This window comes from Pseudomonas sp. PB105 (assembly GCF_009764655.1).
GTDB lineage: Bacteria > Pseudomonadota > Gammaproteobacteria > Pseudomonadales > Pseudomonadaceae > Aquipseudomonas > Aquipseudomonas cyclaminis.
The window spans coordinates 54,941-111,092 of sequence record NZ_RWIO01000066.1; the positions used below are offsets into that span (position 1 = coordinate 54,941).

Below are 56,152 nucleotides of genomic sequence, written 5' to 3' on the forward strand. Positions count from 1 at the left end.
GCCGGGCACACCTGGGTTACCAGTGAATCCGCAGCCAGCTGACCCCCGCACAGTTCGGCTTGATGGCCGTAAACCGGATTCGTTGCAAGTCATGCCGGCAACGCCAAAACCAGAGGTTTCCGTCACCAACGATGCCAAGGCTAACGTGCAGGTAAACGTTAGTCTCAGTCATTGTCATTGCCCTGATACGAAAGGGCGGCACACAGTTGACGTATTTCCCAGGCCTGACGCAATCCCCACGCCCAAGGCACAAGTGCTACCAACTTTGAAATCTGAGGTTACGCCACAGCCGACCCCGTCTGTTACTCCGGATATCAAGCCCACACCGCGACCGGCTACACCTGTCCCGGATTTAACCAGCCCGGGTCCTGCTGATAATCGATTTGATCCAAGAGACTGGCGATTCAGTCCCCGACCCAAGCTTAAGTCCTGACGTTAATTTCCCTGGTTAAACTTTTTGGCTGAGGCATGTACTTCTTCGGAATGCAAGGTCTGGAGAAGTGCGTGCTCTAGGAGAACAAAAATGTCCTTTTGCTCAATTATAAATGTTGCGTACGTCGTTGATGTAAGACAGTTCGGTCCCGTTGACGACTTGGGTGTCAGTAATGATAAAAGTTATCAGCCGGAGCCTCTTGAGGGTATTGCAAGTCCAAGTTCTCATGCCGCACCTGCCACACACAAGAGCGATGCAGGTGTAGGTGACCCTTCAGAAGTCTTGGCCACACTGACTGCTCTTTTTAGCTCTTTTTTCACGCAATTAATCAACTTGATTTCAGGTAATAAGGTCAAAACAGTTCCTGATACACCTACTCCGGCCCCACTGCCACGCCCGCAAGTCGCCCCAAGGGTAGTCCCCGAACCCGTGGCGCCAAGGCCCGCTGAGAATATTCCTGGCCTGTCAAACAAACGAAACGGCGCCAAGCCGGACAATATCTGGAGCGGGTTTCGCCAGGGGCCCGATGGCAACTGTGTGACGGTATCGGCCATCAAGGCCGCCATGTATCGGTTTGGGCAAAGTCCCACGGATATTTTCAGGCAGGTAGCCAAGGTCACTGACGGTTATCGAGTTGTCATGCGTGATGGCTTTCAACTCACCCTGACAGACCGCGAACTGATCGAAGGTGCACGCGGTTCGCGCTTTGTCGGAGGCGATCAAGGGATGCTCAAGGATGCGCAGTTCCTTTTTGCCGTGAGTGCCAAGCGCGCACAAATGGAGAATAACGATCGCACGGCGGGCAGGAGTTATCAGGCGGCGGTGCGTAGCTTGAATGACGGTGAGGATGAGTCCGGACCCGGTGAGGGGTTCCTGCGACTGGGGCTGAGGCAGCACATGAAGAGGGTGTCTGTACGCGAACTTGCTGCTGGGCAATTGGGCATGTGTAACCGCACCGGGCATTCGGTGGCAGTTATCAATGGTCGCGAAGAACTATGGGGACGACAAGGGAGGGCGCCCACCCAGGGGCACGCTGTTGCCCTGGTTTGATCTTGAGTGCGTCGATGTGGTCAGGGCCTCAGGCGTCGGTTCAGCCTAGGCTGCTCCGTGTAGCCCTGGCCGCATGAGCGACAGACAATTCTTTGAGTGTCAGGAATCCCGAAAATGAATATTTCAATGGCTGATCAGCCGGTTTTTCCGGTTGATATGGGGCATGAGGCGTTTGCACCTGTTGCTGCGGCGCGCAGCGAGGGACCGCCTGCGGATATTGCCCCGGCGTTCAACGCGACTGAGCGACGGTTTGGCGAGAACTTTGATAGCAGCACGCATGCCGCAGTCATCAAATTGATGATGATGACGTTCGGTCGCCACCCTGCTGCCATGTTCAGTGAGTTGATTCGCGCCGGTGACGGCTATCACGTCACCATGAAGGATGAATTCAAGGTTCACCTGTCTGCCAGCGAGTTGGCGCAGGCGTCGAAGGCTTCGCGATTTCAGGGGGCGGATTCCGGCGCCGTAAAGGACGCCAACTTTGTGTTTGCGGCCTTTGTGAAACGCAAGCAACTGGAAGGGGGTTACTCGACGTTCGAGGTCGCTCTGGCAAAGACACTCGAAGGGGAGACGACCCAGCGGTGCCTGCAGGGCATGGGGGTTTTCGGGCTTTCTCAGTTTGTGTCGTCGGCTGACATGGCGGCCAAGGGCGTGATCGGAGTCATGGGGACCCATAACCACGGCTCCGCCTTGGTCGTGGAGGGGGTCAAACATAATTACGGTGAACGGCAGTCGGTCGATGGGGGGTATGGCTACGTGTTGTTCAACGATAAATCTGCGCCCCGCAGCGACGCCAGGACGGTGTCTCATGTGGCCACCGACGCGGCGCCTGAGCAAATCTGGAGTGGCTTTTATCAAGGCGCGCAAGGCAATTGCGTCACCGTGTCGGCGATCAAGGCAGCCATTATCCGGTTCGCGCAGGACCCCGTGGGGATCTATAAGCACATCCAGGTCACGCCGGACGGCTTTGAGGTGACGATGCGGGATTCTTTCCCGCTTAAGTTGACCCATGCTGAGCTGCGCCAGGCCACGGCGGCCTCGAACTTCTATGGCAGTGATCCCCAGTTGCTCAGTTACGCCAACTTTCTCTACGCGGTCAGTGCCAAGCGCGCGCAGATAGAGAACAACGACTTTCGGGCTCGCGAGAGTTATGAGGTGGCGCTGCAGACCCTCAATGACGGCGAATACCCCGGCGAGGCACTTCGCCGGCTGGGTCTGTTTGGTTACATCCGTGAAAGCACGGTAAAAGAGCTGGCTGACGGCGCGATCGGCACCCTGGCGGACAGTGCCCATTCGGTTGCAGTGATCAATGGCGCGCTTGATGACTATGGGCGAAAACTGGCCCTGGCTTCCTCTCGCTGGATGTCTGCGGGGATGCGGGCATTGAAGCTGGCCTGAGGGTTACTCCAGCAGCCGTCTGAACCCCTCGATCGGCAACGGACGGCTGTGCAAATACCCCTGGAACAAATGGCAGCCCAGTTTTTGCAGGAACGCCAGTTGCTCCGGGGTTTCCACACCCTCGGCAATCACCTCCAGATTCAAACTGCGAGCCATCGCCACGATGGCGCGAATGATTTCGGCATCGTTGGGGTCGTGGGTTGCGTCGCGCACGAACGATTGATCGATTTTCAGCGCATCCACTGGCAAGCGCTTAAGGTAGGTCAGAGATGAGTAGCCGGTACCAAAGTCATCCATCGCAAAGCTCACGCCGAGCTTTTTCAGGCGGCGCATCTTGTTCACGGTGTCGTCCAGGTTCTGGATCACGATGCCTTCGGTGATTTCCAGTTTCAGCAGGCTATAGGGCAACGAGTGCTGCTTGAGGCTGTGCTCTACCCGCTCCACGAAGTCGTTCTGACGAAACTGCCGAGGGCTGATGTTTACGCACAGGCTGAAGTTCAGCGGGTCGACCTTGCCGTCTTTGATCAATTGTTCGAAAGCGGCACAGGCTTCATCGAGGATCCAGGTGCCCACTTCAAGGATCAGGCCGCTGTCTTCTAGCACCTTGATAAATTCCGACGGTGACTGCGCGCCCAATTGTGGGTGCTGCCAGCGCACCAGTGCCTCTGCGCCAACGATTTTGTTGCCGCGCGCATCCACCTGGGGTTGGTAATGCACACTGAACTCGCCACGCGCCAGGGCCAGGCGCAGGTCGGTTTCCATGCGCAGGCGTTCGCTGGCGGTTTTTTGCATGCTGTTGTGGAACATCTGCGTGGTATTGCGCCCTGAATCCTTGGCGCGGTACAGGGCAATGTCGGCGCGCTTGAGCAGATCCGCCGGGGTGGTGCCGTGATCGGGAATCAACGCCACACCAATGCTCGGCGTGACCTGCAGGCGGTGCCCGTCCAGGAACATCGGCTCCGAAAGCAACTCGCGCAGGGTGTCGGCCAACGCCTGCACCTGTTTGCTGACCTCCATGCGCGAGCCATTCAGGCCGCTGAGCAGTACCACGAATTCATCACCACCCAGGCGTGCCACGGTGTCCTCCATGCGCACGCTGGCTTCCAGGCGCGCGGTGACGATTTTCAGCACGGTATCGCCCACCGGGTGACCAAGGGAGTCGTTGATGTGCTTGAAGTGGTCAAGGTCCAGGAACAGCAGCGCGCCGCGTAAATTATGGCGCTTGAGCAGGGCGATCTGCTGGCTCAGGCGATCCATCAGCAGCGCCCGGTTGGGCAGGTTGGTCAGCGGGTCGTGGTAGGCCAGGTGGCGGATCTGCGCCTGTGCGTTTTTCAGCAGGCTCACATCCCGCGCGGTCAGCAGCAGGCACGGAGTCTCGTTCAGGGTGATGGGCTCAACGGAGACTTCCACTGCCAGCACGTCGCCGCGTTTGTTGTGCCAGAGCATTTCCAGGTGGGTGATACGGCCCTTGATCTGCAACTCGGCCAATAGCGCCGAGCGTTGGTTTTCGTCGGCCCAGATGCCGATCTGATACAACGTCAGGCCGATGGCGTCTTCAGCGCGGTAGCCGGTGAGGCGGCAGAAGCCGTCGTTGACCTCCACATAGCGGCCGGTGTCGCGCTCGGTGATGGAAATTGCGTCAGGACTGGAATGGAAGGCCTTGGCGAATTTTTCCTCGCTGGCCTTCAGCGCGGCTTCAGAGCGTTGTTGCTGGGTGATATCGCGCAAGGTGGTGACAATGCACGGTTGATCGCCGACCTTGATCAAGCGGCTGGAAATCATACAGGTCAGGCTCTGGCCATTCTTGTGATGCACCACCACGGCCACGTTGCTCAACGCCTGCTCGCGAATCACCCGTTCGATACGCTCCAGACGCTGGCTGGGATCGTCCCACAGGCCGATCTGGTCGGCGCTCTTGTCGATGACCTCGGCGGCGGTCCAGCCAAAGGTCTGGGTAAAGGCCGGGTTGATCTCGATAAACGCGCCGCTGTCCATGCCGGTGACGCAAATCGGGTCGGGGCTGGCCTGGAACAGGCTGGCGAATTTCTCTTCGGAGGCGCTCAGGCGTTGCTCGCGCTCGACCTGGTCGGTGATGTCGAGCAACGTCCCGGCCATGCGCAGCGGCGCGCCTTGCTCGTTGCGGTACAGGCGCGCACGGCTTTCCAGGTAGCGTGAGCTGCCGTCTTCCATGGGCACTCGATAGGTCAATTGGTAGTTGCCGGCCGGCCCTTCTCGCAGGGTGCGGTAGGCGCTGCGCATATTGTCCCGTTCCTCATCGGGCATGCCTTCGAAAAAAGCATCGAAGGATTCGTGGAACGGTTCGAACGGCAGGCCGTGCAGTTGGGCGGCGCGTGCCGAGCCGTAGAGCATGCCGCTGGGAATGTGCCAGTCCCAAGTGCCCAGTTGCGCCGAGTCCAGCGCCAGGTCGAGGCGTTCCTGGCTGTCCTTGAGTGCCTGTTCGGCATTCTTGCGTTCGGTGGTGTCGAGGAAAGTGCTGATCAGGTACGCCTCACCCTCCAACTCGATTTTTTGCGCGCTGAGGGTGCCATCGTGGACCTGGCCGTTGCTGGCGCAAAACTGCACCTCCATGCTGATGGGCTCGCCCTTGCGCTGGGTCGCCTTGATCAGTTCAGCGCGCTGCTCCGGATCGCACCACAGGCCCAGGTCCAGGGTGGTGCGGCCGATGGCGTCGCCCAGAGGCCAGCCGAAGAGCATCTCGAAATACTGGTTGGCTTCGCTGATCAGGCCGTCGGCCTGACGGGTCAGCAGCACCATGTTCGGGCACAGGTGGAACAGCGTGGCGAAGCGTTTTTCGGAGTGGCCCAGGGCGTTCTCACGTTCGCGCTGGTGGGTGATCTCGCGGATCACCCCGATCATGCGGCGTCGACCGGCTTTGTCCGGCTGCAGGCTGCCGTTGATTTCCAGCCAGTGAAAGCTACCGTCGGGCCATTGGATGCGGTGATGCATGGCCTGCTCGAACGGCTCGCCGGCCAATACGGCGTGAAAAGCCCGTACCACGCGGGCGCGATCCGATTGGGCGAGCAGGTCGAGGTAATCCAGATCCTTGGGCAACGGTTGGCGCGGGTCAAACCCAAACAGCGCCTGGGTGCCGCGTGACCAACTGATTCGTCCGGTGTCGATTTCCCAGCACCATGCGCCCAGGCGGGCCGCATTGAGGGCGGCCAGCAGTTGTGGGGCGCTGTCCCAACTCTCTTCCGCCGCCTGGGGATCGAGGGCGTAAATGCGGGGCAGGGGTGGCACGGAATCGACGGGGTTGCGCATTATCATCGGGCCTTGATTCGATGGGCAAACAGCACGGTTTTAATCAGAACCCAGGCCGCACGGCGTCATGCCGGCATTCCTGGCAGATCCACCTGTGCATCCAATAGGCTCATGAAAGCCCGCGCAGCGTTCGACAGCGTCCTTTCGGTGTGCACGATATAGCCTAGCTGGCGACTGAGTTGTATGCCCGGCAAAGCGATACTTGCCACCTGATCATCGAGCATGGTGCGCGGCAACACGCTCCAGGCCAGGCCGATGGAAACCATCATCTTGATGGTTTCCAGGTAGTTAGTGCTCATCGCGATGTTTGGCGTCAGGCCCTGGGCCTCGAACAGCCGGCTGACAATATGGTGGGTAAAGGTGTTGCCGCCAGGGAAAACCGCCGGATGGCCGGCAATATCCGCCAGGCTGATAGAGCCATTACTGATCAGGCTATGTTCGGGCGCCACCACAAAATCCAGCGGGTCGTCCCACACTGGCGTTGCGCGTACCAGGTTGTGAGGGTCCGGTGCGAGGGTGATCACCGCCACTTCGGCGCGCCCGTGGAGGATTTCTTCGTAGGCCACTTCCGAATCGAGAAACTGAATATCCAGCGCCACGTTCGGGTATTCGCGGGTGAACGTGCGCAGGATCGGCGGCAAGCGGTGCAGGCCGATATGGTGGCTGGTGGCCAATGTGAGCCGCCCGCTGACTTCGCCGGTGAGGTTGGTGAGGGCACGGCGGGTGTCGTCGAGCACGTTGAGAATCTGGTAAGCGCGGGGCAGCAGGGCGCGCCCGGCCTCGGTCAGGCCGACTTCGCGGCCCAGGCGATCAAACAAGCGCACCTTCAATTGCTGCTCCAGGCCGGCGATGCGTTTGCTGATGGCTGGTTGGGTCAGGTGCAGGCGTTCACCGGCGCCGGAAAAGCTACCGATCTCGGCGATGGCGATAAAGGCATTAAGATTGGCCAAGTCCATGGTGGTATTCCAGTTGGTAATCCAAAGCATAAAAAATATGAATTTGAGTTATTTAATGTAGCGCCATACCATCAGCCTCACAAGCCAAAGGGTTATTGAAAAGCCCGGCGCATGAAATACCGCTGATGAGGACCGACTGATGGCCGGCAAAACGCTTTACGACAAGCTTTGGGATTCCCATGAAGTGAAACGGCGCGATGATGGGTCGTCGCTGATCTATATCGACCGTCACATCATCCATGAAGTGACCTCGCCCCAAGCGTTCGAAGGCCTGCGACTGGCGGGGCGCAAGCCTTGGCGCGTCGACTCGATCATTGCCACCCCGGACCACAACGTGCCGACCACCCCTGAGCGCAAGGGCGGTATCGACGCCATCGTCGACACCGTGTCGCGCTTGCAGGTACAGACCCTCGACGACTATTGCGACGAATATGGCATCACCGAATTCAAGATGAATGACGTGCGTCAAGGCATCGTCCACGTGATCGGCCCGGAGCAGGGTGCCACCTTGCCGGGAATGACCGTGGTCTGCGGCGACTCCCACACATCCACCCACGGTGCCTTCGGCGCTTTGGCCCACGGCATCGGCACCTCGGAGGTCGAACACGTGTTCGCCACCCAGTGCCTGGTCGCCAAGAAAATGAAGAACATGCTGGTCTCGGTCGAAGGCACCTTGCCGTTTGGCGTGACCGCCAAGGACATCGTGCTCGCCGTGATCGGCAAGATCGGCACCGCCGGCGGTAACGGCCATGCCATCGAATTCGCCGGCAGTGCGATTCGCGACCTGTCCATCGAAGGCCGCATGACCATCTGCAACATGTCCATCGAAGCCGGTGCCCGTGTGGGCATGGTGGCGGCGGACGAAAAGACCGTCGAATACGTCAAGGGTCGTCCTTTCGCCCCGGCCGGCGCTGATTGGGATGCCGCCGTTGAGGCCTGGAAGGACCTGGTCTCCGACGCCGATGCGGTGTTCGATACCGTGGTCGAGCTCGACGCAGCCCAGATCAAGCCGCAAGTCAGCTGGGGCACTTCCCCGGAAATGGTCTTGGCCGTCGACCAGAACGTGCCGGACCCGGCCCAAGAGGCCGATTTGGTCAAGCGCGGCTCCATCGAGCGCGCCTTGAAGTACATGGGGTTGAAAGCCAACCAGGCAATCACCGACATCCAGTTGGATCGTGTGTTCATCGGTTCCTGCACCAACTCGCGGATCGAAGACCTGCGCGCCGCCGCGGTGATCGCCAAGGGCCGCAAGGTAGCCTCGACCATCAAGCAAGCCATCGTGGTGCCGGGTTCTGGCTTGGTCAAAGCGCAAGCCGAAGCCGAAGGCCTGGACAAAATTTTCCTCGAAGCCGGTTTTGAATGGCGTGAGCCGGGCTGTTCGATGTGCCTGGCGATGAACCCGGACCGCCTGGAGTCGGGCGAGCATTGCGCGTCGACCTCCAACCGTAACTTCGAAGGGCGTCAGGGCGCTGGTGGGCGTACCCACCTGGTCAGCCCGGCCATGGCCGCTGCGGCTGCCGTCAACGGTCGTTTCATCGACGTTCGCGAATTGATCTGAGGAATACCCGATGAGAGCTTTTACCCAACACACAGGTCTTGTCGCGCCGTTGGACCGTGCCAACGTGGACACCGACCAGATCATCCCCAAGCAGTTCTTGAAGTCGATCAAGCGCACCGGTTTTGGCCCCAACCTGTTCGACGAGTGGCGCTACCTGGACGTGGGCTATGCCTACCAGGACAACTCCAAGCGCCCGCTGAACAAGGACTTCGTGCTCAACGCCGAACGTTACCAGGGTGCCAGCGTCCTGCTGGCCCGGGAAAACTTCGGTTGCGGCTCCAGCCGTGAGCACGCGCCGTGGGCTCTGGAAGAATATGGCTTTCGCAGCATCATCGCGCCGAGCTACGCCGATATCTTCTTCAACAACAGCTTCAAGAACGGCCTGTTGCCGATCATCTTGACCGACGAAGAAGTCGACGAGCTGTTCAAGCAAGTCGAAGCCGACGTGGGCTACCAGCTGACTGTCGACCTAGCCGCGCAAACCGTGACCCGTCCGGATGGCAAGGTGTATCACTTTGAAGTGGACGCCTTCCGTAAGCACTGCCTGATCAACGGCCTGGATGATATCGGCCTGACCTTGCAGGACGGCGATGCGATTGCAGCGTTTGAGGCCAAGCACCGGGCTAGCCAGCCTTGGTTGTTTCGCGATGCCTGATTTGCGGTAACCGTGCGGGCCCCATCGCGGGCAAGCCCGCTTCCACAGTTGACCGAGTTGTTCAGGAGAACACCGATCGATGTGGGAGCTGGCTTGCCTGCGATAGCGCCCGTACAGCCACCCCAAAACCCAAGGAAAACCACCATGACCAGCACCGCCCACACCCAAGTCGTGCAAAAACAATTCGGCGAACAGGCCTCTGCCTACCTCAGCAGTGCCGTGCACGCCCAAGGCAGCGAATTTGCGCTGCTCCAGGCCGAACTGGCCGGGCAGGGCGGTGCACGCCTGCTGGACCTGGGCTGCGGCGCCGGTCATGTCAGCTTTCATGTGGCACCGCTGGTTAAAGAAGTGGTGGCCTACGACCTGTCCCAGCAGATGCTCGACGTGGTGGCCGCCGCTGCGCAAGATCGCGGCTTCACCAATATCAGCACTGTCAACGGCGCCGCAGAACGCCTGCCGTTTGCCGACGGCGAGTTCGACTTTGTGTTCAGCCGCTACTCGGCCCACCACTGGAGCGACCTCGGCCTGGCCCTGCGTGAAGTGCGTCGCGTGCTCAAGCCGGGCGGCGTGGCGGCCTTCGTTGATGTGTTGTCACCGGGCAGCCCGCTGTTGGACACTTACCTGCAAACCGTCGAAGTGCTGAGGGACACCAGCCACGTGCGCGATTACTCTGCTGCCGAGTGGATGCGTCAGCTCAGCGAAGCCGGTCTGCATGTGCGCAACAGCAGTCGCCAGCGCCTGCGCCTGGAATACACCTCGTGGGTCGAGCGTATGCGCACGCCGCAAGTCTTGCGCGCCGCGATCCTGGAGCTGCAACAGGCGATGGGCCAGGAAGTGCGTGACTATTACGAGATTCAAGCCGACGGCACCTTCAGCACCGACGTGCTGGTGGTCTGGGCCGAGCGCTAGTTATTTTTCCCGACCTGCCCACGGGCGGGTCGCTTGATGAAATGAGGAACCCATGAGCAAGCAGATTCTGATTCTCCCTGGCGACGGTATTGGTCCGGAAATCATGGCCGAAGCGGTCAAGGTCCTGGAACTTACCAACAGCAAGTACAGCCTGGGCTTCGAGCTGAGCCACGACGTGATCGGCGGCGCCGCCATCGACAAGCACGGCGTGCCCCTGGCCGACGAAACCCTGGACCGCGCCCGTGCCGCCGACGCCGTGCTGCTCGGCGCCGTGGGTGGTCCGAAGTGGGACAAGATCGAACGTGACATCCGCCCTGAGCGCGGCCTGCTGAAAATCCGCGCGCAACTGGGCCTGTTCGGCAACCTGCGCCCGGCGATCCTTTACCCGCAACTGGCTGATGCGTCGAGCCTCAAGCCCGAAGTGGTCGCGGGCCTGGATATCCTGATCGTGCGGGAGCTGACCGGCGGTATCTATTTCGGCTCGCCACGCGGTGTGCGTGAGTTGGAGAATGGCGAGCGTCAGGCCTACGACACCCTGCCATACAGCGAGAGCGAAATCCGTCGTATCGCCCGTGTCGGTTTCGACATGGCCCGCGTGCGTGGCAAAAAGGTCTGCTCGGTGGATAAAGCCAACGTACTGGCGTCCAGCCAACTGTGGCGCGAAATCGTCGAAGAAGTGGCCAAGGACTACCCGGACGTCGAACTGAGCCACATGTACGTCGACAACGCCGCGATGCAACTGGTGCGTGCGCCGAAGCAGTTCGACGTGATCGTGACCGACAACCTGTTCGGCGACATCCTGTCCGACCAGGCGTCGATGCTCACTGGCTCCATCGGCATGCTGCCGTCGGCGTCCCTGGACACTAACAACAAGGGCATGTACGAGCCTTGCCACGGTTCGGCGCCGGACATCGCGGGCCAGGGCATTGCCAACCCGCTGGCGACCATCTTGTCGGTCTCGATGATGCTGCGCTACAGCTTCAACCTGAGCGATGCGGCGGACGCGATCGAGAAGGCCGTGAGCCTGGTGCTGGACCAGGGTTTGCGCACTGGCGACATCTGGTCGCAGGGTTGCACCAAAGTCGGTACGCAAGAAATGGGCGACGCAGTAGTCGCCGCGCTGCGGAATCTGTAATCTCTCGGGCCCGCTTGCAGTTGTTGCTGCAACGCGGCCCACTTTTTAACAAGGTGTAGTTGCGATGAAACGTGTAGGTCTGATCGGTTGGCGCGGTATGGTCGGTTCCGTGCTCATGCAGCGGATGCTGGAAGAGCAGGATTTCGATCTTATTGAGCCGGTGTTTTTCACCACGTCGAACGTGGGTGGCCAAGGGCCGTCCGTGGGCAAGGATATTGCCCCGCTCAAGGATGCCTACAGCATTGACGAGTTGAAGACACTCGACGTGATCGTGACCTGCCAGGGTGGCGACTACACCAGCGAAGTCTTCCCGAAACTGCGCGAAGCCGGCTGGCAGGGTTACTGGATCGACGCCGCGTCGAGCCTGCGTATGCAGGACGATGCGGTGATCATCCTCGACCCGGTGAACCGCAAGGTCATCGACCAGCAGCTGGATGCGGGCACCAAGAACTACGTCGGCGGCAACTGCACCGTCAGCCTGATGCTGATGGGCCTCGGTGGCCTGTTCGAAGCGGGTCTGGTCGAGTGGATGAGCGCCATGACCTATCAGGCGGCCTCCGGTGCCGGCGCGCAGAACATGCGTGAGCTGATCAAGCAGATGGGCGCGACCCACGCTGCAGTCGCCGATCAACTGGCCGACCCGGCCAGCGCGATCCTCGACATCGACCGCCGTGTGGCCGAAGCCATGCGCAGCGACGCCTACCCGACCGAGAACTTCGGTGTGCCATTGGCTGGCAGCCTGATTCCGTGGATCGACAAGGAACTGCCGAACGGTCAGAGCCGCGAAGAGTGGAAGGCCCAGGCCGAAACCAACAAGATCCTCGGTCGTTTCAAGAGCCCGATCCCGGTCGACGGCATCTGCGTGCGCATCGGCGCGATGCGCTGCCACAGCCAGGCGCTGACCATCAAGCTGAACAAAGACGTGCCGATCGCTGATATCGAAGGGCTGATCAGCCAGCACAACCCGTGGGTCAAGCTGGTGCCGAACAACCGCGATATCAGCATGCAGGAGCTGAGCCCGACCAAGGTCACCGGCACCCTGAATGTACCGGTTGGCCGTCTGCGCAAGCTGAACATGGGCAGTCAGTTCCTCGGCGCCTTTACGGTTGGCGACCAGTTGCTGTGGGGCGCGGCTGAGCCGTTGCGTCGCATGCTGCGGATTTTGCTGGAGCGTTGATCGCTTGAGGCAGTAAGAGAAACCCGCGCTCTGGTGACAGGCGCGGGTTTTTTGTTGTTCTTTCGGCTCTATCGGGGGCATCAGCCACACCATAAAACCCAGGTTAATTGCCTCACCCCCGGCCACCCGGTAAAGTGCCGCTCCCCCCGCAATGCCCGAGGCAGCCCCCATGACCCAGACCTTTGAAATCGCCGTGATCGGCGCCACCGGTACTGTTGGCGAAACCCTGGTGCAGATTCTCGAAGAACTGGCATTCCCGGTGGGCACCCTGTACCTGCTGGCCGGCAATAATTCCGCCGGTGCCTCGGTGCCCTTTCGCGGCAAGAATGTGCGGGTCAAGGAGGTTGATGAGTTCGATTTCAGCAAGGTGCAACTGGCGTTCTTCGCCGCCGGCCCCGCCGTCACCCTGAGTTTCGCACCACGTGCAACGGCAGCCGGCTGTTCGGTGATCGATCTGTCCGGTGCCTTGCCCGCCGAGCAGGCGCCACAGGTGGTGCCGGAAGCCAATGCCCATGTCCTGAAGGGATTGAAAAAACCGTTCCAACTCGGCAGCCCAAGCCCGTCCGCGACTAACCTTGCGGTGGTGCTGGCGCCGCTGCGTGGCTTGCTGGATATCCAGCGTGTCAGCGTCACGGCCAACCTGGCGGTGTCTGCTCAAGGGCGTGAAGCCGTGAGCGAACTGGCCCGTCAGACCGCCGAGTTGTTGAACGTACGCCCGCTGGAGCCGAAGTTCTTCGACCGGCAAATGGCCTTCAACCTGTTGGCACAAGTCGGCACGCCAGATGCGCAAGGTCATACAGCCTTGGAGAAGCGTCTCGTACACGAACTGCGCACAGTGCTTGAATTACCGTCGCTGAAGATTTCAGCAACCTGCGTTCAAGCTCCGGTGTTTTTTGGCGATAGCCTGACGGTGTCGTTGCAATTGGCCGCACCGGTCGACCTGGCTGCGGTCAACCTGGCCCTTGATGCCGCTGCGGGTGTAGAGCTGGTGGAGGAGGGCGATTACCCGACAGCCGTGGGCGATGCGGTCGGCCAGGATGTGGTCTATGTCGGCCGGGTTCGTGCTGGCGTGGACGACCCGGCGGAACTAAATCTGTGGCTGACGTCAGATAACGTACGCAAAGGTGCCGCACTTAACGCGGTGCAGCTGGCGCAGTTGTTGATAAAAGGCCTTGCGTAAAAGATACTTGGCGTCAATTTGTAGATTGATTCTAGCCAGGCGCTATGCTTGGTCCGAAGTGCAACAGAAGCGTGTCGGTAACCTATCGGCTCGCCATGCCTTATGGCAAGCGGTTACCAACCTTCTCGCAGGCCGGGGAGTGTTCAGACAAAGGATGAGGCTATGGTTCAAGTTCGCAAACTGGTGTTAGCAATAGCGGCCGCCTCGGCGCTGTCCTCCGGTATGGCGCAGGCGCTGCAGCTGGGGGAAATGACCCTCAAGTCGAAGTTGAACCAGCCCTTGTCGGTGGAAATCGAATTGCTCGATGTCGGCGGCCTCACAGCGTCCGAGATCACGCCTAGCCTGGCGTCCTCCCAGGCGTTTGTGGATGCTGGCGTCGATCGCCAGGCATTCCTCAATGACCTGACATTTACCCCGGTGATCAACGCCAATGGTCGCAGCGTGGTGCGTGTCACCTCCAGCAAGCCGCTGCCTGATTCCTATGTGCGTTTCCTGCTGCAGGTGCAATGGCCAAACGGTCGATTGATGCGCGACTACAGTGTGCTGCTCGATCCGGCCAAATTTGACCAGTCTGCCCCGGCCCCGGTCGCAGCGGCGCCAGCCCCACGCTTGGGCGCACCTGCCAGCGCCGCGCCTGTTGCGAGCAAGCCGGCCCAGCACACCACGACCTCCCGCGACACCCTTTGGGAAATCGCCGAGAAGCACCGCAATGGCGGTTCGGTACAGCAGACCATGCTGGCTATCCAGGCGCTGAACCCCGGCGCCTTCATCGACGGCAATATCAACCGCTTGAAAACCGGCCAGGTGCTACGCCTGCCGGACACCGTACAAAGCACCGCACTGCCGCAACCCCAGGCGATTGCCGAAGTCCGGGCGCAGAATGATGCCTGGCGCCAGGGGCGTCGCACGGCCTCCAATCAGGCCGCAGGCAAGCAACAACTGGACGCCACCAAGCGTACCCAGGCCGGTAATGCGCCCTCGACCACCAATGCCCAGGACAAGCTGAGCCTGGTCTCGGCAGAAGCCGCCAAGAAGGGCGGCAAGAGCAAGGCCGGCGACAGCCAGGGCCTGAGCGACAAGCTGGCGATGACCCAGGAGCAGTTGGATACCACTCGCCGTGATAACGAGGAACTCAAGAGTCGTGCGGCGGACCTGCAAAGCCAGCTGGATAAACTGCAAAAGCTGATTCAACTGAAGAACGATCAACTGGCTCGTTTGCAGGCGGAGAAAGGCGACCCGGCGACGGCGGTGACAGCGATGCCTGCACAGCTGGCCAGCGACCCGGCGGCCACTCCGGCAGCCCCCGCACAGACCGCTGCGCCAGCGCCGACACCGGACGCTCCGGCACCCGCGCCGGAAGCGGCCAAACCGGTCGCCACCACCGAGGCCGAGGCCCCGGAAGGCAAGTTCAACGACCTGCTGACCAACCCGGTTGTCCTCTCTGTTATCGGGGGGGCAGCGGGCCTGGTGGTCTTGTTGCTCCTGCTGCTGTGGGCGCGCCATCGCAACGCCCGTCGCGAAGAGGAAAAGCACCTGCGCATGGCGCGAGCGCTGGCCGAAGAACCGGAATTCACCTCGGATATCGAGCACGACCTGCCGTCGGACAGTTTCGAGGGCCTTGAGGTGCCGCCACCGAACGTCAAGCTGGCCGCTGCTCCGGCGCCCGCGCCAGTGGCTGAGCCTGCTGTGGTTGTACCAACGGTCGCCTCCGTGCTCGCGCCACTGGCTGTTGCCGTGGCCCCGCAGAATGCCAACGATGCCTTGGCGCAAGCCCAGTCCCATATCGACCGTGGTCACCTGAACCAGGCTGCCGATGTGTTGGAGCAAGCGATCAAGCACGAGCCCAAGCGCAGCGACTTGCGTTTGAAGCTGATGGAAGTCTATGGCCTGCAAAGCGACAAGGACGGCTTCGTAACCCAGGAGCGCCAACTCGTGGCCAATGGTGAAAACCATGCCCAGGTCGAGCAGCTCAAAGCGCGCTTCCCGGCGATGGCCGTATTGGCGGCAGGTGTCAGTGCGGCGGTTGCTGCGGCGGCACTGGATGCTCAGTACGTCAAGGATCTGCTCGAAGACAAGCCGGCTGCACCAGAGCCGGAGGCTTTTGACAGTGATTTTGATCTGAGCCTGGACGATCTGGAGGCTGCCTCACCGGCCGAGATAAAGGACGATCAACAGACGTTCGAGTCGCTTCTGAAAGAGCAAACCGCCGCCAAGCCGGCCTCGGATGACCTGTCTGACTTTGACCTGGACCTGCAGTTGGATGCGCCGTCGTCAACGCAGTCCGACGATGACTTCCTGTCTGGCCTTGAAGATCAGATGAACGACGTTCCAGCTGTCGAACCGCCTACGCTGAAGCCTGCAGCGTTGGATGACTTCGATCTGCCGGAAGATTTTGATCTGTCCCTGGCGGACGAGCCGCAAACGGCGGCCAAGCCTGATGCTTTCGCCTCGGAGCTGGACGATGTCAACGCCGAGCTGGATCGCCTGTCCCAGAGCCTGGAACATCCCTCCATCGAGCCTTCTTTCACGGCTGAAGATGCGGCGCTTGGCGGCGATGAGCCTGAGTTCGACTTCCTGTCTGGCACCAATGAGGTCGCTACCAAGTTGGACCTGGCCCAAGCCTATATCGACATGGGCGATGCGGACGGAGCGCGGGATATCCTTTCCGAAGTGCTCACCGAAGGCGATGAGATTCAGCGCGGCGAGGCCAAGGAAATGCTCGGTAGAATTTGACGGCTGATACAACACACAGGTGGGAGGGGGCTTGCCCCCGATAGCGCCGGGCCATTCAGCACAGGTAGTTGCTGACCCCACAGCTATCGGGAGCAAGCCCCCTCTGGCATTCGGTCCGCGTCAATCCTGAACAAAAGCGCACGTCACACGGCCGCCGCATTTATAATGGCCGCCTTTGCGCAACTCATCAGGCTCTCAGTTCTTGGCAAATATAGATAACGCAGCCGCCGAAATGGCGGCCGCAGGCTTTTACCGCATCGCCCTGGGCGTTGAATACAAGGGTTCACGCTATCGCGGCTGGCAGCGCCAGGCGTCGGGCGTGCTGACGGTGCAGGAAACCCTGGAAAAGGCCCTGTCCAAAGTCGCCGATTCGCCGGTGTCGTTGATGTGCGCCGGGCGTACCGACGCAGGGGTGCATGCCTGCGGCCAGGTGGTGCATTTCGATACCCAGGCCGAGCGGACCATGAAGGCTTGGGTGATGGGCGCCAATATCAATTTGCCCCATGACGTCAGCGTCAGTTGGGCCAAGGTCATGCCGGCGCATTTTCATGCGCGGTTCAAGGCCATCGCCCGGCGTTACCGCTATGTGATCTACAACGACCAGATCCGCCCGGCGCACCTCAACGAAGAAATCACCTGGAACCATCGCCCGCTGGACGCCGAGCGCATGGCCGAGGCCGCGCAGCATCTGGTGGGGGTGCATGACTTCAGCGCGTTCCGGGCCGGTCAGTGCCAGGCCAAGTCGCCGATCAAGGAAGTCCATCACCTGCGGGTGACCCGCCACGGCAAGATGATCGTGCTGGATATCCGCGCCGGCGCTTTTCTGCACCATATGGTGCGCAATATCGCAGGAGTGCTGATGACCATCGGCACCGGCGAGCGCCCGGTCGAGTGGGCGAAGGAAGTGCTGGAGAGCAGGGTTCGCCGGACCGGCGGCGTGACGGCGCATCCATTTGGCCTTTACCTGGTGGATGTGGAGTATCGCGACGAGTTCGAACTGCCCCAGCGATTTATCGGGCCACACTTCCTCACGGGTTTCAGCGAACTTGGCGGCTGACGCCCGGAAAAGCTTTTGTTACCATCCGGGACTTTCTCGGTCCAACCCTGGAGTTTCTGCGCTATGTCCGTCGTTCGCAGCAAGATTTGCGGGATTACCCGCATAGAAGATGCGCTGGCGGCAGTCGAGGCGGGAGCGGATGCCATTGGTTTCGTGTTTTATGCCAGGAGCCCGCGAGCGGTGAATGTGTTGCAGGCGCGGGCGATCATCGCCGCATTGCCGCCCTTCGTGACCACCGTGGGTTTGTTCGTCAATGCCAGTCGTTGCGAACTCAATGAAACCCTGGACGCCGTACCGCTGGACATGTTGCAGTTTCATGGCGACGAAACCCCGGATGTATGTGAAAGCTACCAACGCCCGTACATCAAGGCGCTGCGCGTCAAGGCCGGGGACGATATCGCCGGTGAGTGTGCAGCTTATGGTGGCGCGCGCGGGATTTTGCTGGATACCTATGTCGAAGGCGTACCCGGTGGTACCGGCGAAGCGTTCGATTGGTCGCTGATCCCCGAGGGACTGAGCAAGCCGATCATTCTGGCCGGTGGGCTCAGCCCCGCGAATGTCGCGGCGGCCATCGAACAGGTTCGCCCGTATGCCGTGGACGTCAGCGGTGGGGTGGAGCAGGGCAAGGGCATCAAGGATCACGACAAGATTCGCGCATTTATGCAGGCTGTGCGCGGGATGTGACGGCTGGCAGTCTGCCGCCGTCCATAACTACCACTGTGTAAAACAGCCCGGTGCCGCCTGAGGTGGCCCGGAAATGAAGTGGCAAACCTGCACGGGCAGGTTGTCTGGAAGGCTGAGGGTGCAGGCTGGAAATGGCAGGTCGAACGTCTGACCCCGTCCAGCTGGCGTCATCGCCACATATGAATTTAGCTCAAGGGCATACGCGGGGCTGTGTTCAAGCCACCGGTACTGGAGAAAGAAAGCATGAGCAACTGGTTAGTAGACAAACTGATCCCTTCGATCATGCGTTCCGAGGTGAAAAAAAGCTCGGTTCCTGAAGGTCTGTGGCACAAATGCCCATCCTGCGACGCGGTGCTGTACCGTCCGGAGCTGGAAAAGACCCTGGACGTTTGCCCCAAGTGCAACCACCACATGCGTATCGGCGCCCGCGCCCGCATCGACATCTTCCTGGACGCCGACGGCCGTAACGAGCTGGGCGCTGACCTGGAGCCGGTGGACCGTCTCAAGTTCCGCGACGGCAAGAAGTACAAGGATCGCCTGACCGGCGCGCAAAAGCAGACCGGTGAGAAAGACGCACTGATCTCCATCAGTGGCAAGTTGCTGGGCATGCCGGTTGTGGTCTCGGCGTTCGAGTTTTCCTTCATGGGCGGCTCCATGGGGGCCATCGTCGGTGAGCGCTTTGTTCGCGCCGCCAACTACGCCCTGGAAAACCGTTGCCCGATGATCTGCTTCGCCGCCTCCGGTGGTGCGCGTATGCAGGAAGCCCTGATCTCCCTGATGCAAATGGCCAAGACCTCTGCGGTGCTTGCGCGTCTGCGTGAAGAAGGCATTCCGTTCATCTCCGTGCTGACCGACCCGGTCTACGGTGGCGTTTCCGCCAGCCTGGCAATGCTGGGTGATGTGATCGTCGGCGAGCCAAAAGCCCTGATCGGCTTTGCCGGTCCGCGCGTGATCGAGCAGACCGTTCGCGAAAAACTGCCGGAAGGTTTCCAGCGCAGCGAGTTCCTGCTGGAGCACGGCGCTATCGACCTGATCATCCCGCGCGGCGAACTGCGTCCGCGTCTGGGTAACCTGCTGGCGCAAATGATGGGCCTGCCGACGCCGGTGTACGTCGCGCCTAAAGTCGAGCCGATCGTCGTGCCGCCTGTGCCTGCGAACCTATGACCCAGCGTACCCTGGGCGAATGGCTCGCCTACCTTGAGCAGTTGCATCCTTCCGCCATCGACATGGGCCTGGAGCGCTCGCAACAGGTAGCGGCCCGCCTCGGGTTGGGCCGGCCGGCACCGCGTGTGATCACGGTGACCGGCACCAACGGCAAAGGCTCTACCTGCGCCTTTGTCGCCGCGCTGCTGCAAGCCCAAGGGCTGAAAGTGGGCGTGTACGGCTCACCGCACCTGCTGCGCTATAACGAGCGGGTGCAGCTCAATGGCGTCGAAGCCACTGATGAGCAGCTCTGCGAAGCCTTCGCCGCACTGGATGCGGGCCGGGGCGAGACCTCCCTGACTTATTTCGAGATGGGCACCCTGGCGGCGTTCTGGCTGTTCGAGCGTGCGCGGTTGGATGTGGTCGTTCTGGAAGTTGGCTTGGGTGGGCGTCTCGACACGGTCAACGTGGTGGATGCTGACCTGGCGTTGGTTACCAGCATTGGCGTGGACCATGCTGACTATTTGGGTGATACCCGCGAGTCGGTGTCCTACGAAAAGGCCGGGATTTTCCGTCAGAGCAGGCCCGCATTGTGTGGTGACCTGGATCCGCCGCAACCCTTGCTCGACAAGGTGCGCGAGCTGGATTGCCCGTTTTTCCTGCGCGGTCGCGACTTCAATCTCGAAATTGGTGCGCAACACTGGCAATGGCGTGGGCACGATGCTCGCGGCCAGGCAGTAGAGCTGCGTGACTTGCCGCTGCTGAACCTGCCAATGGAAAACGCCGCGCTGGCGCTGCAAGCCTATCTGCTGCTGGATCTGCCTTGGCAGGCTGAACAGATTGCCGCGACGTTGCTGGCGACCCGTATGGTGGGGCGTTTGGATCGTCGTGCGTTCGAGTGGGAAGGCAAGCGCCTGAACCTGCTGCTGGATGTGGGCCATAACCCCCATGCGGCCGAGTACCTGGCGCAACGCCTGGCGCGCACGCCGCCGGCGGGGCGTCGTCTTGCTGTTTTTGGTTTGCTTGCCGATAAGGATCTGGGTGGCGTGGTTGCGCCGTTGCTGGGCAATGTGCAGGCGTGGGCCGTAGCACCGCTGGACACTCCGCGCAGCCGTCCGGCTGTTGAGCTTGAAGTGGCGTTGCAGAACCTTGGTGCGCCCGTGACGTCGTATGCAAGCGTAACTGCCGCCCTGGAGGCGCAGTGCGCGGTAGCGACGGCCGAGGACGAGATTCTGTTGTTCGGATCATTTTATTGTGTTGCCGAGGCGCTTGAGTGGTTGGCCCGGCGCTCCACGGAGGAAGCTGCAGATGGCATTACTGGATAGCGCATACAAGCAGCGAATGGTCGGCGCCCTGGTGCTGGTGGCACTGGCGGTGATTTTCCTGCCGATGCTGTTTTCCCGTCAGGACGAACAGCGCCAGGTAGTTGTCGAGGCCCCGGCTGCGCCCGAGGCGCCGGCGTTGCCACAGGTGCAGGTTGAGCCGGTGGTGGTGCCTGAGCCTCAGGCCTTGCCCGAGGAAGCGCCTGTGCCTGTGGATGAAGAGATTGCAGCGCCGTCCACGCCTGTGCAGCCGAGCGTGCCAGTGGTCAAGCCCGCTCCGGCGCCTGTCGTAGTCGCCAAGCCGGCCGCTCCGGTGCCTGCGCCCAAGCCGGTGGCGCCGCAACCCGCTGCGCCGGGCAAGCCGGACGTGGGTCAGAGCCGTATCGACCCGAATGGCCTGCCGATCAGTTGGTCGATCCAGGTGGCCAGCCTGGGCAATCGCGAGGGTGCCGATGCCTTGCAGAAGAAGCTGCGTGCCCAGGGCTATAACGCCTATATCCGCAGTGCCGATGGCAAGAATCGCGTATTCATCGGGCCGTTGATCGAGCGTGCCGAGGCGGATCGCCTGCGGGACTTGTTGGATCGTCAGCAGAACCTCAAGGGCTTTGTGACCCGCTTCCAGCCTGAACGCGGCTGAGTTCGCCGGGTTTCAGCCTGGAATGCAATCCTATGTGGTGGGGTTGAAATCCGGTTGGCTCACCACAAACTATTGATTTGCAAAGCAGCCGCAATCACCGCTTACCGATAGCCCGGCGCTCTGCTAAAATGCGCCGCCTCATCCGTCCGTAGGCTCAAACGTGCCATTTACCTGGGTTGACTGGGCGATTGTTGCAATCGTCGCCATCTCCGCTTTGATCAGTCTAAGCCGCGGCTTCGTTAAAGAAGCACTGTCGTTGCTGACGTGGATCATCGCAGGAGTCGTAGCCTGGATGTTCGGTGGATCACTGTCTGTCTACCTGGCCGGATACATAGAGACACCTTCGGCTCGCGTCATCGCGGGCTGCGCCATCATGTTCATCGCCACGCTGCTGGTGGGGGCAATGGTCAATTATCTTATTGGCGAATTGATACGTGTCACTGGCCTCTCCGGGACCGATCGATTTCTCGGCATGGCCTTCGGCGCCGCGCGTGGCGCGTTGCTGGTGGTCGTGGCGGTCGGGCTGTTGAGCCTGGGGCCGGTACAGCAGGATTCGTGGTGGCAGGAGTCGGTACTCGTGCCAAAATTTCTATTGGTTGCAGATTGGTCCAAGAACCTCATATTGGGGTGGAGCAGTCAGTGGCTGGCCAGCGGAATCAGCGTACCCGCTGATCTTCCGTTCAAGGAACACCTCTTGCCGGCCAAAACGCCGCAGTAAGCTGTGTTCAGTCAAGATTCATTAAGTAGGGGTTGCGTCGCATGTGTGGCATCGTCGGTATCGTCGGTAAGTCGAACGTCAATCAGGCGCTGTATGACGCGCTAACCGTCCTCCAGCACCGCGGCCAGGATGCTGCCGGTATTGTGACCAGCCACGACGGCCGGTTATTCCTGCGCAAGGACAATGGGCTCGTGCGTGACGTGTTCCATCAGCGTCACATGCAGCGTCTGGTCGGGCACATGGGCATTGGCCATGTGCGTTATCCGACTGCCGGTAGCTCGACTTCGGCCGAAGCTCAGCCGTTTTACGTCAACTCGCCTTACGGCATCACCCTGGCGCACAACGGCAACCTGACCAACGTTGAGCAACTGGCCAAGGAGATTTACGAATCTGACCTGCGCCACGTCAACACCAGCTCCGATTCGGAAGTGCTGCTTAACGTGTTCGCCCACGAGCTGGCACAGCGTGGCAAGCTGCAGCCGACCGAAGAAGACGTCTTCGCCGCCGTGATCGACGTGCACAACCGCTGCGTCGGTGGTTATGCCGTGGTTGCGATGATTACCGGCTATGGCATCGTCGGCTTCCGTGACCCGCACGGCATCCGCCCGATTGTGTTCGGCCAGCGTCACACCGACGAAGGCGTCGAGTACATGATCGCGTCCGAAAGTGTGTCCCTGGACGTGCTGGGCTTCACCCTGATCCGCGACCTCGCGCCGGGCGAAGCGGTGTACATCACTGAAGACGGCAAGCTGCACACCCGTCAGTGCGCCGTGGCGCCGAAGCTCACCCCGTGCATCTTCGAACACGTCTACCTGGCGCGTCCGGATTCGATCATCGACGGCGTTTCGGTCTACAAGGCGCGTCTGCGCATGGGCGAGAAGCTGGCCGACAAGATCTTGCGCGAGCGTCCTGAGCACGACATCGACGTGGTGATCCCGATCCCGGACACCAGCCGTACCGCTGCGCTGGAACTGGCCAACCACCTGGGCGTCAAGTTTCGCGAAGGCTTCGTGAAGAACCGCTACATCGGCCGTACCTTCATCATGCCGGGCCAGGCTGCACGCAAGAAGTCGGTGCGCCAGAAGCTCAACGCCATCGAGCTGGAGTTCCGCGGCAAGAACGTGATGCTGGTGGATGACTCCATCGTACGTGGCACCACCTGCAAGCAGATCATCCAGATGGCCCGCGAAGCCGGTGCGAAGAACGTGTACTTCTGTTCCGCAGCGCCCGCCGTGCGTTACCCGAACGTGTACGGTATCGACATGCCGAGCGCCCACGAACTGATCGCCCACAACCGTACTACCCAGGACGTGGCTGACCTGATCGGCGCCGACTGGCTGATCTATCAGGACCTGCCGGATCTGATCGAAGCGGTCGGCGGTGGCAAGATAAAGATCGCTGAGTTCGACTGCGCCGTGTTCGACGGCAAGTACGTGACCGGTGACGTCGACGAGGCCTACCTGAACAAGATCGAGCAGGCGCGTAATGACTCGTCGAAGATCAAGACCCAGGCGGTCAGCGCGATCATCGATCTGTACAACAACTGAGTAAACACCGGCCCTGAGGGGCCGGTTTTGTATCTTAAATAAAGAATTGAGTAAGGAGTGGCAGCATGAGTCAGGAATGGGATGCCGGTCGGTTGGACAGCGACCTCGATGGCGTAGCTTTCGATACCCTGGCTGTGCGTGCCGGCCAGCACCGCACTCCGGAAGGTGAGCACGGTGATCCGATGTTCTTCACTTCCAGCTATGTGTTCCGTACCGCGGCCGACGCCGCTGCGCGCTTTGCTGGTGAAGTGCCGGGCAACGTGTATTCGCGCTACACCAATCCAACCGTGCGCGCGTTCGAAGAGCGCATCGCGGCCCTGGAAGGCGCTGAGCAAGCTGTGGCCACGGCCACCGGCATGGCGGCGATCCTGGCGGTGGTGATGAGCCTGTGCAGCGCTGGCGACCACGTGCTGGTGTCCCGTAGCGTGTTTGGTTCGACCATCAGCCTGTTCGAGAAGTACTTCAAGCGCTTCGGTATCGAAGTGGACTACGTGCCTCTGGCGGATCTGTCCGGCTGGGACGCAGCAATCAAGGCCAACACCAAATTGCTGTTCGTCGAGTCGCCATCCAACCCGCTGGCCGAACTGGTGGATATCGCCGCGCTGTCCGAAGTGGCTCACGCCAAGGGCGCGATGCTGGTTGTCGACAATTGCTTCTGTACGCCGGCGTTGCAGCAGCCGCTGAAGCTGGGTGCCGATATCGTTGTGCACTCGGCCACCAAGTTCATCGATGGTCAAGGCCGTTGCATGGGCGGCGTGGTTGCCGGTCGCGGCGAGCAGATGAAGGAAGTAGTGGGCTTCTTGCGCACTGCCGGCCCGACGTTGAGCCCGTTCAACGCCTGGATCTTCCTCAAGGGCCTGGAAACCCTCAGCCTGCGCATGAAGGCTCATTGCGCCAACGCCCAGGCCCTGGCCGAGTGGCTGGAGCAGCAGGACGGTATCGAGAAAGTGCACTACGCCGGCCTGAAGAGCCATCCGCAGCACGAATTGGCCCAGCGCCAGCAGCGTGGTTTCGGTGCCGTGGTGAGCTTTGAGGTGAAGGGCGGCAAAGAGGGTGCCTGGCGCTTTATCGATGCGACGCGCTTGATCTCCATCACCGCCAACCTGGGTGACAGCAAGACCACCATCACGCACCCGAGCACCACCTCCCACGGGCGCCTGGCGCCGCAGGAGCGTGAAGCGGCCGGTATCCGCGACAGCCTGATCCGCATCGCGGTCGGTCTGGAAGATGTCGCCGACTTGCAGGCAGACCTGGCCCGCGGGCTGGCTGCCTTGTGATCGAGTGGTCCATGGAGGCTGCAGCGGCCACTAACGGCCGCGTCGCGCTCGTCACAGGGGCTGCGCGGGGCATTGGTCTTGGGATTGCCGCGTGGCTGATCAGTGAAGGCTGGCAAGTGGTGTTGACCGACCTGGACCGCGAGCGCGGCTCCAAGGTGTCCAAGGTGCTGGGCGAGAACGCCTGGTTTATCAGCATGGACGTGGCCGACGAGAAGCAGGTCGCTCAGGGCGTTGCTGAAGTGCTCGGACAATTCGGCCGCCTGGACGCGTTGGTGTGTAACGCGGCGGTGGCTGACCCGCGCAATATCACCCTGGAAAGCCTCGACCTGGCTTACTGGAATCGCGTGCTGGCGGTGAATCTCAGCGGGCCGATGTTGCTGGCCAAGCACTGTGCGCCGTACCTGCGCGCTCACGGCGGGGCCATCGTCAACCTGGCGTCGACTCGGGCTCGTCAATCTGAACCCGATACCGAGGCTTACGCGGCGAGCAAGGGCGGCTTGTTGGCCCTGACTCATGCCTTGGCCATGAGCCTGGGGCCGGAGGTGCGGGTGAACGCGGTCAGCCCTGGCTGGATCGACGCTCGTGATCCTGCGGCGCGGCGTGCCGAGCCGTTGACTGATGCCGATCATGCCCAGCATCCGGCGGGCAGGGTGGGTACGGTCGAGGATGTTGCGGCAATGGTGGCGTGGCTGCTGTCGCGCCAGGCCGGGTTTGTCACCGGGCAAGAGTTCGTGGTGGACGGCGGCATGAGCAAGAAGATGATCTACAGCGAGTAGTGCAGTCTTGAAGCAATTTTGTCTTTTTCAGAAAAACTTCAAGCAGGCTATTGACTTAGGTCCGCTACCTGCGTAAATTTCGCGGCCTCAACGAAGCAAAGGGTGATTAGCTCAGCTGGGAGAGCATCTGCCTTACAAGCAGAGGGTCGGCGGTTCGATCCCGTCATCACCCACCACTTCTTGAGAGTTTTACCTTCGGGTAAGACGCAACGTTAAAGGTTGCACCGACGCGCAGCGGTAGTTCAGTCGGTTAGAATACCGGCCTGTCACGCCGGGGGTCGCGGGTTCGAGTCCCGTCCGCTGCGCCATATTTTCCAGGTCTGACTTGTCGGGCTTGAGATTGAACAGCCAAGGCTGATTGATCAGATGTTTAAAAGACGGTTGAGGTGTTTTGCTCAACTGGTCAAGCGATACGCAGCGGTAGTTCAGTCGGTTAGAATACCGGCCTGTCACGCCGGGGGTCGCGGGTTCGAGTCCCGTCCGCTGCGCCATATCTGCCTCAAGGCCCACTGAACGCCTTGGAGCACAAAGCAAGCCTCTGGCTACTTTGATCCGATAGCAAAGACCCTGGTCGAAAGACCGGGGTTTTTTGTGTCTGCGATTTGATGGCGTGTTGCAAGAGCCGGCGCGCCGGCTCCCGTGGCATTGTCAGAATCCCAGTTTGTCCCGCAAGCCGTAGTACCAGGCGCCCAGCGCCGCAAACGGCGTGCGCAACAGTTGCCCGCCCGGGAACGGGTAGTGCGGCAGGTCGGCAAACGCATCAAAACGCTCTGCCTGGCCTCTCAGTGCCTCAGCCAGTACTTTGCCTGCCAGATGGGTGTACGTCACGCCATGGCCGCTGCAGCCCTGTGAGTAGTAGATGTTGTCGCCCAGGCGCCCCACCTGGGGCAGGCGCGACAGGGTCAGCAGGAAATTGCCGGTCCAGGCGTAGTCGATCTTCACATCCTTGAGCTGAGGGAACGCCTTGAGCATCTTCGGGCGGATGATCGCCTCGATATTTGCCGGGTCGCGCGCGCCATAAACCACGCCGCCGCCGAAGATCAGGCGCTTGTCGCTTGTCAGGCGGTAGTAGTCGAGCAGGTAGTTGCAGTCTTCCACACAGTAATCCTGCGGGAGGAGGGTCTTGGCCAGCTCATCTCCCAGCGGCGCCGTGGTGATGACTTGCGTACCGCAGGGCATCGACTTGGCGGCCAGCTCCGGCACCAAATTGCCTAGATAGGCATTGCCCGCGACGATGATGAACTTGGCCCTCACCTTGCCCTGGGCTGTATGCACTACCGGGTTGGCGCCGCGCTCGATACGCACTGCCGCCGATTGCTCATAGATTGTGCCGCCAAGGGATTCCACGGCCGCTGCTTCGCCGAGTGCCAGGTTGAGCGGGTGGATGTGACCGCCACTCATGTCCAGCAGGCCGCCCGCATAGTTGTCGCAGGCAACCACCTCGCGGATGCGGCGCTCGTCCAGCAACTCCAGTTGAGTGTGGCCATAGCGTTCCCACAGGCGCTTCTGTGACTCCAGATGGCCCATGTGTTTGCTGTTGAGTGCTGCGAACACACCGCCGTCCTTTAAATCACACTGGATCTGGTAATTGGCGACCCGCTCGCGAATGATCCTGCCACCTTCGAACGCCATCTGCCCCAGTAACTGTGCCTGTTGAGGGCCGACGCTGCGCTCGATCACATCGATATCGCGGCTGTAGCTGTTGACGATTTGCCCGCCATTACGGCCCGACGCACCAAAGCCCACCTTGGCGGCTTCCAGCACCGTCACGCGAAAGCCGTTTTCCAGCAGAAACAGCGCACTGGAGAGGCCGGTATAGCCGGCACCAATTACACACACGTCGGTTTCGACGTCACCCTGCAGCATCGGGCGCGGCGGAACGGCATTCGCGGAAGCGGCGTAATACGACTGGGGGTAGGGGGTGTTCGCCATCCTGGAACCTCTGTTTTATATTTTTTACGAGTGCGCCGATCCTACCTGAGTTGAAAATTGCCTGCCAGCCACCCGAAAAATGCCGGTATGTCGGTCGCAAATAAAAAATTCGCATATTCATAGGGTTAGCTGCAAAAAAGATGTTGACACCCCTCCACAATTCCGTAGAATGCCGCCTCACAGCAGGCACGTAGCTCAGTTGGTTAGAGCACCACCTTGACATGGTGGGGGTCGTTGGTTCGAGTCCAATCGCGCCTACCAAACAAAATCCGCTCTGCTGGGCGGTCTAGAAGGGCTCACCGAAAGGTGGGCCCTTTTTTGTTGTCTGCGATTTGCAAAACGTTTGTAAAACCTCCAGCTCAGTACGGCAATTCTGCGCTTACTCCATGTTGGCTCTTTTCGGCGGTTGCGACTAAGCATCAAGGGCTGTCTAAAGTATTTGAATGCCAGGCCGATAAAGGGCGCAAACCTCCAACACTCGGACATTTGGCATGCTTATCAACATTAGCACTACCGCTTCCGTAGCAAGCACTCCAAGCACTGTCAGCTCGATGGATGCCGCGACCACCGAAAGCACGGCTACCGCCAGCAGCGCCACTGCTGGCGCAAGCACTGAGACTAAAAGTGCGGCGGGTGCAGGCGGCGGTAGTCAGGCGTCATCCAGTTCGACGGAGTCAGATACCGTCAAAGAGTTGAAAAAGCAGATCGAACAGTTGCAGAAGCAACTTCAAGCAGAGCAGCAAGCCTTGCAGAAAGCCCAGTCCAGCAACCAGAGCGCAGACGCCAAGGCTGCCGCTGTGGCGGCGGCTCAAACGCAAATTGCAGGCACTTCTGCCGCGTTGCAGACGGTGACTTCGGCGCTATTGCAAGCTGTCACCGCAGAGGGTGGCAGCACGTCGGGCTCGATGGTCAGCACCACCGCCTGATTGCCGCAAAGTGTGTTGAGCTGCTGTATTTATCAACGGTTCAACACACTTGCTCCCGCCCCCTTGGGCAATCGATACACCTCCACCAGCGCCAATCCCCCTCCTGCGCCTGAACCCCATGCCCTTGAACGGTCATGGTTACGAGGTTTACGGGTTCGCAACGGTGCGCGTGCTTTGGCAACTTCGACTACAGTTCAACTACGTTTCAGCCTTGGGTAATCGCCATGATCAAGTCGTCCAAGTTCGTGTCAGTCGCGCTGTCGCTGGTCCTGTTTGCCGGTGGCGGCATGGCGCTGGCGGATCCCGGCAATGGCAAGGGGCAAGGTAACAATAAAGGCAATAACCAAGGCGGCCAGGGGCATGACAAACCCAAAGGCAAAGGTGGGTCGGGCAACCATGGCCCCAGTGTCGATCGTGGAAGCGTGCTGAATGTGTTGGGTGGCTATCGCGACTACTGGCGCCCTGGGCCGGCGTTGCCCCCTGGCATCCAGAAAAACCTGGCACGGGGCAAGCCGCTGCCGCCGGGCATTGCGAAGAAACTGGATGGCCGCTTACTGGGCCACTTGCCCCGTTACGATGGGTACGAGTGGCAGCAGGCAGGCACCGACCTGATATTGGTCGCCATTGCGACGGGCATCATCTATGAAGTCCTCAATGGCGCCCTTGATTGAACTCGCGGGCCGGGAAAAACAGTTCGAAACAGGTCTCGCCTGCCTCGCTGCTGACGCTGTACCGACCGTTATGCAGCTGCATGATGGTCGCCACAATCGACAGGCCCAGGCCATTGGACTGGGCCGAACGCTCCCGTGACTCATCCACCCGGTAAAACCGTTCGAACAGCCGCGATAAATGTTCCGTCGCAATGGTTTCACCCTGATTTGTGACCTTAAGGTAGATGCCTTCGGCGTCCGCAATTGTCTGGATCACTAACTCGGACGCTGGTGCGCCGTATTTGATGGCATTGGCGCACAGGTTCGCCAGGGCACGGCGCAGCAGCATTGGTTCGGCCCAGATCACACCTTCGCCCTCGGCACGAATACTGATGTTTGCGTCGCCTGCCACGCCTTCAAAGTAATCGGCGATACGCGCCACTTCATCCGCCGCGCTCAGTTCCTGGCGCTGGCGCAGGGCGCTGGCCGGGTCGGTGCGGGCCAGGAACAGCATGTTGTCGAGCATCCGCGCCAGGCGCTCAAGCTCTTCGACATTGGAGGCCAAGAGCTGCTGATAACTTTCGATGCTGCGGTTCTGTTGCAGGGCGACCTGGGTTTCCCCCAGGAGATTGTTGATCGGCGTGCGCAGTTCGTGGGCCATGTCGGTAGACACTTGCCCCAGTTGCGCAAAGCCCTTGGCGAGGCGCTCAAGCATGGTGTTGAACGAGTCGATCATCGGCAGCAGTTCTTTCGGTACTCCCTGGCTGTCGAGGCGTTCGGCCAGGTTGCCGACGCCGACGCCTTGAGCGTGTCGAGCCAGCCGACGCAAGGGCAGCAGGCCGCGATGCACCAACAGGTAGCCGGCCAGTGCGAGGAGGATCGCGGCAACGCTCGCCAGGAGATACACGCTCAACCGGTAGCTGGCGAGCAGGGCGGTCCGCTCGGTCATCAGGCGCCCGCTGGTGACTTGCAGGCTGCCCAGGTCGCCGGAGTCGATGGACGCGGCCAGGGTGGAGAAGGGCACGCCATTCACACCGGGCAGGTGTTGCACGTCGTTCAGTGTGAGGATGTGGTCTTTGGGGACTGGCTTGATGGCTGGCAGCTCGATGTTGCCGGGGTTCACCAGCAGCAGCGGCTTTTGGCCGGGCGCGGCGATGCTCAGCACGGATTCGCGGTTGCCCAGCATGTTCTGGAACAGTTCCGGCTTGGTCCTGATCAGGTCCAGTGTGTTGCTGTCGTTGAGCAGGTTGCGCAGTTGATTCACCCGGGAAATCAATTGCACGTCGTCGCTCAGGATCAGCTCGCGCTCCAGCTCCCGGTACAGCACCACGCCGAGGGTGGCGAGCAGGGCAAAGGCGAGCAGGGCGAAGATCACGGCCAGGCGCAGGGTCAGGGAATAATGACGGCGGTGGGTCATGGCTGGGTATCGAAACGGTAGCCAATGCCCCGCACGCTGTGGATCAACTTGAGCGGGAACGGGTCGTCGATTTTCAGGCGCAGGCGCCGCACGGCCACGTCCACCACGTTGGTATCGCTGTCGAAGTTCATGTCCCACACCCGCGAGGCAATCAACGAACGCGACAGTACCTGGTCCTGGTGAGTGGCAAACAGGTGCAACAGGGCGAACTCTTTATTGGTCAGGGTGATGCGTGTACCGGCGCGTGTGACGCGGCGTTTCATTACGTCGATGTGCAGGTCAGCGATCTGCAGGTGCTCTTCTTCCCGGCTCGGGCCGCGACGGTTCAGGGTGCGCAGGCGTGCTACCAGCTCGGCGAAGGAGAAGGGCTTGATCAGGTAGTCATCGGCACCCAGTTCCAGGCCTTTGATGCGGTCGGCAATATCGTCGCGCGCCGTCAGAAAAATCACTGGAGTATCGGCGTTCTTACGCAGGCGACGCAGAACTTCCCAGCCGTCCATTTTCGGCATCATTACATCGAGCACAATCACGTCGAACGGCGTTTCCAGCGCTTGGTGCAGGCCGTCCACGCCATCCCGGGCCAGGCTGACCGAGTGGCCCAACTCCTGGAGGCCGTTGAGCAGGTAATTGCCGGCCTTGGGTTCGTCTTCGATAACGAGGATGTTCATGGGAAATGCCCTGATTCAATACTGGCGCCAGTGTAGCCGGATCAATTGTCGTTGGCGCATTGAGTCGTGCCAGTGCGTTCACGGTAACCCGCGGCCGCGTACAGCCAACCAACAGGATGATGACAAGTTTGTAATGATTGCCTCGCGGTGCTGGCATCAGCGTTTACAACTCAGGAGGTGATCCGTAGATTGCAACGGGCCGATTATTCGTTTCAGCTCACGAGGAAGCCCTGCAGTGTCTATCCGAGGTTCAGCCGTACTTGCCCGCCCTTACCACGCCTTCTTGTTCGATATGGACGGAACCCTGCTCAACTCCATCGCCGCCGCCGAGCGCGTTTGGAGCACCTGGGCTGAACGCCATCGGCTGGATGTAGCGGCCTTCCTGACCACCATTCATGGTGCGCGGGCAATTGACACGATCACGCGCCAGGCATTGCCCGGTGTCGATCCACAGGTTGAAGCGCAGTGGATTACCGAGGCGGAAATCAATGACGTGGACGGCGTTGTGGCGATTTCCGGTGCTGTCGAGTTTCTTAATAACGTGCCCGGTGATCAGTGGGCGCTGGTCACCTCTGCACCGAAGGCGTTGGCATTACGTCGGTTGAAGGCTGCGGGCATTACGCCGCCGGCGGTGCTGGTCACGGCTGAAGACGTGGCCATCGGCAAGCCGAACCCCGCCTGTTATGTGCTGGGTGCGCAACGCCTGGGTGTGTCGGTGCAGGACTGCCTGGTGTTTGAAGATGCGACGGTGGGGATTCGTGCGGGGGAGGCGGCTGGAGCGGATGTGCTGGTCGTCACGTCGACGCACCTCAAGCCCATGCTCACTGAGCATCCATCGATTGAAGGGTATGAACAGGTGCAGGTGCAACGCGGCGCTGATGGCTTGTTGTACTTGCAGAGCGCGGTGGGCTGACACTAAAAAACGGGTCGTGCCCTTAACCCAAGAACAGTTCAAAGAGGTTTTCGCCAGCCGTTACCTGAACGAAAGGGCTGGCTACTGAGGGTGCTTCAAGGCGTCTGGTTTTTGTCCGGAGCAGTCAGGCCGGCCTGGATGCGCTGGTAGATCTCCTCGCGATGCACGGCAACATCCTTGGGCGCGTTGATGCCGATTCGTACTTGCTGGCCGCTGACGCCGAGGATGGTGATCGTAATGTCATCACCGATGTTTATGCTTTCACCGACTTTGCGGGTGAGTATAAGCATGGACTTCTCCTTGATTGCTTTTAGGACACATGTTTCAAACAGGGCAGGTGTCGGATGTGTGTAGCTTACTGCTAAGCGCTTCCCTGTGACTGCCTCTTTTAGGACGCATAGAGGCGACATTAATTCCCATGGCGGCATCATACAGGTCTGGGATACATCATTCGCATTGTTTAAGCCAACGTTTATGACGGCCAGAATAGACAGTGAATGATAAAGTCGCCTCTTTATCCTTAAAGGAGCAGGGCAGTGCGTAAAGTAGCGATGGCAATTGCGGTGTTGGCGTTGGCCGGCTGCGGTGAGGGTAAACCTGTCGACGCCCCCAAGGCCAAGCCCGCCGTTACCGAAAGTCAGCCACAGACCGGCGCGATTGCTGCTCAGGAGTGGGACCTGCGAGTCGGTCCGCCTGACCACAAACTCCAGGCGATCACCGACCTGACCGCCTGGTTGCTCGAACATGGTTTCAATTTTTATATCGTGAAAGTCGACGGCAAGGACGACGTGCTGCTGGGGCCGTTTGCAACCAGGGCCGAAGCTGAGGCAAAGCAGACGCTGCTTAACGAAAAGATGGCCCGTGCCAAGAAAACCGACACGGTGTCCGAGATCATCGAGCACCAGCCCGCGCAGTAACGGGCCGCTTGGGCGGCAGAGCCGCCCCTGCTCAACCGCAGGCTTTCAGATTGACCGGGCCGACAAACTCATTGCCACGCCCCATCACGCACGCCACCGTCTGGTTACGCTGGCGTTCCCAGGTTTGTACCGGGTAGGTCTTGTTCCAGGCTTCGTACAACTGGCGATCCTGTTTCGACAAGCGCAAGCCGTATTGTTTGCTCATGTAGAAGTAGGTGCGCGCGATCATCCCGCGAATGGACGGGCGCGGCATCACCTTCTTTGCCTTGAAATCCACTTGGGTCAGGCATGAACCGTACTGCCCGTTTTGCACCGGCAGCCAGCCAAAACTGAAGTTGCTTCGGTCGCCGTTGACCTCGCCGATACTCGGTACCAAATTGTGCAGGTCTGCTTCGGCACGCTTGAACACGTCGTCATGGCGCGTGCAGTTCTTGCGCCCGCCATCCTGCCAGCACTGACGCTGGTGCCCAATCTGCCAGGCCGGAACAATGTGCTCCCACTCGATGCGTGCGGCGCGGCTGGCGTTTTTGCGTGGGATATAGCCGCAGGCTTTCAAGTCCACGCGGTTGCCGCTGTACTTGCAGCCGCAATAGAACTCGGTGGATTGCGGGGCGTAGAGTGTCCAGGCGACTTTCTTGGCTTCACTGAAGGTTCTGGGTGCCTGCGCATGAGCGGTAACGGCAAAAAGCAGGCAACACACAGCAATAAAACGGGCACTCATTCAATCAATCTTCCTTCGGCACAACCCAGAAAATCTGCACGCCACCATCATCTCGATAGGCGAGGGTGACGTTGTCGTTCTCCGCGATTTCTTCCAGTAAACGCTGCCACTCGTCTTCCGGTTCTTCCGGCAAACGGAAGAGCAAGGCTGCCTTGGCTTTTTGCGCGTTGGTGGAATTGATGATTTTTTGCACGCGAGTTGCCAGGCGTGTGTAGGCATCAGGCGGGGTGGGCGCTGCGGAAGAGGATTTTGCCACGGAATACTCCTTGGTAAGCTGTATGTGCATACAGTATTTAACTGTGGGCAATTTCGCAACTGCTTAAAATTCAAGAAGTTCGTCTGACAACGAATTAGGGAGTTAGGTGTAGGGCGGGGAGAGAGGAATAGCGAGGTTGTTGTGGCGAGGGAGTTTGCTCCCTCGCCACCTATACAGTCAGGAATCAATATTCCCAGAAGATTCGTTGCAGTTCTTTGCTGTCCTGGGTCTTGGTCATGGCAACCATCGCCAGGATCCGCGCTTTCTGCGGGTTCAGGTCGAGGGCAGCAACCCAGTCATATTTGTCGTCTGGCTGCTCGGCATTACGCAACACCATGCCGCCGGCATTCACGTGGGAAGAGCGAATGATCTGCACGCCCTGCTTGCGCAGTTCCACCAGCGCAGGCACCACTTTGGACGACACCGAACCATTGCCGGTACCGGCATGGATGATGGCTTTGGCGCCAGCCTGGGCCAGGGCTTTGTAGGCGGTGTCGCTTACGTTGCCGTAGCCGTAGGCGATTTCCACATCGGGCAGGCTTTTGATGGTCTTGATGTCGAATTCCGAATCCATGGTGTGGCGCTTGGCAGGCAAGCGGAACCAGTAGGACTTGCCTTCGACCACCATGCCCAGCGGGCCCCAAGGGCTCTTGAAGGCTTCGGTCTTGATATTGATCATCTTGCTGACGTCGCGACCCGATTGGATCTCGTCGTTCATGGTGACCAGCACGCCTTTACCGCGCGCGTCTTTGCTGCCGGCTACAGCCACGGCGTTGTACAGGTTGAGCATGCCGTCGGCCGACATGGCGGTGCCCGGACGCATGGAGCCGACCACTACGATTGGCTTGTCGGTTTTTTCTACCAGGTTCAGGAAGTAGGCCGTCTCTTCCAGGGTGTCGGTACCGTGGGTGATCACGATGCCATCCACGTCTTTGTTGTCGGCCAGTTCGGCGACCCGGCGACCCAGTTGCAGCAGGTTTTCGTTGTTGATGCTTTCGGACGCAATTTGCATCACTTGCTCGCCACGCACATTGGCGATCTGGCTAAGCTCAGGAACACCGGCGATCAATTGCTCGATACCGACTTTGGCCGCCTGGTAAGTGGCACTGTTGGCGGCGCTGGCGCCAGCGCCGGCAATGGTCCCACCAGTGGCGAGGATCACCACGTTGGCCAGCTTGGCCTTGGATTCGACTTCTTTTGCCTGAGCGGCAACGGGGAACAGCAGCAGCAGGGCTAACGCGCCCGGAACAAAATTCTTCAGTGCAGATTTCATTATTTTTCTCTCTGGTTTTTGATGAGTGCTGTAGCAGGTTCATCTAGAGCGCCCGGGCGATTCTGAATGCCACGAGGTGCTGGGTAGGAGCAGGATCTGTACCAGGCTGATTGTGTTTGCGGATATAAAATAACTTATTGATTTATAACGATTATTATTGGATGGCTGACAGGTGGGGTGATGCGGCTGTCCGGCTTTCCGAACAAGCTGCGCGATTGCGTTCGGTTGTCCGAAAATGATCACCAGAAAATCCTGGGTCGCCTGTTGAAGTCTGTTGTTTCAGAGGACGAAACGGTGGGGGAAATGTTTAATAACGTCCTTTCGCCGCACGGAAGGCCAGGAGCTAGAGGCCTTGCATGAAAGGGAGTGTTCTACCGTTGACAAATCTCGACAAGGTTCTCATAGTTCGACCAACGCAAACGTTTGCGAGATGTTTCACGGCGTACTTCAAGAGCGCTGTGAAGGCTCTTATCAGCCACCCGGGTGGGAGGGTTGCCGAAGCATTCTTCGGTGCAAGCGTTGCTCACAATAATCATAAGATCGGAGTGAACCCATGAAGCTGCCATTTGCTGGACGTCTTCTTGCTGTCGCTGTGCTTGCTGCCGCATCCGCCGCTTTACCCCTGTCCTCCGCATTCGCTGACACCGCCGCCAAACCCAAGGTTGGCCTGGTGATGAAGTCCCTCGCCAACGAATTCTTCGTCACCATGCAAGACGGTGCCAAGACGTACCAGAAAGACCACGCCGCCGATTTCGACATGATCACCAACGGCATCAAGAACGAAACCGATACCAGCGCGCAGATCGACATTGTCAATCAAATGATCCTTGCCAAGGTAAACGCCATCGTCATCGCGCCTGCTGACTCCAAGGCGCTGGTCACCGTGCTGAAAAAAGCCTCTGACGCCGGTATCAAGATCGTCAACATCGATAACCGCCTGGACCCGGGCGTGTTGAAAAGCAAAAATCTCGAGATTCCCTTCGTCGGCCCTGACAACCGCAAAGGCTCCAAACTGGTGGGCGACTACCTGGCCAAGCAACTGACGGCAGGCGACAAGGTCGGCATCATTGAAGGCGTACCGACCACCACCAACGCCCAGCAGCGCACCGCCGGCTACAAGGATGCGATGGACGCTGCCGGTATGAAGATCGTTTCCACCCAATCCGGCAACTGGGAAATTGACCAGGGCCAGAAAGTCGCCTCGGCCATGCTGAGCGAATACCCGGACCTCAAGGCCTTGTTGGCCGGTAACGACAACATGGCCCTGGGCGCCGTCTCCGCCGTACGTGCGGCAGGCAAGGCGGGCAAGGTAATGGTCGTGGGTTACGACAATATCGAAGCGATCAAGCCGATGCTGAAGGACGGCCGTGTCCTGGCGACTGCCGACCAGGCGGCTGCCCAGCAAGCAGTGTTCGGTATCCAGAATGCGCTCAAGCTGGTCAAGGGTGAGAAAGTCGATGCCAAAGACGGCGTGATCGAAACCCCGGTCGAACTCGTCTTCAAGAAGTAATCCTGGCGGTACCCAACAGCGCCCGCTCGCTCTGAGCGGGCGCCTGGAGATTTTCCTATGTCATCTTCCGCCCCGAACGCTGTCCTCTCGGTCAGCGGTATCGGTAAGACCTATGCCCAACCGGTTCTGTCCGACATCACCCTTACGCTCAACCGAGGGGAGGTGCTGGCGCTGACCGGTGAGAACGGCGCAGGCAAAAGCACCTTGTCGAAGATCATCGGCGGGTTGGTCACGCCGACCACCGGGCACATGCAATTCAATGGTCAGGATTACTGTCCCGCCAGCCGTACCCAGGCTGAGGCGCTGGGCGTGCGCATGGTCATGCAGGAACTCAACCTGCTGCCGACGCTGACCGTGGCCGAAAACCTGTTCCTGGATAACCTGCCCAGCCACTGTGGCTGGATCAGCCGCAAGCAACTGCGCAAAGCGGCGATCGAGGCGATGGCCCAGGTCGGCCTGGATGCCATCGACCCGGACACGCTGGTCGGTAGCCTGGGTATCGGCCATCAGCAAATGGTCGAGATTGCCCGCAACCTGATTGGCGACTGCCACGTACTGATCCTCGACGAACCCACGGCCATGCTCACGGCCCGTGAAGTCGAGATGCTGTTTGAACAAATCACCCGCCTGCAGGCTCGGGGCGTGGCGATTATCTACATTTCGCACCGGCTGGAAGAGTTGGCCCGCGTCGCCCAACGCATTGCGGTATTGCGCGACGGCAAACTGGTCTGCGTCGAGCCGATGGCCAATTACAACAGCGAGCAACTGGTCACTTTGATGGTCGGTCGCGAGCTGGGTGAACACATTGACCTGGGGCCGCGCAGCATTGGTGGCCCGGCCCTGACCGTCAAAGGTCTGAGCCGCTCGGACAAAGTCCGCGACGTGTCCTTTGAGGTGCGTGTGGGCGAGATCTATGGCATTTCCGGCCTGATCGGCGCTGGCCGTACCGAATTGCTGCGTTTGATCTTCGGTGCTGACCTGGCCGACAGCGGCACCGTGGCCTTGGGCTCACCGGCCCAGGTGGTGAGCATTCGCTCGCCGGTGGATGCAGTGAGGCACGGCATCGCCCTGATCACGGAAGACCGCAAGGGCGAAGGCCTGCTGCTGACCCAGTCCATCAGCGCCAATATTGCTCTGGGCAACATGCCGGAGATCTCTGGCGGCGGCGTGGTAAACAGCCGCGACGAAACCGCGTTGGCCAAGCGCCAGATTGACGCCATGCGTATCCGCAGTTCCAGCCCGGCGCAATTGGTGTCGGAACTGTCCGGCGGTAACCAGCAGAAAGTGGTAATTGGCCGCTGGCTGGAGCGCGATTGCTCAGTGATGTTGTTCGACGAGCCCACGCGCGGTATCGACGTGGGTGCCAAGTTCGACATTTATGCCTTGCTCGGTGAATTGACCCGCCAGGGCAAAGCGCTGGTGGTGGTATCGAGCGACTTACGTGAACTCATGCTCATCTGCGACCGCATCGGCGTGCTCTCTGCCGGGCGCTTGATCGAGACCTTCGAGCGCGACAGCTGGACCCAGGACGAATTGCTCGCCGCCGCCTTTGCCGGCTATCAGAAACGTGATGCGCTGCTCAACGATGCAGTGCTTAGGGATACCCCATGAAAACCACAACGACCCCCGGTAAAACTGGCGGCAACTTCTACGGCCTGGGTACCTATCTGGGGCTGGCGGGTGCCTTGCTCGCGATGATTGCGCTGTTTTCGGTGCTCAGCGACCACTTCCTGTCCTATGACACCTTCAGCACCCTGGCCAACCAGATCCCGGACCTGATGGTGCTGGCGGTGGGCATGACGTTCATCCTGATCATCGGCGGTATCGACCTGTCGGTAGGTTCGGTCCTGGCGTTGGCGGCGTCGGCCGTCAGCGTGGCGATTCTTGGATGGGGCTGGAGCGTATTGCCCGCCGCGCTGCTCGGCATGGGTTGCGCCGCGTTGGCCGGCACTATCACTGGCTCGATCACCGTGGCCTGGCGAATCCCGTCGTTTATCGTGTCCCTCGGTGTGTTGGAAATGGCTCGCGGTGTGGCGTACCAGATGACGGGGTCGCGCACGGCCTACATCGGTGATTCGTTTGCCTGGCTGTCCAACCCGATTGCGTTCGGTATTTCACCGTCCTTCATCATTGCCTTGCTGGTGATCATCGTTGCGCAGCTTGTACTGACGCGTACCGTGTTTGGCCGTTACCTGATCGGTATCGGCACCAATGAGGAAGCCGTGCGGCTGGCGGGGATTAATCCAAAGCCCTACAAGATTCTGGTGTTCAGCCTGATGGGTCTGCTGGCCGGCGTGGCCGCGTTGTTCCAGATTTCGCGCCTGGAAGCCGCAGATCCGAACGCCGGCTCCGGCCTGGAGCTGCAAGTGATCGCCGCCGTGGTGATCGGCGGCACCAGCCTGATGGGCGGGCGTGGTTCGGTAATCAGTACCTTTTTTGGTGTGTTGATTATCTCGGTATTGGCCGCCGGCCTGGCACAGATCGGCGCCACCGAGCCCACCAAGCGCATCATTACTGGTGCCGTGATCGTGATTGCGGTGGTCCTCGACACGTACCGCAGCCAACGCGCCAGTCGGCGCGCCTGAGCCATGGCAACGATCAAGGATGTGGCGGCGCTTGCGGGAATTTCCTACACCACTGTGTCCCACGTGGTGAACAAGACGCGCCCAGTGAGCGAACCGGTACGGGTCAAGGTCGAAGCCGCTATCAAGCAGCTCGACTATGTGCCTAGCGCCGTCGCACGCTCGCTCAAGGCCAAGACCACGGCCACCATTGGTTTGCTGGTGCCCAACAGCCTCAACCCGTACTTTGCCGAGCTGGCGCGGGGCATCGAGGATTACTGCGAGCGCAACGGCTACTGCGTGATCCTGTGCAACTCCGACGACAACGCAGAAAAGCAGCGCAGCTATTTGCGGGTGTTGCTGGAAAAACGCATCGACGGCTTGATCGTGACTTCAGTGGGCGGCGATGACAGCGGCCTCGCCGCCGGGTTGAGCGCGGTGCGCACGCCCATGGTGATTGTCGACCGGGCGCTGGACGGCATTGATGTCGACTTGGTGCGTATCGACCATGAGGAGGGCGCTTACCTGGCGACCCGGCACTTGCTGGAGCTGGGGCACCGCGACATCGCCTGCATCGGCGGCCCGGCCCATACCCGTGTCGCGCAAATGCGCCTGGCGGGATACCACCGCGCGCTCCATGAGGCAGGCGTGGAAGTGCTGGCCAATCGCACGCAGGAAAGCGACTTCACCAGCACCGGCGGTTATGCTGCTGCCGTGCAATTGCTTGCGGAAAACCCGCCCAGTGCGATTTTTGCCAGTAACGACATGATCGGCTTCGGCGTGTTGCGTGCCGCAGCCGAACGCAATATCCGCGTGCCGGGCGAGCTGTCGGTGATCGGTTTCGATGACATTCAAATGGGCCGCTACGTTTACCCGGCGCTGACCACGGTCGGCCAGTCGATCCTGCAACTGGGCGAGATGGCCGCCGAGCTTTTACTGCGACGTATTGCAACACCCCAACTGCCGATCGATCAACGCATCGTGACGCCGAGCATCGTATTGCGCGAGTCGACGGCGCCCGTCGCCGGCGTGTTCGCGCAATACCGCTGAACCGAATTGATGAGTACTGATGTATGCCAGCAAAAGTAGTGGTAGTAGGCAGCTTGAACATGGACCTGGTCACCCGCGCCAGCCGGCTGCCCCGCGCCGGTGAGACCTTGATCGGCCAAACGTTTTCCACGGTGCCGGGCGGCAAGGGTGCCAACCAGGCCGTGGCATCGGCGCGACTGGGGGCAAGCGTGGCGATGATCGGCTGTGTTGGCACCGACGCCTACGGCACTGAGTTGCGTGGTGCATTGCTGGTGGAAGGTATCGATTGCCAGGCCGTCAGCACCGTGGACGGTTCCAGCGGCGTGGCGTTGATCGTGGTGGATGACAGCAGCCAGAACGCGATTGTGATTGTCGCCGGCAGCAACGGCGAACTGACGCCCGCATCACTGCAGGCGTCTGATGCGGTTTTGCAGGCCGCCGATGTGATCATCTGCCAGCTTGAAGTGCCGATGGATACCGTGGCGTATGCCCTCAAGCGCGGCCGTGAGCTGGGCAAGACGGTAATCCTTAATCCGGCGCCGGCCAGCGCGCCGTTGCCTGCCGATTGGTACGCCTCGGTCGACTATCTGATTCCCAACGAAAGCGAAGCCACCGCACTGAGCGGTGTGACAGTCGATTCTCTGGACAGCGCCAAAGTGGCTGCCACACAACTCATCAAGGCCGGGGCGGGCAAAGTCATTATCACCCTCGGCGCCCAAGGCGCATTGTTTGCGGATGGCAAAGGCTTTGAGCACTTGGTGGCGCCCAGGGTCAAGGCGTTGGATACCACGGCTGCCGGCGATACCTTTGTCGGTGGTTTCGCAGCAGCCCTGGCCAGCGGTAAAAGTGAAGCCGAGGCCATCCGTTTTGGCCAGGTCGCGGCAGCATTGTCAGTCACCCGTGCCGGTGCGCAACCCTCCATTCCTACGCTGCATGACGTTCAAGGTTTTGTACCTTTATGAAAAAGACCCCTCTGCTCAATATCGCACTGTCGCGGGTGATCGCCTCCCTGGGCCATGGCGACATTCTGGTGATCGGTGATGCGGGCTTGCCGGTGCCGCCGGGCGTCGAGTTGATCGACCTGGCATTGACCAAAGGTATTCCTGATTTCATCAGCACCTTGCGTATCGTGCTCAGTGAGATGCAGGTGGAAAGCCACGTGCTGGCGGAGGAAATCCTGCTCAAGCAGCCGCCCGCTCTGTCTGAACTGAATGTGCTGAATGAGCAGGCCGCTCTTGGCGAGCAACGTCTGCTCAGTCATGAAGCCTTCAAGCAGCTGAGCCGCCAGGCGCGGGCCGTTGTACGCACCGGCGAATGCCAGCCTTACTGCAATATCGCGCTGGTGTCCGGCGTAACTTTCTAGAGTTCCCCAACGACAAGGAGTGTTTTATGCAACGTGGTATTCCAATCCTGAGAAATCTGTTTCGGAGTGTCTTGCTTTTGTCCGCGCTCACTGCTGCAAGCGCCCACGCGGCGGAGAAAATCGACCTGATCATCGATACCGACCCAGGTGCCGACGATGTGGTGGCTTTGCTCTTTGCCATGGCCTCCCCGGACGAATTGAACATCCGTGCCTTGACCACCGTCGCCGGCAACGTGCGCCTGGACAAGACTTCGCGCAACGCTCGCCTGGCCCGCGAGTGGGCAGGGCGCGAGGACATCCCGGTCTACGCCGGTGCGCCAGCGCCGCTGCTGCGCAAGCCGATCTATGCCGAAAACATTCATGGTAAGGAAGGCATTTCCGGCGTCACCGTGCATGAGCCTAAAAAGGGCCTCGCCGAGGGCAATGCCGTTGATTACCTGATCAAGACCTTGCGCGCCGCGAAGCCTCACAGCATCACGATTGCCATGCTTGGCCCACAGACTAACCTGGCGCTGGCATTGACCCAGGACCCGGAAATTACCCAGGGCATCAAGGAAGTCGTAGTGATGGGGGGCGCGCACTTCAATGGCGGCAATATCACGCCGGTTGCCGAGTTCAACCTGTTTGCCGACCCGATTGCGGCGGAGATTGTGCTCAAGAGTGGCGTCAAACTGACTTACCTGCCGCTGGATGTGACCCACAAGGTGCTGACCAGTGAAGCGCGTCTGAAAAAGATCGCCGACCTCAAGAACAATGCCAGCAAGGTCGTCAGCGATATTCTCAACGAATACGTCAAAGGCGATATGGAACACTACGGCATCCCCGGCGGCCCGGTGCATGACGCCACCGTTGTGGCCTACCTGCTCAAGCCTTCGCTGTTCAGTGGCCGTGAGGTCAATGTGGTGGTGGACAGTCGCGAAGGCCCGACTTTCGGCCAGACCATCGTCGATTGGTACGACGGCCTGAAACAACCGAAGAACGCGTTCTGGGTTGAGAGCGGCGACGCCCAGGGCTTTTTCGATCTATTGACCGAGCGCCTGGCGCGTCTGAAGTAAACCGCTTGCCGGTCGACGTTCGTCGGCCGGTTCTTATTCGCGCTCGGGGTTGTGTGCCCCCATGTGATCGGCCGGGTATTTCTCGAATACCTGGCCGATGAAGGCTTGTGCCGCCTGGGTGCCGAGTTCCTTGACCAGCAGGTCGATACCGATGATTGCCAGTTCCTCCGGGCTTCCGGGGCTGTAGGAGCTTTGTCCTTGTGGCCACTTGGCTTTGATGTCGGCTTGCAGCGTTACGGTGGTCATTGAAATCTCACGGGCTGAAATACGGGGCAATGCGCTGGCGCGCGGTTCTACCGGGCGCAGTTAAGCATTTTGCGCGGTGTTTGGCACTGCTACTTAGGCATGACGCGAGTGCTGTGCGACACTGTCCCTCTGTTTAATTGCCGGGGAAACCGTGTGCAAATCGATTTGAATAACCCCGATAACCTCACGCTGGCCGCCGTAAAGCAATTGATCGCCAGCGCCAGTGACGACGAACACACCCAACTGCGTGTGACCAAGGCCGGGATTGCCTACCTGTCTTCTGGCGTGGTGGCGGGCACTGACACGGAGGGCCTGCTGTTTCGCCTGGAGACCTGGGCCAAGGGCTCCGGTTACGTCGGCAATGTCGCGGCGAACGACGAGGTCTGGGTCATGCAGATTTTCAATGCCCTGCTGCAGAACTGGCCTAATCCACCGTTTGACTATATCGACATCTACTGATTGCGTTCATATCTGGTCACGATTGTCCGGGCGAACGCTGCTTGAGAGTCAGGCAGACTTGCCCAACGACGGTTTACGTCTTGAAACCAATCCGCCAGACCACTGTCGCACGATCTCTGTCCATTTTTTAATCATAGGAGGCTTCATGCCTTGGAAGCTCGCATCATTCGGTACTTTGTTGGCAGCACTCGCGTTGGCGGGTTGCAGCACCCCAGGTACCTCTGAGCCAGCCAAAGACACCGCGGTGACCGATGCCGGTCATAGCCGCTGTGAGTCAAAGGCTGCCGAGTTCACAATCGGCCAGAAAGCTTCGCCCCAGTTGCTGGAGCAGGCCCGTAGTCGCGCCGGTGCGCAGAATGCGCGGATCCTCAAGCCCAACGACATGATCACGCTTGAATACCGCTCCGACCGCTTGAATCTGAACACCGACGACAACCTGGTGATCACGCGCGTCAACTGCGGCTGATCGCTGCTTTTGCAGCGCCCATAAAAAACCCCGTCACATGGACGGGGTTTTTTTAGCTCAGCGGAGAATTACTCGCCGCGAACCTGTGCAGCTTGCATACCCTTTTGGCCTTTCTCAGCCACGAAGGAAACGGTCTGGCCTTCTTTCAGGCTTTTGAAACCGTCGCTTTCGATAGCTTTGAAGTGTACGAACAGGTCGTCACCGCCACCTTGAGGAGTGATGAAGCCGAAGCCTTTTTCATCGTTGAACCATTTAACGGTGCCGGTTTGGCGATTAGACATGGTGTATCTCCAAGAAACATATATTTTCAGTAGTGCTGTGCTGCTCAGGCCAACTGGGCACACCGGGCTATCATAGTCGAAATGTTCGGCTTGGGAGCCCCCCCAAGGCACTGTTTGCTAATCAATAGCGTTGCGTTTAGGCGCTGTGTTGGCTGAAAGCCCCGATTTACGGGGCTTTCGCACGAAATATCAGCTGGTAAAAAAAGCCGTAAAAGCTGCGTAATTTGTGAGAAATGGCAGTTTTCAGGCTGTTTTTACGGCTGAAAATCCGTCTGATCGCGGGGCATACTTACTTTTTCTTCACGACTTTGCAGGAAGAAATAGCCGCCACGGCTTTGTTTTTGAGCTCAGGGCTGGCGTTCTGGTTGGTCATCAGCTCCTTGATTTCGGCGGTGCTCAATTCGGCGTTGATCTTGTCGGCGCCGCATTCGCAGTGGGCTTTGGCGGTCTTGGCGTCCACGTTCTGGCTGGCGGCCGCGCTGCAATCGCTGACGAAACTGTCGCGGGCACCGGCAGGCCAGTTCGACGGGGCCGCAGCATGTGCGCCGAGGGAAAGCAGGGTCAGGGAAGCGGCTAGAGCGAGGGTAGAGGTAAAACGCATCATGAGGATGCTCCTTTGGGTCGAGGACGAACGGCGATTCTCAGTGGGTTTGAGGGCATGCGTACAGCCCAAGTTCACTTTCGCCGCTATTTTGTCTTTGCGTAAGAAGGCGTGGGCGCGATGACCGTTCATCTGTGCTAGCATCGATGCCCTGGCCATTTCCAGGCGCGCCATTTGCCGTCTTGCCAGTTTCTTTTTAGTTCACTCCAGTCACTCTGGTTCGATTATCGGTTGGCCGAAAGGCTCCTGCCGCTGTAAGGCAGGCGTTCATCACTGAACGGCCTGGTGTTGGATCTTGTACTGGCTCATCCCAACCCACGTGACCTTTGGTAGGGGTCACCACTAGGAGAGGAGGCGCCATGCCAACTATTACTCTTCCCGATGGCAGTCAACGTTCATTCGATCATGCGGTTTCCGTAGCCGAGGTCGCCGCATCCATTGGTGCCGGTCTGGCCAAGGCCACCGTAGCAGGCAAGGTCGACGGCAAACTGGTTGACGCCAGTGACCTGATCACCTCCGATGCCACCTTGCAAATCATCACGCCCAAGGATCAAGAGGGGCTGGAGATCATTCGCCACTCTTGCGCGCACCTGATTGGCCATGCGGTCAAGCAGCTGTACCCAACGGCGAAGATGGTGATCGGTCCGGTTATCGAAGAAGGCTTCTATTACGACATCGCCTACGAGCGTCCTTTCACGCCGGACGACATGGCGGCCATCGAGCAGCGCATGCACGCGCTGATCGAAAAAGATTACGACGTCATCAAGAAAGTCACGCCGCGCGCCGAAGTGATCGACGTGTTCAATGCTCGTGGCGAGGACTACAAGCTGCGTCTGGTGGAAGACATGCCGGACGAGCAGGCCATGGGCCTGTATTACCACGAAGAATACGTCGACATGTGCCGTGGCCCGCACGTGCCGAACACGCGCTTCCTCAAGTCGTTCAAGCTGACCAAGCTGTCCGGTGCCTACTGGCGCGGCGACGCCAAGAACGAGCAACTGCAACGTATCTACGGCACCGCCTGGGCTGACAAGAAGCAGCTGGCCGCCTATGTCCAGCGCATCGAAGAAGCTGAAAAACGCGACCACCGTAAGATCGGCAAGCGCCTGAACCTGTTCCACCTTCAGGAAGAAGCGCCGGGCATGGTGTTCTGGCACCCGAATGGCTGGACCCTGTACCAAGTGCTTGAGCAATACATGCGCAAGGTTCAGCGTGACAATGGTTACCTGGAGATCAAGACCCCGCAGGTCGTTGATCGCAGCCTGTGGGAGAAATCCGGGCACTGGGCCAACTACGCCGACAACATGTTCACCACCCAGTCGGAAAACCGCGATTACGCCATCAAGCCAATGAACTGCCCGTGCCACGTGCAGGTGTTCAACCAGGGCCTGAAGAGCTACCGCGAGTTGCCGATGCGCCTGGCCGAGTTCGGTGCCTGCCACCGTAACGAGCCATCGGGTGCGCTGCACGGCATCATGCGTGTACGCGGCTTCACTCAGGACGATGCTCATATCTTCTGCACCGAAGAGCAGATGCAGGCCGAATCCGCTGCGTTTATCAAGCTGACCATGGACGTCTATCGCGATTTCGGTTTCACCGACGTCGAAATGAAACTGTCCACTCGTCCGGAAAAACGCGTCGGTTCCGATGAGCTTTGGGATCGCGCCGAAGCGGCACTGGCCGCAGCACTCGACAGTGCGGGGCTTGCGTACGACCTGCAGCCGGGTGAAGGTGCGTTCTACGGTCCGAAGATCGAGTTCTCGCTGAAAGATTGCCTTGGCCGCGTCTGGCAGTGTGGTACCCTGCAGCTCGATTTTAACCTGCCGATCCGTCTGGGAGCCGAATACGTCTCCGAAGACAACAGCCGTAAACACCCGGTTATGCTGCACCGGGCGATCCTCGGCTCGTTCGAACGGTTCGTCGGGATCCTGATCGAGCACTACGAGGGTGCATTCCCCGCGTGGCTGGCGCCGACCCAGGCAGTGATCATGAATATCACTGATAAACAGGCAGATTTTGCCGCTGAAGTTGAAAAAACACTCAACGAAAGCGGATTTCGTGCCAAGTCCGACTTGAGAAATGAAAAGATCGGCTTTAAAATCCGCGAGCATACTTTGCTCAAGGTTCCCTATCTTTTGGTTATCGGAGATCGGGAAGTCGAGATGCAGACTGTCGCTGTGCGTACTCGTGAAGGTGCTGACCTGGGCTCGATGCCCGTCGCCCAGTTCGCTGAGTTCCTCGCGCAAGCGGTTTCCCGGCGTGGTCGCCCAGATTCGGAGTAATTATTATTAAGCGTGAAATGAGACAAGATAAACGAGCTGCACCGAAAGCCCCGATCAACGAGAATATCTCGGCACGCGAGGTTCGGTTAATTGGCGCTGACGGCGAGCAGATTGGCATCGTCTCGATTGATGAAGCGCTTCGTATTGCAGAAGAGTCCAAACTGGACCTGGTGGAAATCTCCGCCGATGCAATCCCACCCGTTTGCCGGGTGATGGACTACGGCAAGTCGATCTTCGAAAAGAAGAAGCAGGTTGCCGCGGCGAAGAAGAACCAGAAGCAGATTCAAGTAAAAGAAATCAAGTTTCGTCCAGGGACGGAGGAAGGGGATTACCAGGTAAAACTGCGCAACCTGGTACGTTTCCTGAGTGATGGGGACAGGGCCAAGGTATCCTTGCGATTCCGCGGCCGTGAGATGGCCCACCAGGAGCTGGGGATGGAACTCCTCAAGCGGGTTGAAGCTGACCTGCTCGAGTACGGTTCGGTCGAACAGCATCCTAAGATGGAAGGACGCCAACTGATCATGGTCATCGCCCCGAAAAAGAAGAAGTAATCAACAGGGCACGGCAGGCCTTCTGATTATGTTTATCAACTGAATGCGGAGTATCCGAACATGCCAAAGATGAAGACTAAAAGTGGTGCTGCTAAGCGGTTTCTGAAAACCGCTAACGGTATCAAGCACAAGCACGCTTTCAAGAGCCACATCCTGACCAAAATGTCGACCAAGCGTAAGCGTCAACTGCGCGGTAGCAGCTTGCTGCATCCGTCTGACGTGGCAAAAGTCGAGCGCATGCTGCGCCTTCGTTAATTTTTGGATCAAGACTAGAGGAAGTAACTCATGGCTCGTGTTAAGCGTGGCGTCATGGCCCGTAAGCGTCACAAAAAAATTCTGAAACTTGCTAAAGGCTACTACGGCGCGCGTTCACGCGTATTCCGTGTTGCCAAGCAAGCGGTAATCAAGGCAGGCCAATACGCCTACCGTGACCGTCGTCAGAAAAAACGTCAGTTCCGCGCTCTGTGGATCGCTCGTATCAACGCCGGTGCACGTGTTAACGGTCTGTCCTACAGCCGTTTCATCGCTGGCCTGAAAAAAGCGTCCATCGAAATCGACCGTAAGGTTCTGGCTGAACTGGCCGTGAACGAAAAAGCGGTGTTTGCTGCGATTGTCGAGAAAGCTAAAGCCACCTTGGCTTAAGTACCCCCGACAGTCACCCTGGGTTGCTCCTGTAGCCCAGGGTGGTAAACGTCATAAATAGGGGAAGAGCCTTCAAGCTCTTCCCCTATTTTGTATCTGGAGTCTGTACATGGAAAACCTGGACGCGCTCGTCGCTCAAGCTCTTGAGGCTGTGCAAAGCGCTGAAGATATCAATGCCCTGGAGCAAATCCGGGTTCACTACCTTGGCAAAAAGGGTGAATTGACTCAGGTGATGAAGACCCTGGGGAATTTGCCGGCTGAAGAGCGTCCGCAAGTCGGTGCGCTGATCAACGTCGCCAAGGAGCGCGTCACAGAGGTGCTCAATGCACGCAAGGCGACGATGGAGGAGGCCGATCTTGCGGCCAAACTCGCCGCCGAGTCCATTGACGTAACCTTGCCTGGCCGTGGCCAGGCCTCGGGCGGTCTGCACCCGATCACTCGGACTCTGGAACGTATCGAGCAGTTCTTCACCCATATCGGCTACGGCATTGCCGAAGGCCCAGAGGTCGAAGACGACTATCACAACTTCGAGGCGCTCAACATCCCAGGCCATCACCCGGCCCGGTCGATGCACGACACCTTCTATTTCAACGCCAACATGCTGTTGCGCACCCATACCTCGCCGGTACAGGTCCGCACCATGGAGGCGAACAAGCCGCCGATCCGCATCGTCTGCCCAGGCCGTGTGTATCGCAGCGACTCGGATATCACCCACTCGCCGATGTTCCACCAGGTCGAAGGCCTGCTGGTGGATCGCGATATCAATTTCGCCGACCTCAAAGGCACCATCGAAGAGTTCCTGCGGGTGTTCTTCGAGAAAGAACTGGCGGTGCGTTTCCGTCCATCGTTCTTCCCGTTCACCGAGCCTTCCGCTGAAGTCGACATGGAATGCGTGATGTGCAGCGGTAAAGGCTGCCGCGTCTGCAAGCAGACCGGTTGGCTGGAAGTCATGGGCTGCGGCATGGTTCACCCCAACGTGCTGCGCATGTCCGGGATCGACCCTGAAGAGTTCTCGGGCTTTGCCTTCGGCATGGGCGTTGAGCGTCTGGCCATGCTGCGTTACGGCGTGAACGACTTGCGTCTGTTCTTCGACAACGACTTGCGGTTCCTCGCGCAATTTCGCTAGTCGTAACGAATCATTAGGAGAGCAGGATGAAATTCAGTGAACAATGGCTGCGTGGCTGGGTAAGCCCGCAGGTAGATCGCGACGAGCTGGTAGCTCGTCTGTCGATGGCCGGTCTTGAGGTCGATAGCGTTACGCCGGCCGCCGGTGTTTTCAGTGGCGTGGTCGTGGGTGAGGTGCTGAGCACCGAGCAGCACCCGGACGCCGACAAGCTGCGTGTGTGCCAGGTCAGCAACGGCGCGCAAACGTTCCAGGTCGTGTGCGGAGCGCCCAACGTGCGCCCGGGCCTGAAGATCCCGTTTGCCATGATCGGCGCCGAACTGCCGGGCGACTTCAAGATCAAGAAGGCCAAGCTGCGCGGCGTTGAGTCCAACGGCATGCTGTGCTCCCAGGCCGAGCTGCAGGTAGGCGAAGGTAACGATGGCTTGATGGAACTGCCGGCCGATGCGCCAGTGGGCCAGGACATCCGCATTTACCTGGAACTGGAAGACGCCAGCATCGAGGTCGACCTGACCCCGAACCGTGGCGACTGCCTTTCCCTGGCCGGTCTGGCCCGTGAAGTGGGCGCGCTGTACAACGCCCCGGTTACCCGTCCAGTGGTGGCCACTGTGCCTGCCGTACATGATGAAGTGCGGCCGATTGAGGTGCTGGCGCCAAACGCCTGCCCGCGTTACCTGGGCCGCGTGATCCGCAACGTTGACCTGTCCAAGCCAACCCCGCTGTGGATGGTTGAACGCCTACGCCGCGCCGACGTGCGTAGCATCGACGCTGCCGTCGACATCACTAACTACCTGATGCTGGAGCTGGGCCAGCCGCTGCACGCATTCGATCTCGCCGAGATCAACGGCGGCATCCGCGTGCGCATGGCTGAAGAAGGCGAGAAGCTGGTATTGCTCGACGGTCAGGAAGTGGCTCTGCGCGCCGATACTCTGGTAATTGCTGACCATTCCCGCGCTCTGGCGATTGCCGGCGTGATGGGTGGTGAGCACAGTGGTGTGTCCGCGACCACGCGCGATATCTTCCTCGAAAGCGCGTTCTTCGATCAAATCGCTATCGCTGGCAAGGCCCGTTCTTATGGCCTGCACACCGATGCATCGCACCGTTACGAGCGTGGCGTGGACTGGCAACTGGCCCGTGAAGCCATGGAGCGCGCCACTGGCCTGCTGCTGGATATCACGGGTGGCGAAGCCGGCCCTATCACTGAGACGGTCAGCGAACAGTATCTGCCGTCGGTGGCACCGATCACCCTGCGCGCCAAGAGCGTCGAGCAAATGCTCGGCCTGGTTATCGAGCCTGCTGAAATCGAGCAGCTGTTGTCGGCCCTCGGCCTCGGTATTTCTGCAGGTGGGGAAGGGCAGTGGCAGGTTGAAGTGCCAAGCCATCGCTTCGATATCAGCTTGGAAGTCGACCTGATCGAGGAGCTGGCTCGCCTGTACGGCTACAACCGGCTGCCGGTTCGTTACCCGCAAGCTCGCCTGGCACCGCAACCCAAGGCCGAGGCGCGTGCGCACCTGCCTGAGTTGCGTCGTCTGCTGGTTGCCCGTGGTTATCAGGAGGCGGTGACCTACAGCTTCATCGACCCGAGACAGTTCGAACTGTTCAACCCTGGCGTCGAGCCGCTGCTGCTGGCCAACCCGATCTCCAACGACATGGCCGCCATGCGCTCGTCGCTGTGGCCGGGTCTGGTGAAAGCGCTTTCCCATAACTTGAACCGCCAGCAAGACCGCGTGCGCATGTTTGAAAGCGGCCTGCGTTTCGTGGGTCAGCTCGATGGCTTGAAGCAAGAACCGATGCTGGCCGGTGTGGTTTGTGGCAGCCGTTTGCCTGAAGGTTGGGCACAGGGCCGCGACGCCGTGGACTTCTTCGACGTCAAGGCTGACGTGGAAGCGGTGCTGGGCTTTGCCGGTGCCTTGGATGCGTTCACCTTCGTTCCAGGCAGCCACCCGGCGTTGCATCCGGGTCAAACCGCACGTATTGAACGTGACGGTCGCCTGGTCGGCTTCGTTGGCGCTATCCATCCAGAACTGTCGAAAACCCTCGGCCTTGACCGTCCGGTCTTCGTTTTTGAGCTGGTCCTGGCTGAAGTGGCCTCGGGCAAGATGCCTAAATTCAGCGAGCTGTCGCGCTTCCCCGAAGTGCGCCGCGACCTGGCCCTGATCGCCGACCGTGAAGTCGCCGCCACTGCTGTTCTGGATGTAATCCGTGAAAATGCAGGGGAATGGCTGACAGACCTCAGGCTATTTGACGTCTATCAGGGTAAAGGCATTGATCCGCATAGAAAAAGCCTTGCAGTTGGCTTGACCTGGCAGCATCCATCGCGCACTCTTAATGACGATGAGGTGAATACCACGACACAAAATATCCTCACCTCGCTCGAACAAAGGTTGAACGCCACGTTAAGGAAGTGACGTATGGGGGCTTTGACGAAAGCTGAGATGGCGGAACGTCTGTACGAAGAGTTGGGTCTGAACAAGCGCGAGGCCAAGGAATTGGTCGAGCTGTTTTTTGAAGAAATCAGACACGCTCTGGAAGACAACGAACAGGTCAAATTGTCCGGTTTTGGCAATTTTGACCTGCGGGACAAACGCCAGCGGCCTGGCCGCAATCCAAAAACGGGAGAAGAAATCCCGATCACGGCTCGCCGTGTGGTCACCTTTCGTCCAGGGCAGAAGTTGAAGGCCCGAGTTGAGGCTTATGCTGGAACCAAGTCATAACGACGAGCTACCCGTCATCCCAGGCAAACGCTACTTCACCATCGGTGAAGTCAGCGAGCTTTGTGCGGTAAAACCGCACGTGCTGCGCTATTGGGAGCAGGAGTTTCCTCAACTCAACCCCGTCAAACGCACCGGGAACCGTCGGTATTATCAGCGCCAGGATGTGCTGATGATCCGACAGATCCGTGCGTTGCTGTACGACCAGGGGTTCACCATCAGCGGCGCGCGCCAGCGCATGTCCGGTGATGAAGCCAAAGACGACACCACCCAATACAAGCAAATGATCCGCCAGATGATCTCCGAACTCGAAGATGTGCTGGTGGTTTTGAAGAAGTGATACAGGCTTTTAAAATACTTCCACATTTCAAAAGCTTGCGGTATATTCCTGATCGCTTCGTTACGAAGCAAACCCAGTAACACGCCTAGTCGGGGCGTAGCGCAGTCCGGTAGCGCACTAGCATGGGGTGCTAGGGGTCGAGTGTTCGAATCACTCCGTCCCGACCATATTATTCAATGACTTAGCCGCTTTCGAGCGGCTTTGTTGTTTTTGCCATAGTGACTTTCCGAGTGACCCTGGCGCTTTTCATCATGCTTCCCTCCTTTTCAGAATCGTCAACGCTGGTGCGCGTGAGTCGGTTGCTGATACCTTGTTTGCCGCCGCAATCAGCTGATCCAGTTCTGCCGCCGAGTAGTGACTGGTGATGCTTCCGTTCTTGTGGCCGAGCAGCGCTTTGCGATCCTCCTCAGCCACGCCAGCAGCACGCAACCTTCTCCCAAAGGTGTGCTTCAAGTCGTGAATGCGGATTCTGTCAAAGCCGTCGTGTGCCGGCCGCAAGAACTTCTCCTGCCACTTCTTTGCCGCCCGACCCCGCGCCTTCTTCCAGGCCGAGTCGTTCATGCGGTGAACCGTCGTTTCATTCCCTTCACCATCTGGCTTGCCAAATGGGAAAACGTAGAGCGGATGTTTGCCGCGCTGCTTCTCGATCACTGACTTGGCAACGTCATTCATCACCACCAAGCGCTCGTCCCGGTTCTTCACGCCAGACCTGGCACTCCTCCCCCCAAATCCAGCCGGGATCAGGAACACACTCGTTCCAAGTTCCGGTACCGCAATCTCCCAATTCCACTGAAGCTTGCAAACTTCCTGCTCCCGGCAACCTGTGTTGACCTTGAACATGGCCATGGTCTGAAGGTGTGCCGGTAGCTCGGCGAACAGGATCGATTGCTCCTCCCAGGAAAGTGGGTAGGGCTTTCGGCTATTCGTCTTCTCATCCAACAGGGAAATCATCGGCACCACGTCAAGCAATGGCCGGCGCTCTTCGTCCCGCCACTTTCGCGCACAGAGGTTCAAAACCCGGATAACCCGCTGCAGCGCGATATTCACCGTCCTGTTCGTTACCGGCTTTCCTGTCGCCGGGCTCAGCTTCAACCGCACGTAGGGCGCAAGCGCATCGTCATCGATGTGGGGCAGCGGCATATCGCCAATGAACGGGTCCAACTGCTCCATGTAGGTCGCCGAAATGTGGATGGACGCCTGAGCGAACCTATGTTGACCGTGGCCTGGCGCAGGTGGCTGGGCGTGAAGTCGGGGCCAGGCTGATTGCCGGACTTTAGCTTTCTGTAGGCGTTCCGAGTAATGCTCCGTATGATCAGAGAAAAGGGAAAGGTGCTTATGGAGCTCAGGTCACGCTTGGTTTTTTTAGATACCAATATATATGAAGGCAAAAACTTCCAGTTTCTGACCCATAGTCTTGGCGGGTTGAAAGATCTGATAGACGATGGCGAAGTCCGCTTGTTAATTACAGATGTAACAAAGGGTGAGGTTTTATCGCATATAAAGAAGAAGTCTTTAGCTGCTGTTTCCGAGCTCAAGGCAATCAAGAAGAATGCGATGATTTTGAGGAATGTTCCAGGCATTCCGGCGCATGGAATATTTTCCAAGGTTTCGGCGGATGAAATATCACGGTTGATCTCCCTGGATTTTGAAACATTCCTCGACTCCCAAAACGTTGAATATGTTTCAATTGATGATGTAAAACCAAGTTATGTGTTCGAGAGGTATTTTTCTTCACTCGCACTATTTGCTTTGGGCGAGAAAGAAAAAGAATTTGCAGATGCTTTTGTGTTGAAGGCTTTAGACGACCTTTCAGCAGGTCGAGGACACTCAGTCCAGTGACAAGGACAGGCATAGGTATGCGGAAGAACATTCGCGTTTGATTTGCAGTGACTCGGTTGACGAATTCATCGATGCCGTCATTAAGAGTGTTTCCATAGAACCATCCGAGTTCGCTGCCAAGGCGCTGGAGGTTGTTCGTGGAGATTTCATGAACGTAATCCACGAGTGCATACAAGCGATTGATACTGATTTCAAAATAGGCGGCTGGGACTCGGAGTTAGAAGATGTTGATGTATACGATATCGAGCTGGTTAAGGCTAACTTGATTTCGGTCGGCGATGTAGAGTGCACCTATGATTTAGAGTTCACATTTACAGCTGATACCATTGAAGTTGAGAAGGACTACGATAGAAGTCCGTTCGATCACGAAGATGGTAATTATCCATTCGTGCTTGAGAATGTATTTGAAAGAACGTTTGACGGTGAAGCCAATCTTCAAATTAAAATCTCTTATCAAGATAAATTACTTGATACTGTTGAGCTATGTGATTACGAGCCACCAGTAACACTGAAATTGTCAGCCCCTTATAATGAAGAGGTTAAATATCTCGATATAAACGGCGAATGAGGTTTCAATTGATCGCTGGTCTGGTTCGGTGGCGCGACCTGGCGGGGCTATCAGCCGCCGTGCCTGCTGGCGTGATTCGTTGATATGGGGTATTACGGGTGACCGGCATGGAGCCGGATCAAGGAGCGGATATGCCAAGCGTTGAGACATTCATTGATGTAAGCCAAGGCCACCAGTTCGACACCGAGGTTCGGCACCACACTAACGGCTTTACCTATCAGCTCAGCATTCCAGGTCTGCCACCAATCCGACCTGGCGACCAACTGTTCGCCTCTTTGGATAAGGCCAGGCAGCACGCACGAGAGCAAGCCTGGAGCCTTATTGACAAGCTGGTGAAATCCCAGCGGTAAGTAACGTCTCAGGAAGAGGCGCGCTTGAGCTGTTCAGTGAGCTGCGTTGGCAGCCCTCGTAGCGTCAGAGTGCCGCCGGCTTCGTCGAACTCGATCTTGTCGCCGAGCAGGTGCGCCTCGAAGCTGATCGACATCCCCTCGCCCCTGCCGGTGAAACGCCGGAATTTATTGAGGGTCTTCTTTTCCGGCGGCAGAGCCTCGGAAAGCCCGTAGTCCTTCGCCTTGATGAATTCGTAGAAGTTCTTCGGCCGGTCTTCATCGATCAGACTGGACAGCTCGTCGAGGGTGATCGGCTCGCCCAGCTTGGCCTGGGCCATGGAGTAGCTGACCAGCGTGTGCGTCTTCTCGCGGGCTGACTCTTCTGGCAGATCCTCGCTTTCGACAAAGTCGCTGAACACCTTGAGCAAAGTCCGGGTTTCGCTCGGGCCGTCGATCCCTTCCTGGCAGCCGATAAAGTCGCGGAAGTAGTCGTTGAGGCGCCGGCCCTGCTTGCCCTTCAGGTAGGAGATGTAATGCTTCGACTGCCGGCTGGTCTGCCATTCGCTGATGTTGATGGGCGTTGCCAGGCGGATGTGATCCAGATCCAGGCGCTTCACCGTCATCAGGGCCAGATCCTCGGTCATGGTCACCGCTTCGGTTTCCTGCACCAGGGCGATGACCAGGTATTCGGTCAGGCCTTGCTGGTAGTGGCAGAAGAGGGCGTGCCCACCGGTGGTGAGGTTTGATTCTTCCATCAACTTGGTCAGGTGTTCGACGGCGGTGGTGCTGAACGCCAGGAAGTCGGTGACGTCGGCCAGGTGCTTGCGGAGCCAGCCGCTGAAAGGGAAAGCGCCTGACTCTTGGTGGAAGAACCCCCAGCCCTTGCCGGCAGCGGC

General features: G+C 59.3%; 54 protein-coding genes, 5 tRNA genes and 1 pseudogene (1 of these 60 only partly in view). 46 read left to right on the forward strand and 14 right to left on the reverse strand.

What is annotated here, in order from left to right; all coding sequences use genetic code 11:
- The first annotated feature begins 523 nt into the window (after nt 1-523).
- Both EJD88_RS27255 and EJD88_RS17650 read left to right on the forward strand, forming a co-directional pair.
- Nucleotides 524-1,483 carry a CsgG/HfaB family protein gene (locus EJD88_RS27255; RefSeq protein ID WP_256673633.1) on the forward strand — a complete coding sequence of 320 codons (960 nt, stop codon included), beginning with the start codon at nt 524-526 and terminating at the stop codon, nt 1,481-1,483.
- A gap of 114 nt (nt 1,484-1,597) precedes the next feature.
- Nucleotides 1,598-2,881, forward strand: coding sequence for a hypothetical protein (locus EJD88_RS17650; protein ID WP_158878610.1), 1,284 nt, complete (start codon nt 1,598-1,600; stop codon nt 2,879-2,881).
- Nucleotides 2,882-2,884: 3 nt separating this feature from the next.
- Here the strand turns inward: EJD88_RS17650 and EJD88_RS17655 are convergent, their stop codons facing one another.
- Nucleotides 2,885-6,163, reverse strand: coding sequence for an EAL domain-containing protein (locus EJD88_RS17655; RefSeq protein WP_158878611.1), 3,279 nt, complete (start codon nt 6,161-6,163; stop codon nt 2,885-2,887).
- A 65-nt stretch (nt 6,164-6,228) separates the two neighbouring features.
- Nucleotides 6,229-7,119 carry a LysR family transcriptional regulator gene (locus EJD88_RS17660; protein ID WP_099584009.1) on the reverse strand — a complete coding sequence of 297 codons (891 nt, stop codon included), beginning with the start codon at nt 7,117-7,119 and terminating at the stop codon, nt 6,229-6,231.
- Nucleotides 7,120-7,258: 139 nt separating this feature from the next.
- Here EJD88_RS17660 and leuC point away from each other — a divergent pair, with 139 nt between their 5' ends.
- The 19 genes from leuC (at nt 7,259) to EJD88_RS17755 (ending at nt 26,118) form a co-directional block, all read left to right on the forward strand.
- Nucleotides 7,259-8,677, forward strand: a complete 1,419-nt coding sequence (gene leuC, locus EJD88_RS17665; RefSeq protein WP_112196252.1) for a 3-isopropylmalate dehydratase large subunit — start codon at nt 7,259-7,261, stop codon at nt 8,675-8,677.
- 10 nt (nt 8,678-8,687) lie between these two features.
- Nucleotides 8,688-9,332, forward strand: coding sequence for a 3-isopropylmalate dehydratase small subunit (gene leuD / locus EJD88_RS17670; RefSeq protein WP_032888286.1), 645 nt, complete (start codon nt 8,688-8,690; stop codon nt 9,330-9,332).
- 144 nt (nt 9,333-9,476) lie between these two features.
- Nucleotides 9,477-10,241 (forward strand): class I SAM-dependent methyltransferase, encoded by a 765-nt coding sequence (locus tag EJD88_RS17675; protein ID WP_112196251.1) that lies wholly within the window; start codon nt 9,477-9,479, stop codon nt 10,239-10,241.
- Between the two features lie 52 nt (nt 10,242-10,293).
- Complete coding sequence (leuB, locus tag EJD88_RS17680; RefSeq protein WP_158878612.1) at nt 10,294-11,376, forward strand: 3-isopropylmalate dehydrogenase; 1,083 nt, start codon at nt 10,294-10,296, stop codon at nt 11,374-11,376.
- Nucleotides 11,377-11,440: 64 nt separating this feature from the next.
- Nucleotides 11,441-12,553 carry an aspartate-semialdehyde dehydrogenase gene (asd, locus tag EJD88_RS17685; RefSeq protein WP_032888280.1) on the forward strand — a complete coding sequence of 371 codons (1,113 nt, stop codon included), beginning with the start codon at nt 11,441-11,443 and terminating at the stop codon, nt 12,551-12,553.
- A gap of 169 nt (nt 12,554-12,722) precedes the next feature.
- The gene (locus EJD88_RS17690) at nt 12,723-13,733 is read left to right on the forward strand and encodes an aspartate-semialdehyde dehydrogenase (RefSeq protein ID WP_112196250.1); all 1,011 of its coding nucleotides are present in this window, start codon (nt 12,723-12,725) and stop codon (nt 13,731-13,733) included.
- Nucleotides 13,734-13,895: 162 nt separating this feature from the next.
- Nucleotides 13,896-16,466 carry a FimV/HubP family polar landmark protein gene (locus tag EJD88_RS17695; RefSeq protein ID WP_158878613.1) on the forward strand — a complete coding sequence of 857 codons (2,571 nt, stop codon included), beginning with the start codon at nt 13,896-13,898 and terminating at the stop codon, nt 16,464-16,466.
- A gap of 232 nt (nt 16,467-16,698) precedes the next feature.
- Nucleotides 16,699-17,523 (forward strand): tRNA pseudouridine(38-40) synthase TruA, encoded by an 825-nt coding sequence (gene truA, locus EJD88_RS17700; RefSeq protein WP_099584004.1) that lies wholly within the window; start codon nt 16,699-16,701, stop codon nt 17,521-17,523.
- Between the two features lie 63 nt (nt 17,524-17,586).
- Nucleotides 17,587-18,207, forward strand: coding sequence for a phosphoribosylanthranilate isomerase (locus EJD88_RS17705; protein WP_158878614.1), 621 nt, complete (start codon nt 17,587-17,589; stop codon nt 18,205-18,207).
- A gap of 243 nt (nt 18,208-18,450) precedes the next feature.
- Nucleotides 18,451-19,371, forward strand: a complete 921-nt coding sequence (gene accD / locus EJD88_RS17710) for an acetyl-CoA carboxylase, carboxyltransferase subunit beta (protein WP_099584002.1) — start codon at nt 18,451-18,453, stop codon at nt 19,369-19,371.
- Nucleotides 19,368-20,675, forward strand: a complete 1,308-nt coding sequence (gene folC, locus EJD88_RS17715) for a bifunctional tetrahydrofolate synthase/dihydrofolate synthase (protein ID WP_158878615.1) — start codon at nt 19,368-19,370, stop codon at nt 20,673-20,675. The genes accD and folC overlap by 4 nt, the downstream gene beginning before the upstream one ends.
- On the forward strand, nt 20,659-21,309 hold the full coding sequence (locus tag EJD88_RS17720; RefSeq protein ID WP_158878616.1) for an SPOR domain-containing protein: 651 nt from the start codon (nt 20,659-20,661) through the stop codon (nt 21,307-21,309). Before folC ends, EJD88_RS17720 begins: the two co-directional genes overlap by 17 nt.
- A gap of 160 nt (nt 21,310-21,469) precedes the next feature.
- Nucleotides 21,470-22,027 (forward strand): CvpA family protein, encoded by a 558-nt coding sequence (locus EJD88_RS17725; protein ID WP_003192538.1) that lies wholly within the window; start codon nt 21,470-21,472, stop codon nt 22,025-22,027.
- 41 nt (nt 22,028-22,068) lie between these two features.
- Entirely contained in the window at nt 22,069-23,574 is a 1,506-nt protein-coding gene (gene purF, locus EJD88_RS17730) for an amidophosphoribosyltransferase (protein ID WP_099583999.1), read from the forward strand.
- A gap of 65 nt (nt 23,575-23,639) precedes the next feature.
- A complete protein-coding gene (locus EJD88_RS17735) occupies nt 23,640-24,851 on the forward strand; it encodes an O-succinylhomoserine sulfhydrylase (protein WP_099583998.1) in 1,212 nt (403 codons plus the stop codon).
- An 11-nt stretch (nt 24,852-24,862) separates the two neighbouring features.
- Nucleotides 24,863-25,627: an SDR family oxidoreductase gene (locus EJD88_RS17740; protein WP_099583997.1), complete on the forward strand. Its 765-nt coding sequence runs from the start codon at nt 24,863-24,865 to the stop codon at nt 25,625-25,627.
- Nucleotides 25,628-25,727: 100 nt separating this feature from the next.
- Nucleotides 25,728-25,803, forward strand: a tRNA-Val gene (locus tag EJD88_RS17745).
- A 55-nt stretch (nt 25,804-25,858) separates the two neighbouring features.
- A tRNA-Asp gene (locus EJD88_RS17750) sits at nt 25,859-25,935 on the forward strand.
- A gap of 106 nt (nt 25,936-26,041) precedes the next feature.
- A tRNA-Asp gene (locus EJD88_RS17755) sits at nt 26,042-26,118 on the forward strand.
- Between the two features lie 157 nt (nt 26,119-26,275).
- On the opposite strand, the gene EJD88_RS17760 is transcribed toward EJD88_RS17755, so the two are convergent.
- Nucleotides 26,276-27,559, reverse strand: a complete 1,284-nt coding sequence (locus tag EJD88_RS17760; protein ID WP_158878617.1) for an FAD-binding oxidoreductase — start codon at nt 27,557-27,559, stop codon at nt 26,276-26,278.
- A gap of 184 nt (nt 27,560-27,743) precedes the next feature.
- Between EJD88_RS17760 and EJD88_RS17765 the strand changes: the two genes are divergently transcribed.
- From EJD88_RS17765 to EJD88_RS17775, 3 genes are all read left to right on the forward strand, one after another.
- A tRNA-Val gene (locus EJD88_RS17765) sits at nt 27,744-27,820 on the forward strand.
- 230 nt (nt 27,821-28,050) lie between these two features.
- The gene (locus EJD88_RS17770; protein WP_158878618.1) at nt 28,051-28,485 is read left to right on the forward strand and encodes a hypothetical protein; all 435 of its coding nucleotides are present in this window, start codon (nt 28,051-28,053) and stop codon (nt 28,483-28,485) included.
- Nucleotides 28,486-28,709: 224 nt separating this feature from the next.
- Nucleotides 28,710-29,156 carry an anti-virulence regulator CigR family protein gene (locus EJD88_RS17775; protein WP_158878619.1) on the forward strand — a complete coding sequence of 149 codons (447 nt, stop codon included), beginning with the start codon at nt 28,710-28,712 and terminating at the stop codon, nt 29,154-29,156.
- Here the strand turns inward: EJD88_RS17775 and EJD88_RS17780 are convergent.
- Together EJD88_RS17780 and EJD88_RS17785 are read right to left on the reverse strand one after the other, a co-directional pair.
- Nucleotides 29,137-30,552 carry a heavy metal sensor histidine kinase gene (locus tag EJD88_RS17780; RefSeq protein ID WP_158878620.1) on the reverse strand — a complete coding sequence of 472 codons (1,416 nt, stop codon included), beginning with the start codon at nt 30,550-30,552 and terminating at the stop codon, nt 29,137-29,139. The genes EJD88_RS17775 and EJD88_RS17780 overlap by 20 nt on opposite strands.
- Nucleotides 30,549-31,220 carry a heavy metal response regulator transcription factor gene (locus EJD88_RS17785; protein WP_158878621.1) on the reverse strand — a complete coding sequence of 224 codons (672 nt, stop codon included), beginning with the start codon at nt 31,218-31,220 and terminating at the stop codon, nt 30,549-30,551. Before EJD88_RS17785 ends, EJD88_RS17780 begins: the two co-directional genes overlap by 4 nt.
- Before the next feature lie 235 nt (nt 31,221-31,455).
- Between EJD88_RS17785 and EJD88_RS17790 the strand changes: the two genes are divergently transcribed.
- Nucleotides 31,456-32,133, forward strand: coding sequence for an HAD-IA family hydrolase (locus EJD88_RS17790; protein WP_158878622.1), 678 nt, complete (start codon nt 31,456-31,458; stop codon nt 32,131-32,133).
- Between the two features lie 95 nt (nt 32,134-32,228).
- Here the strand turns inward: EJD88_RS17790 and csrA are convergent, their stop codons facing one another.
- The gene (gene csrA, locus EJD88_RS17795; protein WP_003192511.1) at nt 32,229-32,423 is read right to left on the reverse strand and encodes a carbon storage regulator CsrA; all 195 of its coding nucleotides are present in this window, start codon (nt 32,421-32,423) and stop codon (nt 32,229-32,231) included.
- 246 nt (nt 32,424-32,669) lie between these two features.
- Between csrA and EJD88_RS17800 the strand changes: the two genes are divergently transcribed.
- Nucleotides 32,670-33,050 (forward strand): SPOR domain-containing protein, encoded by a 381-nt coding sequence (locus EJD88_RS17800; protein WP_099586454.1) that lies wholly within the window; start codon nt 32,670-32,672, stop codon nt 33,048-33,050.
- Between the two features lie 31 nt (nt 33,051-33,081).
- Here EJD88_RS17800 and EJD88_RS17805 read toward each other — a convergent pair whose 3' ends face one another.
- From EJD88_RS17805 to EJD88_RS17815, 3 genes are all read right to left on the reverse strand, one after another.
- Complete coding sequence (locus tag EJD88_RS17805) at nt 33,082-33,771, reverse strand: endonuclease (RefSeq protein ID WP_112196239.1); 690 nt, start codon at nt 33,769-33,771, stop codon at nt 33,082-33,084.
- A gap of 4 nt (nt 33,772-33,775) precedes the next feature.
- A complete protein-coding gene (locus EJD88_RS17810) occupies nt 33,776-34,027 on the reverse strand; it encodes a DUF1654 domain-containing protein (RefSeq protein WP_099586504.1) in 252 nt (83 codons plus the stop codon).
- A 184-nt stretch (nt 34,028-34,211) separates the two neighbouring features.
- Nucleotides 34,212-35,300, reverse strand: a complete 1,089-nt coding sequence (locus EJD88_RS17815; protein WP_112196238.1) for an asparaginase — start codon at nt 35,298-35,300, stop codon at nt 34,212-34,214.
- A 553-nt stretch (nt 35,301-35,853) separates the two neighbouring features.
- Here EJD88_RS17815 and EJD88_RS17820 point away from each other — a divergent pair.
- The 7 genes from EJD88_RS17820 to EJD88_RS17850 are packed head-to-tail and all read left to right on the forward strand — an operon-like array spanning nt 35,854 to nt 42,818.
- Entirely contained in the window at nt 35,854-36,810 is a 957-nt protein-coding gene (locus tag EJD88_RS17820) for a sugar ABC transporter substrate-binding protein (RefSeq protein ID WP_158878623.1), read from the forward strand.
- Between the two features lie 57 nt (nt 36,811-36,867).
- Nucleotides 36,868-38,421, forward strand: coding sequence for a sugar ABC transporter ATP-binding protein (locus tag EJD88_RS17825; RefSeq protein ID WP_158878624.1), 1,554 nt, complete (start codon nt 36,868-36,870; stop codon nt 38,419-38,421).
- A complete protein-coding gene (locus EJD88_RS17830; RefSeq protein ID WP_099586508.1) occupies nt 38,418-39,395 on the forward strand; it encodes an ABC transporter permease in 978 nt (325 codons plus the stop codon). Before EJD88_RS17825 ends, EJD88_RS17830 begins: the two co-directional genes overlap by 4 nt.
- 3 nt (nt 39,396-39,398) lie before the next feature.
- Entirely contained in the window at nt 39,399-40,421 is a 1,023-nt protein-coding gene (locus tag EJD88_RS17835; RefSeq protein ID WP_099586509.1) for a LacI family DNA-binding transcriptional regulator, read from the forward strand.
- A gap of 23 nt (nt 40,422-40,444) precedes the next feature.
- Complete coding sequence (gene rbsK, locus EJD88_RS17840) at nt 40,445-41,362, forward strand: ribokinase (RefSeq protein WP_158878625.1); 918 nt, start codon at nt 40,445-40,447, stop codon at nt 41,360-41,362.
- Nucleotides 41,359-41,763, forward strand: coding sequence for a D-ribose pyranase (rbsD, locus tag EJD88_RS17845; RefSeq protein ID WP_099586511.1), 405 nt, complete (start codon nt 41,359-41,361; stop codon nt 41,761-41,763). Before rbsK ends, rbsD begins: the two co-directional genes overlap by 4 nt.
- A gap of 26 nt (nt 41,764-41,789) precedes the next feature.
- Entirely contained in the window at nt 41,790-42,818 is a 1,029-nt protein-coding gene (locus EJD88_RS17850) for a nucleoside hydrolase (protein ID WP_158878626.1), read from the forward strand.
- Nucleotides 42,819-42,851: 33 nt separating this feature from the next.
- On the opposite strand, the gene EJD88_RS17855 is transcribed toward EJD88_RS17850, so the two are convergent.
- Nucleotides 42,852-43,064, reverse strand: a complete 213-nt coding sequence (locus EJD88_RS17855; RefSeq protein WP_032886978.1) for a hypothetical protein — start codon at nt 43,062-43,064, stop codon at nt 42,852-42,854.
- Nucleotides 43,065-43,217: 153 nt separating this feature from the next.
- Here EJD88_RS17855 and EJD88_RS17860 point away from each other — a divergent pair, with 153 nt between their 5' ends.
- Both EJD88_RS17860 and EJD88_RS17865 read left to right on the forward strand, forming a co-directional pair.
- Nucleotides 43,218-43,523, forward strand: coding sequence for a hypothetical protein (locus tag EJD88_RS17860; protein WP_099586513.1), 306 nt, complete (start codon nt 43,218-43,220; stop codon nt 43,521-43,523).
- A gap of 145 nt (nt 43,524-43,668) precedes the next feature.
- On the forward strand, nt 43,669-43,989 hold the full coding sequence (locus EJD88_RS17865; RefSeq protein WP_099586514.1) for an I78 family peptidase inhibitor: 321 nt from the start codon (nt 43,669-43,671) through the stop codon (nt 43,987-43,989).
- A 68-nt stretch (nt 43,990-44,057) separates the two neighbouring features.
- Here the strand turns inward: EJD88_RS17865 and EJD88_RS17870 are convergent, their stop codons facing one another.
- Nucleotides 44,058-44,270 carry a cold-shock protein gene (locus EJD88_RS17870; protein WP_003234260.1) on the reverse strand — a complete coding sequence of 71 codons (213 nt, stop codon included), beginning with the start codon at nt 44,268-44,270 and terminating at the stop codon, nt 44,058-44,060.
- Nucleotides 44,271-44,559: 289 nt separating this feature from the next.
- A complete protein-coding gene (locus EJD88_RS17875) occupies nt 44,560-44,874 on the reverse strand; it encodes a hypothetical protein (protein ID WP_078825416.1) in 315 nt (104 codons plus the stop codon).
- Between the two features lie 356 nt (nt 44,875-45,230).
- Between EJD88_RS17875 and thrS the strand changes: the two genes are divergently transcribed.
- From thrS to EJD88_RS17920, 9 genes are all read left to right on the forward strand, one after another.
- The gene (thrS, locus tag EJD88_RS17880) at nt 45,231-47,153 is read left to right on the forward strand and encodes a threonine--tRNA ligase (RefSeq protein WP_158878627.1); all 1,923 of its coding nucleotides are present in this window, start codon (nt 45,231-45,233) and stop codon (nt 47,151-47,153) included.
- Nucleotides 47,153-47,704, forward strand: coding sequence for a translation initiation factor IF-3 (infC, locus tag EJD88_RS17885; RefSeq protein ID WP_015884933.1), 552 nt, complete (start codon nt 47,153-47,155; stop codon nt 47,702-47,704). Before thrS ends, infC begins: the two co-directional genes overlap by 1 nt.
- 60 nt (nt 47,705-47,764) lie before the next feature.
- On the forward strand, nt 47,765-47,959 hold the full coding sequence (rpmI, locus tag EJD88_RS17890; protein ID WP_002553160.1) for a 50S ribosomal protein L35: 195 nt from the start codon (nt 47,765-47,767) through the stop codon (nt 47,957-47,959).
- A 30-nt stretch (nt 47,960-47,989) separates the two neighbouring features.
- Nucleotides 47,990-48,346 carry a 50S ribosomal protein L20 gene (gene rplT, locus EJD88_RS17895; RefSeq protein WP_003234252.1) on the forward strand — a complete coding sequence of 119 codons (357 nt, stop codon included), beginning with the start codon at nt 47,990-47,992 and terminating at the stop codon, nt 48,344-48,346.
- A 109-nt stretch (nt 48,347-48,455) separates the two neighbouring features.
- Nucleotides 48,456-49,472 (forward strand): phenylalanine--tRNA ligase subunit alpha, encoded by a 1,017-nt coding sequence (pheS, locus tag EJD88_RS17900; protein WP_017737822.1) that lies wholly within the window; start codon nt 48,456-48,458, stop codon nt 49,470-49,472.
- A 26-nt stretch (nt 49,473-49,498) separates the two neighbouring features.
- Nucleotides 49,499-51,877 carry a phenylalanine--tRNA ligase subunit beta gene (pheT, locus tag EJD88_RS17905; RefSeq protein WP_158878628.1) on the forward strand — a complete coding sequence of 793 codons (2,379 nt, stop codon included), beginning with the start codon at nt 49,499-49,501 and terminating at the stop codon, nt 51,875-51,877.
- Nucleotides 51,878-51,880: 3 nt separating this feature from the next.
- Entirely contained in the window at nt 51,881-52,183 is a 303-nt protein-coding gene (gene ihfA / locus EJD88_RS17910; protein ID WP_002553164.1) for an integration host factor subunit alpha, read from the forward strand.
- Nucleotides 52,164-52,520: a MerR family transcriptional regulator gene (locus tag EJD88_RS17915; protein WP_003219935.1), complete on the forward strand. Its 357-nt coding sequence runs from the start codon at nt 52,164-52,166 to the stop codon at nt 52,518-52,520. Before ihfA ends, EJD88_RS17915 begins: the two co-directional genes overlap by 20 nt.
- Nucleotides 52,521-52,610: 90 nt before the next feature.
- Nucleotides 52,611-52,687 (forward strand) — tRNA-Pro (locus tag EJD88_RS17920).
- Between the two features lie 82 nt (nt 52,688-52,769).
- On the opposite strand, the pseudogene EJD88_RS17925 reads toward EJD88_RS17920, so the two are convergent.
- Nucleotides 52,770-53,720 (reverse strand): annotated as a pseudogene (locus EJD88_RS17925) (tyrosine-type recombinase/integrase); the annotation flags it as partial.
- Between the two features lie 99 nt (nt 53,721-53,819).
- Between EJD88_RS17925 and EJD88_RS17930 the strand changes: the two are divergent.
- Entirely contained in the window at nt 53,820-54,359 is a 540-nt protein-coding gene (locus EJD88_RS17930; RefSeq protein ID WP_158878629.1) for a PIN domain-containing protein, read from the forward strand.
- A 148-nt stretch (nt 54,360-54,507) separates the two neighbouring features.
- Nucleotides 54,508-54,927 carry a hypothetical protein gene (locus EJD88_RS17935; RefSeq protein ID WP_158878630.1) on the forward strand — a complete coding sequence of 140 codons (420 nt, stop codon included), beginning with the start codon at nt 54,508-54,510 and terminating at the stop codon, nt 54,925-54,927.
- Between the two features lie 358 nt (nt 54,928-55,285).
- On the opposite strand, the gene yejK is transcribed toward EJD88_RS17935, so the two are convergent.
- Nucleotides 55,286-56,152: the 3' portion of a nucleoid-associated protein YejK gene (gene yejK / locus EJD88_RS17940; RefSeq protein ID WP_158878637.1), read on the reverse strand. 186 nt of this gene lie beyond the right edge of the window; the window shows 867 of its 1,053 coding nt (coding positions 187-1,053); its start codon lies beyond the right edge, outside the window; the stop codon is at nt 55,286-55,288.

Coding starts and splice junctions, on each gene's coding strand:
- EJD88_RS17650 (WP_158878610.1), top strand. CDS start 1,598: ATGAATATTTCAATGGCTGATCAGCCGGTTTTTCCGGTTGATATGGGG.
- rpmI (WP_002553160.1), top strand. CDS start 47,765: ATGCCAAAGATGAAGACTAAAAGTGGTGCTGCTAAGCGGTTTCTGAAA.
- EJD88_RS17760 (WP_158878617.1), bottom strand. CDS start 27,559: ATGGCGAACACCCCCTACCCCCAGTCGTATTACGCCGCTTCCGCGAAT.
- csrA (WP_003192511.1), bottom strand. CDS start 32,423: ATGCTTATACTCACCCGCAAAGTCGGTGAAAGCATAAACATCGGTGAT.
- EJD88_RS17835 (WP_099586509.1), top strand. CDS start 39,399: ATGGCAACGATCAAGGATGTGGCGGCGCTTGCGGGAATTTCCTACACC.
- EJD88_RS17735 (WP_099583998.1), top strand. CDS start 23,640: ATGAGTCAGGAATGGGATGCCGGTCGGTTGGACAGCGACCTCGATGGC.
- ihfA (WP_002553164.1), top strand. CDS start 51,881: ATGGGGGCTTTGACGAAAGCTGAGATGGCGGAACGTCTGTACGAAGAG.
- pheS (WP_017737822.1), top strand. CDS start 48,456: ATGGAAAACCTGGACGCGCTCGTCGCTCAAGCTCTTGAGGCTGTGCAA.
- EJD88_RS17805 (WP_112196239.1), bottom strand. CDS start 33,771: ATGAGTGCCCGTTTTATTGCTGTGTGTTGCCTGCTTTTTGCCGTTACC.
- purF (WP_099583999.1), top strand. CDS start 22,069: ATGTGTGGCATCGTCGGTATCGTCGGTAAGTCGAACGTCAATCAGGCG.
- EJD88_RS17775 (WP_158878619.1), top strand. CDS start 28,710: ATGATCAAGTCGTCCAAGTTCGTGTCAGTCGCGCTGTCGCTGGTCCTG.
- rplT (WP_003234252.1), top strand. CDS start 47,990: ATGGCTCGTGTTAAGCGTGGCGTCATGGCCCGTAAGCGTCACAAAAAA.
- rbsD (WP_099586511.1), top strand. CDS start 41,359: ATGAAAAAGACCCCTCTGCTCAATATCGCACTGTCGCGGGTGATCGCC.
- leuC (WP_112196252.1), top strand. CDS start 7,259: ATGGCCGGCAAAACGCTTTACGACAAGCTTTGGGATTCCCATGAAGTG.
- thrS (WP_158878627.1), top strand. CDS start 45,231: ATGCCAACTATTACTCTTCCCGATGGCAGTCAACGTTCATTCGATCAT.
- EJD88_RS17655 (WP_158878611.1), bottom strand. CDS start 6,163: ATGCGCAACCCCGTCGATTCCGTGCCACCCCTGCCCCGCATTTACGCC.
- EJD88_RS17855 (WP_032886978.1), bottom strand. CDS start 43,064: ATGACCACCGTAACGCTGCAAGCCGACATCAAAGCCAAGTGGCCACAA.
- EJD88_RS17770 (WP_158878618.1), top strand. CDS start 28,051: ATGCTTATCAACATTAGCACTACCGCTTCCGTAGCAAGCACTCCAAGC.
- EJD88_RS17930 (WP_158878629.1), top strand. CDS start 53,820: ATGCTCCGTATGATCAGAGAAAAGGGAAAGGTGCTTATGGAGCTCAGG.
- EJD88_RS17695 (WP_158878613.1), top strand. CDS start 13,896: ATGGTTCAAGTTCGCAAACTGGTGTTAGCAATAGCGGCCGCCTCGGCG.
- EJD88_RS17875 (WP_078825416.1), bottom strand. CDS start 44,874: ATGATGCGTTTTACCTCTACCCTCGCTCTAGCCGCTTCCCTGACCCTG.
- EJD88_RS17935 (WP_158878630.1), top strand. CDS start 54,508: ATGAACGTAATCCACGAGTGCATACAAGCGATTGATACTGATTTCAAA.
- EJD88_RS17825 (WP_158878624.1), top strand. CDS start 36,868: ATGTCATCTTCCGCCCCGAACGCTGTCCTCTCGGTCAGCGGTATCGGT.
- folC (WP_158878615.1), top strand. CDS start 19,368: ATGACCCAGCGTACCCTGGGCGAATGGCTCGCCTACCTTGAGCAGTTG.
- EJD88_RS17865 (WP_099586514.1), top strand. CDS start 43,669: ATGCCTTGGAAGCTCGCATCATTCGGTACTTTGTTGGCAGCACTCGCG.
- rbsK (WP_158878625.1), top strand. CDS start 40,445: ATGCCAGCAAAAGTAGTGGTAGTAGGCAGCTTGAACATGGACCTGGTC.
- EJD88_RS17780 (WP_158878620.1), bottom strand. CDS start 30,552: ATGACCCACCGCCGTCATTATTCCCTGACCCTGCGCCTGGCCGTGATC.
- EJD88_RS27255 (WP_256673633.1), top strand. CDS start 524: ATGTCCTTTTGCTCAATTATAAATGTTGCGTACGTCGTTGATGTAAGA.
- EJD88_RS17830 (WP_099586508.1), top strand. CDS start 38,418: ATGAAAACCACAACGACCCCCGGTAAAACTGGCGGCAACTTCTACGGC.
- EJD88_RS17850 (WP_158878626.1), top strand. CDS start 41,790: ATGCAACGTGGTATTCCAATCCTGAGAAATCTGTTTCGGAGTGTCTTG.
- EJD88_RS17785 (WP_158878621.1), bottom strand. CDS start 31,220: ATGAACATCCTCGTTATCGAAGACGAACCCAAGGCCGGCAATTACCTG.
- EJD88_RS17690 (WP_112196250.1), top strand. CDS start 12,723: ATGACCCAGACCTTTGAAATCGCCGTGATCGGCGCCACCGGTACTGTT.
- pheT (WP_158878628.1), top strand. CDS start 49,499: ATGAAATTCAGTGAACAATGGCTGCGTGGCTGGGTAAGCCCGCAGGTA.
- EJD88_RS17915 (WP_003219935.1), top strand. CDS start 52,164: ATGCTGGAACCAAGTCATAACGACGAGCTACCCGTCATCCCAGGCAAA.
- EJD88_RS17720 (WP_158878616.1), top strand. CDS start 20,659: ATGGCATTACTGGATAGCGCATACAAGCAGCGAATGGTCGGCGCCCTG.
- EJD88_RS17660 (WP_099584009.1), bottom strand. CDS start 7,119: ATGGACTTGGCCAATCTTAATGCCTTTATCGCCATCGCCGAGATCGGT.
- truA (WP_099584004.1), top strand. CDS start 16,699: ATGGCGGCCGCAGGCTTTTACCGCATCGCCCTGGGCGTTGAATACAAG.
- EJD88_RS17705 (WP_158878614.1), top strand. CDS start 17,587: ATGTCCGTCGTTCGCAGCAAGATTTGCGGGATTACCCGCATAGAAGAT.
- leuB (WP_158878612.1), top strand. CDS start 10,294: ATGAGCAAGCAGATTCTGATTCTCCCTGGCGACGGTATTGGTCCGGAA.
- EJD88_RS17740 (WP_099583997.1), top strand. CDS start 24,863: ATGGAGGCTGCAGCGGCCACTAACGGCCGCGTCGCGCTCGTCACAGGG.
- leuD (WP_032888286.1), top strand. CDS start 8,688: ATGAGAGCTTTTACCCAACACACAGGTCTTGTCGCGCCGTTGGACCGT.
- EJD88_RS17815 (WP_112196238.1), bottom strand. CDS start 35,300: ATGAAATCTGCACTGAAGAATTTTGTTCCGGGCGCGTTAGCCCTGCTG.
- EJD88_RS17870 (WP_003234260.1), bottom strand. CDS start 44,270: ATGTCTAATCGCCAAACCGGCACCGTTAAATGGTTCAACGATGAAAAA.
- EJD88_RS17820 (WP_158878623.1), top strand. CDS start 35,854: ATGAAGCTGCCATTTGCTGGACGTCTTCTTGCTGTCGCTGTGCTTGCT.
- EJD88_RS17675 (WP_112196251.1), top strand. CDS start 9,477: ATGACCAGCACCGCCCACACCCAAGTCGTGCAAAAACAATTCGGCGAA.
- accD (WP_099584002.1), top strand. CDS start 18,451: ATGAGCAACTGGTTAGTAGACAAACTGATCCCTTCGATCATGCGTTCC.
- asd (WP_032888280.1), top strand. CDS start 11,441: ATGAAACGTGTAGGTCTGATCGGTTGGCGCGGTATGGTCGGTTCCGTG.